The sequence below is a fragment of the Paenibacillus sp. CB74 genome, assembly GCF_055687625.1.
Window position 1 is genome coordinate 3,228,344 of sequence record NZ_CM146009.1, and the last position, 57,671, is coordinate 3,286,014.

48 protein-coding genes (3 of these 48 only partly in view) are annotated in these 57,671 nt (G+C 43.7%); 9 read left to right on the top strand and 39 right to left on the bottom strand.

All coding sequences use genetic code 11. From position 1 onward, the window contains the following. From ACX9NY_RS14220 to ACX9NY_RS14310, 19 genes are all read right to left on the bottom strand, one after another. A protein-coding gene (locus ACX9NY_RS14220; protein WP_472478986.1) for a discoidin domain-containing protein crosses the window boundary here: on the bottom strand, positions 1-778 show its 5' end (the start). It extends 1,859 nt beyond the left edge of the window; 778 of the gene's 2,637 nt are visible here — the first part of the coding sequence; its start codon is at positions 776-778; its stop codon lies off the left edge, out of view. Positions 779-781: 3 nt separating this feature from the next. Continuing rightward, on the bottom strand, positions 782-1,468 hold the full coding sequence (locus ACX9NY_RS14225) for a hypothetical protein (RefSeq protein WP_472478988.1): 687 nt from the start codon (positions 1,466-1,468) through the stop codon (positions 782-784). 4 nt (positions 1,469-1,472) lie between these two features. Then, positions 1,473-2,045, bottom strand: a complete 573-nt coding sequence (locus ACX9NY_RS14230) for a hypothetical protein (protein WP_472478990.1) — start codon at positions 2,043-2,045, stop codon at positions 1,473-1,475. Positions 2,046-2,078: 33 nt separating this feature from the next. Next, entirely contained in the window at positions 2,079-2,693 is a 615-nt protein-coding gene (locus tag ACX9NY_RS14235; RefSeq protein WP_472478992.1) for a hypothetical protein, read from the bottom strand. 67 nt (positions 2,694-2,760) lie between these two features. Beyond that, entirely contained in the window at positions 2,761-3,303 is a 543-nt protein-coding gene (locus ACX9NY_RS14240; RefSeq protein WP_472478994.1) for a hypothetical protein, read from the bottom strand. A gap of 19 nt (positions 3,304-3,322) precedes the next feature. Beyond that, positions 3,323-4,477: a hypothetical protein gene (locus tag ACX9NY_RS14245; protein ID WP_472478996.1), complete on the bottom strand. Its 1,155-nt coding sequence runs from the start codon at positions 4,475-4,477 to the stop codon at positions 3,323-3,325. A 24-nt stretch (positions 4,478-4,501) separates the two neighbouring features. Beyond that, a complete protein-coding gene (locus ACX9NY_RS14250) occupies positions 4,502-4,990 on the bottom strand; it encodes a hypothetical protein (RefSeq protein WP_472478998.1) in 489 nt (162 codons plus the stop codon). 8 nt (positions 4,991-4,998) lie between these two features. Beyond that, positions 4,999-5,559 (bottom strand): hypothetical protein, encoded by a 561-nt coding sequence (locus ACX9NY_RS14255; RefSeq protein WP_472479298.1) that lies wholly within the window; start codon positions 5,557-5,559, stop codon positions 4,999-5,001. 89 nt (positions 5,560-5,648) lie between these two features. Beyond that, positions 5,649-6,284, bottom strand: a complete 636-nt coding sequence (locus tag ACX9NY_RS14260) for a hypothetical protein (RefSeq protein ID WP_472479000.1) — start codon at positions 6,282-6,284, stop codon at positions 5,649-5,651. 19 nt (positions 6,285-6,303) lie between these two features. Continuing rightward, positions 6,304-6,921 carry a distal tail protein Dit gene (locus ACX9NY_RS14265; RefSeq protein ID WP_472479002.1) on the bottom strand — a complete coding sequence of 206 codons (618 nt, stop codon included), beginning with the start codon at positions 6,919-6,921 and terminating at the stop codon, positions 6,304-6,306. A gap of 19 nt (positions 6,922-6,940) precedes the next feature. Beyond that, positions 6,941-10,402 (bottom strand): phage tail spike protein, encoded by a 3,462-nt coding sequence (locus tag ACX9NY_RS14270; RefSeq protein WP_472479004.1) that lies wholly within the window; start codon positions 10,400-10,402, stop codon positions 6,941-6,943. A 41-nt stretch (positions 10,403-10,443) separates the two neighbouring features. Next, the gene (locus tag ACX9NY_RS14275; RefSeq protein WP_472479006.1) at positions 10,444-16,992 is read right to left on the bottom strand and encodes a phage tail tape measure protein; all 6,549 of its coding nucleotides are present in this window, start codon (positions 16,990-16,992) and stop codon (positions 10,444-10,446) included. A gap of 50 nt (positions 16,993-17,042) precedes the next feature. Next, positions 17,043-17,453 carry a hypothetical protein gene (locus ACX9NY_RS14280; protein WP_472479008.1) on the bottom strand — a complete coding sequence of 137 codons (411 nt, stop codon included), beginning with the start codon at positions 17,451-17,453 and terminating at the stop codon, positions 17,043-17,045. A gap of 29 nt (positions 17,454-17,482) precedes the next feature. Then, a complete protein-coding gene (locus ACX9NY_RS14285) occupies positions 17,483-17,965 on the bottom strand; it encodes a hypothetical protein (RefSeq protein ID WP_472479010.1) in 483 nt (160 codons plus the stop codon). Between the two features lie 254 nt (positions 17,966-18,219). Continuing rightward, positions 18,220-18,963 (bottom strand): hypothetical protein, encoded by a 744-nt coding sequence (locus tag ACX9NY_RS14290; protein ID WP_472479012.1) that lies wholly within the window; start codon positions 18,961-18,963, stop codon positions 18,220-18,222. 55 nt (positions 18,964-19,018) lie between these two features. Beyond that, a complete protein-coding gene (locus ACX9NY_RS14295; RefSeq protein WP_472479014.1) occupies positions 19,019-19,735 on the bottom strand; it encodes a hypothetical protein in 717 nt (238 codons plus the stop codon). Next, complete coding sequence (locus ACX9NY_RS14300; protein ID WP_472479016.1) at positions 19,735-20,217, bottom strand: hypothetical protein; 483 nt, start codon at positions 20,215-20,217, stop codon at positions 19,735-19,737. Before ACX9NY_RS14300 ends, ACX9NY_RS14295 begins: the two co-directional genes overlap by 1 nt. A 307-nt stretch (positions 20,218-20,524) precedes the next feature. Continuing rightward, on the bottom strand, positions 20,525-21,289 hold the full coding sequence (locus ACX9NY_RS14305) for a hypothetical protein (RefSeq protein ID WP_472479018.1): 765 nt from the start codon (positions 21,287-21,289) through the stop codon (positions 20,525-20,527). Beyond that, the gene (locus tag ACX9NY_RS14310; RefSeq protein ID WP_472479020.1) at positions 21,286-24,006 is read right to left on the bottom strand and encodes a hypothetical protein; all 2,721 of its coding nucleotides are present in this window, start codon (positions 24,004-24,006) and stop codon (positions 21,286-21,288) included. The genes ACX9NY_RS14305 and ACX9NY_RS14310 overlap by 4 nt, the downstream gene beginning before the upstream one ends. Positions 24,007-24,275: 269 nt before the next feature. On the opposite strand from ACX9NY_RS14310, the gene ACX9NY_RS14315 reads away from it, so the two are divergent. Next, a complete protein-coding gene (locus ACX9NY_RS14315) occupies positions 24,276-24,854 on the top strand; it encodes a hypothetical protein (protein ID WP_472479022.1) in 579 nt (192 codons plus the stop codon). Positions 24,855-24,978: 124 nt separating this feature from the next. Here the strand turns inward: ACX9NY_RS14315 and ACX9NY_RS14320 are convergent, their stop codons facing one another. Next, positions 24,979-25,365, bottom strand: coding sequence for a DUF423 domain-containing protein (locus ACX9NY_RS14320; RefSeq protein WP_472479024.1), 387 nt, complete (start codon positions 25,363-25,365; stop codon positions 24,979-24,981). Positions 25,366-25,697: 332 nt separating this feature from the next. On the opposite strand from ACX9NY_RS14320, the gene ACX9NY_RS14325 reads away from it, so the two are divergent. Next, a complete protein-coding gene (locus ACX9NY_RS14325) occupies positions 25,698-26,168 on the top strand; it encodes a hypothetical protein (protein ID WP_472479026.1) in 471 nt (156 codons plus the stop codon). A gap of 106 nt (positions 26,169-26,274) precedes the next feature. Continuing rightward, positions 26,275-27,123 (top strand): DegV family protein, encoded by an 849-nt coding sequence (locus ACX9NY_RS14330; RefSeq protein WP_472479028.1) that lies wholly within the window; start codon positions 26,275-26,277, stop codon positions 27,121-27,123. Between the two features lie 204 nt (positions 27,124-27,327). Here the strand turns inward: ACX9NY_RS14330 and pdaA are convergent, their stop codons facing one another. Both pdaA and ACX9NY_RS14340 read right to left on the bottom strand, forming a co-directional pair. Beyond that, entirely contained in the window at positions 27,328-28,107 is a 780-nt protein-coding gene (gene pdaA, locus ACX9NY_RS14335) for a delta-lactam-biosynthetic de-N-acetylase (RefSeq protein ID WP_339240926.1), read from the bottom strand. A 96-nt stretch (positions 28,108-28,203) separates the two neighbouring features. Continuing rightward, positions 28,204-28,614 (bottom strand): hypothetical protein, encoded by a 411-nt coding sequence (locus tag ACX9NY_RS14340; protein ID WP_339240925.1) that lies wholly within the window; start codon positions 28,612-28,614, stop codon positions 28,204-28,206. A gap of 207 nt (positions 28,615-28,821) precedes the next feature. Here ACX9NY_RS14340 and cysC point away from each other — a divergent pair, with 207 nt between their 5' ends. Next, a complete protein-coding gene (gene cysC, locus ACX9NY_RS14345) occupies positions 28,822-29,460 on the top strand; it encodes an adenylyl-sulfate kinase (protein ID WP_339303221.1) in 639 nt (212 codons plus the stop codon). Positions 29,461-29,570: 110 nt separating this feature from the next. Here cysC and ACX9NY_RS14350 read toward each other — a convergent pair whose 3' ends face one another. The 9 genes from ACX9NY_RS14350 to ACX9NY_RS14390 form a co-directional block, all read right to left on the bottom strand. Continuing rightward, complete coding sequence (locus ACX9NY_RS14350; protein WP_472479300.1) at positions 29,571-31,388, bottom strand: ABC transporter ATP-binding protein; 1,818 nt, start codon at positions 31,386-31,388, stop codon at positions 29,571-29,573. Continuing rightward, the gene (locus ACX9NY_RS14355) at positions 31,388-32,584 is read right to left on the bottom strand and encodes a nucleotidyltransferase domain-containing protein (RefSeq protein WP_472479031.1); all 1,197 of its coding nucleotides are present in this window, start codon (positions 32,582-32,584) and stop codon (positions 31,388-31,390) included. Before ACX9NY_RS14355 ends, ACX9NY_RS14350 begins: the two co-directional genes overlap by 1 nt. Then, positions 32,574-33,056, bottom strand: a complete 483-nt coding sequence (locus ACX9NY_RS14360; protein WP_339261358.1) for a lasso peptide biosynthesis B2 protein — start codon at positions 33,054-33,056, stop codon at positions 32,574-32,576. The genes ACX9NY_RS14355 and ACX9NY_RS14360 overlap by 11 nt, the downstream gene beginning before the upstream one ends. Before the next feature lie 4 nt (positions 33,057-33,060). After that, complete coding sequence (locus tag ACX9NY_RS14365; protein WP_339260080.1) at positions 33,061-33,360, bottom strand: lasso peptide biosynthesis PqqD family chaperone; 300 nt, start codon at positions 33,358-33,360, stop codon at positions 33,061-33,063. Further along, on the bottom strand, positions 33,360-34,304 hold the full coding sequence (locus ACX9NY_RS14370) for an aldolase (RefSeq protein ID WP_339240918.1): 945 nt from the start codon (positions 34,302-34,304) through the stop codon (positions 33,360-33,362). The genes ACX9NY_RS14365 and ACX9NY_RS14370 overlap by 1 nt, the downstream gene beginning before the upstream one ends. A gap of 145 nt (positions 34,305-34,449) precedes the next feature. Next, positions 34,450-34,587: a paeninodin family lasso peptide gene (locus ACX9NY_RS14375; protein WP_339240916.1), complete on the bottom strand. Its 138-nt coding sequence runs from the start codon at positions 34,585-34,587 to the stop codon at positions 34,450-34,452. Positions 34,588-34,616: 29 nt separating this feature from the next. Continuing rightward, the gene (locus tag ACX9NY_RS14380) at positions 34,617-36,548 is read right to left on the bottom strand and encodes an asparagine synthase-related protein (RefSeq protein ID WP_342572424.1); all 1,932 of its coding nucleotides are present in this window, start codon (positions 36,546-36,548) and stop codon (positions 34,617-34,619) included. Further along, positions 36,545-37,813, bottom strand: coding sequence for a sulfotransferase family protein (locus ACX9NY_RS14385; protein ID WP_472479034.1), 1,269 nt, complete (start codon positions 37,811-37,813; stop codon positions 36,545-36,547). The genes ACX9NY_RS14380 and ACX9NY_RS14385 overlap by 4 nt, the downstream gene beginning before the upstream one ends. Before the next feature lie 433 nt (positions 37,814-38,246). Further along, positions 38,247-39,572, bottom strand: a complete 1,326-nt coding sequence (locus ACX9NY_RS14390; RefSeq protein ID WP_472479036.1) for an MFS transporter — start codon at positions 39,570-39,572, stop codon at positions 38,247-38,249. 307 nt (positions 39,573-39,879) lie between these two features. Here ACX9NY_RS14390 and yhbH point away from each other — a divergent pair, with 307 nt between their 5' ends. Next, on the top strand, positions 39,880-41,049 hold the full coding sequence (gene yhbH / locus ACX9NY_RS14395; RefSeq protein WP_036609998.1) for a sporulation protein YhbH: 1,170 nt from the start codon (positions 39,880-39,882) through the stop codon (positions 41,047-41,049). Then, positions 41,046-42,482, top strand: coding sequence for a SpoVR family protein (locus ACX9NY_RS14400; RefSeq protein WP_339303226.1), 1,437 nt, complete (start codon positions 41,046-41,048; stop codon positions 42,480-42,482). Before yhbH ends, ACX9NY_RS14400 begins: the two co-directional genes overlap by 4 nt. A gap of 107 nt (positions 42,483-42,589) precedes the next feature. Here the strand turns inward: ACX9NY_RS14400 and ACX9NY_RS14405 are convergent, their stop codons facing one another. The 5 genes from ACX9NY_RS14405 to ACX9NY_RS14425 all read right to left on the bottom strand — a co-directional run bounded on the left by ACX9NY_RS14405 (position 42,590) and on the right by ACX9NY_RS14425 (position 52,678). Continuing rightward, entirely contained in the window at positions 42,590-45,070 is a 2,481-nt protein-coding gene (locus ACX9NY_RS14405; RefSeq protein ID WP_472479038.1) for an EAL domain-containing protein, read from the bottom strand. Positions 45,071-45,335: 265 nt separating this feature from the next. After that, complete coding sequence (locus tag ACX9NY_RS14410; protein WP_472479040.1) at positions 45,336-48,158, bottom strand: endo-1,4-beta-xylanase; 2,823 nt, start codon at positions 48,156-48,158, stop codon at positions 45,336-45,338. A gap of 241 nt (positions 48,159-48,399) precedes the next feature. Continuing rightward, positions 48,400-49,404: a LacI family DNA-binding transcriptional regulator gene (locus tag ACX9NY_RS14415; RefSeq protein ID WP_339240906.1), complete on the bottom strand. Its 1,005-nt coding sequence runs from the start codon at positions 49,402-49,404 to the stop codon at positions 48,400-48,402. A gap of 129 nt (positions 49,405-49,533) precedes the next feature. Further along, entirely contained in the window at positions 49,534-50,541 is a 1,008-nt protein-coding gene (locus ACX9NY_RS14420) for a globin-coupled sensor protein (protein WP_339260068.1), read from the bottom strand. Between the two features lie 241 nt (positions 50,542-50,782). After that, entirely contained in the window at positions 50,783-52,678 is a 1,896-nt protein-coding gene (locus ACX9NY_RS14425; protein ID WP_339260066.1) for a PrkA family serine protein kinase, read from the bottom strand. 359 nt (positions 52,679-53,037) lie between these two features. Here ACX9NY_RS14425 and ACX9NY_RS14430 point away from each other — a divergent pair, with 359 nt between their 5' ends. Continuing rightward, positions 53,038-53,883 carry a DUF2161 domain-containing phosphodiesterase gene (locus tag ACX9NY_RS14430; protein ID WP_472479042.1) on the top strand — a complete coding sequence of 282 codons (846 nt, stop codon included), beginning with the start codon at positions 53,038-53,040 and terminating at the stop codon, positions 53,881-53,883. Positions 53,884-53,990: 107 nt separating this feature from the next. Here the strand turns inward: ACX9NY_RS14430 and ACX9NY_RS14435 are convergent, their stop codons facing one another. From ACX9NY_RS14435 to ACX9NY_RS14445, 3 genes are all read right to left on the bottom strand, one after another. Continuing rightward, a complete protein-coding gene (locus ACX9NY_RS14435) occupies positions 53,991-54,617 on the bottom strand; it encodes an FMN-dependent NADH-azoreductase (protein WP_169478771.1) in 627 nt (208 codons plus the stop codon). Positions 54,618-54,805: 188 nt separating this feature from the next. Continuing rightward, complete coding sequence (locus ACX9NY_RS14440) at positions 54,806-56,029, bottom strand: aminotransferase-like domain-containing protein (protein ID WP_339240901.1); 1,224 nt, start codon at positions 56,027-56,029, stop codon at positions 54,806-54,808. Positions 56,030-56,165: 136 nt separating this feature from the next. Then, on the bottom strand, positions 56,166-56,822 hold the full coding sequence (locus ACX9NY_RS14445) for a response regulator transcription factor (protein WP_339240900.1): 657 nt from the start codon (positions 56,820-56,822) through the stop codon (positions 56,166-56,168). Between the two features lie 439 nt (positions 56,823-57,261). Between ACX9NY_RS14445 and ACX9NY_RS14450 the strand changes: the two genes are divergently transcribed. Further along, positions 57,262-57,671: the 5' portion of a hypothetical protein gene (locus ACX9NY_RS14450; RefSeq protein ID WP_472479045.1), read on the top strand. Its footprint extends 1 nt past the window's final position; only the first 410 of its 411 coding nucleotides appear in the window; its start codon is at positions 57,262-57,264; only part of the stop codon is in view: it crosses the right edge, with 2 bases visible at positions 57,670-57,671. Further along, positions 57,669-57,671, top strand: the beginning of a protein-coding gene (locus ACX9NY_RS14455) for a phosphodiester glycosidase family protein (RefSeq protein ID WP_339240898.1). It continues 1,062 nt past the right edge of the window; the window shows 3 of its 1,065 coding nt (coding positions 1-3); it begins with the start codon at positions 57,669-57,671; its stop codon lies beyond the right edge, outside the window. The genes ACX9NY_RS14450 and ACX9NY_RS14455 overlap by 4 nt, the downstream gene beginning before the upstream one ends.

Genomic DNA, 57,671 nt, shown 5'->3' on the forward strand with positions numbered 1-57,671 from the left:
CGAAAATCTTCACAGTATGCGTACCGTAAGTTAGATTTTGCTTTTCATATACAAGCGTTTGCGTTTGAGATGTGCTAGTCCTCGCTGTAAACTTCTCAATATTACCATCAATGGAGATAGATATGCTCTCTGCTCTAACTGTGGAGGTGGTTGAAGAGATAATCCTTATCTTAGTTCCTACAAAAGTGAAAACCACTTCTCCCACATCAGATCCATTTGCATTATATGATGATTTCCCTCCATAAGCACCTGTAACTGTAATGTTTCTTTGAGTAAATCCGGTATACCCAATGATTGATTCAGAATCATCATATCGTCTCCATCCTGTTTCTGGAGCTGTTAAAGCGTACCCACTCAAATAACCTGTATCATCAACATCAACCGCATCCATGACGAAGTTAGTACGATTATGCCCTACCGTAATTCTAACTGTGTGAAATCCAAGAGGTAAGTTCGTTTTTTCATAAACGATTGCATTTGATACACCAGTCCCTGTTTTATTTGTATTAAATGATTCCGTTATACCATCTACAGCAATCGAATTATCCGTATGTCTATCTTGAGCAAGATCAGAGATGATTCTAACTTTAGTTCCATAAAAAGAAAAATCCACATAATTGTTGTCTGTCGCTCTAGTTGTTACATTGATACTTCCATTGTAGTTATTAGTGCCATTTACTTTGTACCAACTTCCTGTATACTTTAAACCAGCATGTGTATCATCATATCGTCTCCATCCTACCTCTGGTTCTTTTAATTGTTCTCCTACTGTAGCCACATATTACACCTCCCTATATTCAAATACTGGACGAAAACCAATATAATTCTGAGATGCTGCGGTTCCTGTAAAAGCAACACCTCTATTGTCATCTCGTTTCTCAAACCCTCGCACTATTCTGCTTGTTGAATTCGCCGTTAAGGTTGTCCCTTTGTTCGTAGTCCATGAACCAAGAACAGGCGTTTCCTTTGCCCAACAAAACACGTTATGGTGATGCCAAACATTATCATCATTAGGTGTAGCCTTGCCACCCAAATTGGACTTCATAATATATTTGTCATATTCATTATTATTGGGGAATGCTCCCAATCCTCGATCCGTCATCACTAAATTTCCATTTGCGTCTGCATATCCTACCCCACCACTTATACTGCGTACAACACCTGATACGCCACCAAAGGTTTTAGGCAATCCTTCAATAATCTTACTTGCATTCATTGAATCCCAAGTGACAGTATGATGTCTAATGCGATCAGAGATTAAAAGGCCTTTATCTACTTTAATAGCGAACCAGTAGTAGTTGTTCAAACTTGTAGTACCAACCAACCCATTTACAGGTATTTCGTTTATTCCTAGAGTGCCATCTATAAATTGCTCTCCAGAAGAATCATATCTCCATGCAATATAGTCGCCAATCTCCATATCACTTATATTTGATCTCAATACTCCTATTGTCGCTGGAACGGCCATAAAATCACCCCCTACTCACTCTAATTCGATCTACTTTTTTAAATTTCGCTTGTTCAACCTTCTGACTTAGCACCATCCCTGTTGGAGTATCCAAGGCTCGTTCCATGTTCAATTGATATAGTTTCTTTAAGCCTAGTGAACCCGAATCACTTTCAATAAAAGGATTACTGTATTTATCCTTCTGATTAAAATCGTCTATGTAAAAGTTCGAATATTTCTTTTCAGTAAAAATCTCAATTTTCACCTTTGCATACTTTGCAGGCGATTTGGACACAGCGCTATTAGCTGAGACTTCCTCATACTCCAGCCACTCAAAGCCGTCTTCAGACGTACTCCAGTAAATCTTGTATGCTGCGCCCCCCGTAACATCTACCTTTGCAGCCACACCTTTAAATGATGCGATCTTATCCTGAATTCGAATCGCGGTGGACTCCCAATATCCAGTAGCAGGATAGATTGAATTCCCGTCCGCATCAAGACCCAGTTCTCTTAATTTTAACTTTTGATCCTCAACTATCGTATCTTGAAAAACACCTATAGATAGATCTATATCCAGTGCAATTTCTTGAATTGCCATATTTTCACCACCTATCTCATATCAAAATCATGCTCAACGAATGTCCCAGTTTATAATTCCTGCATGATTTGCCTTCAGCGGGGCTATGATTCGGTCTACGACCAACCCGTTTTTACGAATAACGAGTTGCCCAGGCAAGTCCAGGTTAGAAGAAATTTTTATTTGAAAGAATACGGATTCCTTTAAAGGCAAGGAACATACACATTGAAAATTAATTTGTGCATCATTCAGATTCATTGTTTTTTTGTAACCAAAGTTAAAACATTCAATCGTATTTCTGAAAGCCCCTGCTTGCCCTGAAAATCCAGCCATATTCGCTTCTGAGGACCCATTTTTGAATTGAATGATGTCATTGTACACAAACGTTCTCCCGGTTAAAGGGTACTCCTTCTCCTCACATTCATAAGATATGGAGTAACGATCAGCATTAATGTGGAAGACACCATTGGCAACATTGTAATAAACTTGGGATCCTTGGCCCATCAATCCGAATAACACCAACTTCTCTTTGTTGATGTCATAAAAGCGGTTAGCATGTTGCGCCTGAAGATCATACTCACTCAGATACGTTCCATCATAATAATCGGCAATCCATATATAAGCTTGAGAAACAGGTGAACGAGAGTACTGTTTCTGACCTAAAATCACAGTTTTTCCTCCTCATAGATAAATAAAAAGACAGGCTATAATAGCCTGTCTGCATCATTAACTTTTATTAAACATAACGATAGGAGATACGTTTCTTGAACTCTTGTTTACCGCTACGTGCATTCAAGGGTACTTCGCATTGAATTGACAGTGTTACATAGTTACCTGCAGCATCTTCTGGATTCCCATTATTATTAACTCCCAAAATCTCTTTTGCACCCGGTACTAGCGGTGTTGCATAAGGTGTTCCTGAATAATCCACCGTAGTTTTGCCTGTAGTTCCAATAGGCTTCGAAAAATCCTTGCCTACACGAGAGCTCTCTTCATCCAGATCATTCTCCCCAAGTGAGTCCACTTGCACATGAAACCAGTTGTTTTTAACAGCTTCGATATCATGTTTAACCGTATCACCAGTGCCCCCGTCATTATCTCGTGTTGTAAAGGTACAATCCTCCATTTTGGACACATCCGTCGCACCACCTCTGTTATTCCATACATTAAAAATACGAATTTCACTTTTGGTATCTGCATCAATAACACCATAATCAAACGGTCCTACAATCTCCTTGCTGTGTGTTGCGTCCATCCATGTAATAATTGGTTGTGTCATTATAATCAATCTCCTTTTTTTATGTTCTTATCGTTAATTGAATTGTAAGATGTTGAATATCAAGTCCTGCTTTGATAATTTGAATCCGAAATAAATCCCCTGCCGAAACTTGTTTGTTACTAAACTTTGCCTTTTTGTTGTCAACATGAGCTAGTGCATTAAACTCCAATGGAGATTCCATAATATCCACCCAGTGGATCAGATCTCTGGATTTCTCAATTCTGATCTCCGTCTCTGTTTCTCCATAGACACCACAAAAACCCTTCACATCCAGGATCTCTCCATGGAATGGGAAAGGAGCTACTACCCCTATGACTTCCTGAAAAACATAAGACTCTTTGCAGAATACAATTACGCGGTCTTGGACTTCCAGTGGAATTTCGTTTAACTTCAAATGCTCCGCTACGCTCATTAAGCCATCCTTATATGGATTAACCACCTGCAAATTCTGGCCAAACACATCAATCTCAATCCAGCTGTTCCCATCATAACGATATCTTTTGCCGTCCTTGTAGGTTTGGACCGTCCATCCTGTCTCAGGAAAAGGGTAGGTGTCCCGTAATTCACGAAGATCCGATACCGGACTTTTATACACGAGTCGAGTTGTTTTATAGGCATCTTTGGCTCGATTAGCAGCTTCTAGCGCTTCATCTGCTGCTTGGTTGGCATGATCCGTAGCGTGCCGCGCTTGCTCTGTCTGGTCTATGGACTGCTGAATGACTTCTTCTACTCGTTCCATCGCGAGTTGCGTCTCGTCCAGCTTACGCTGTGATTCTTCTATAAAATCTTGCAATGTTTTGATAACATCTGGATTACGTGTAATCATTGCATAGATTCGTGAAGCAGGATACATAATGAGTCCTCTACCTTTGTAGCGACATAGATGAACCCTCCCTTCTTGAGAAGGGTGAAATTGAATGGTACCCATGCCATAATGAACGAGAAACTCATTCTCTGCCAACTTCTGTTTTTTCTCATAGACATGTTGGTCAATTTCAACAAATCCACTAATAACCACCTTATCGGTCGATGAAGGGATTTCAAGTAAAGTGATCAGGCTGTTTATGACAGGTAACGAATCTGTCCGATCCACAAATGGATCTACAGCGTCCCCCTTGCGAGCAATAATTGTGAGAGGGTCATTATACTGCATATGTGTATGTAAATTTGACAATAGTTCACCTCCTTTCGCTTATACTCAGTTTGTATACACGTTGCTGCTTCCAGTCGTGATCCGGGCCGAAGTCCCCAATGATGTGGTAACTGTTGAATTGACACTGCCAATGGCTTTAGCACCTGCAAATACGGTCGTACTCCCTGATGCAACTCTTCCCTGTCCACTGCCCGATGTGGAGGGTCGTATGTTCATATATCTTGTTGAACCATTACTCGTCGGTACAGCAGGACTTGCCGTCCATGTATCTGGAGAAGGATCGTTCAAACATGTAACTGCCCGTCCGTTAACATATACCGTGGAGTTGGATACTGTCCCCGATGAGGTTATGACTGCATTGGTGCTTCCACTACCACCTGATGTCCAAATTCCACCTCCCCAGGCCAAGCACGAACCTGTTTCTTCGTCCCTAACTCTACAAAAAGGTTCTATCCAATTTTCGATGTCGTATGTTACATGCCCACTTTTACTTGACTGACTTACACTTGAACCGTTATAAGCTACTCCAGTCATATAACCTCCTACTGTAACAATTTAAATTGATATCTGAACTGAATTCGTGCATCTCCACGAACACGCAAAATATTTTTCCCAACAGACAAACTTAGAAATTGATCGTTGAAATCCTTATACCTATACGTTACGGGAAGAGAGGATTCTATATGTTGTCTCTCGTTATCCACATACACTTCCTCATCATGCACCAGATTCTTGAAACGAAATACTTCAGCATGCTGTGACTGATTGTCAATCTGAAAGTCACCATTCCCTTGCTTATGAATCCAGATTTCGGGATTACAGACCTGATCTCCTTTATTGAAAATCACAAGAACCGGCTCAAACGAAAAAGTGATTTCTTTCAATTTCGGTGATTTGCTCAAGTCACTTGTATCAAACAAGACACGATACATAAAATGATACTGATCGACCGCTGTGTCTTCATTCAGTCCAGGTACAGTTCCATCATTAACGCATGTTTCCCAAGAACTCCATTCCATTCCATCCATTGAATGTCTCGTCTGTACGGTAATTCTGGAACTCTCCGTACTAACTTCACTAACCCAATTTACCCGACTCAACACGCCTCCCGATTTAATAGGAATCTTAATTGAGGGAGATACAAAATGACCTTTCTGATGTGTTACTGACAACCAATTAGCCATATAAACACCTACTCAATCTTCCCAAAAGGTCGAAACCAGGCAGCTGAACCGATTTCTTTCCATTTTGCGATTCGATGGGTGGACCAGACTGCATTCTTGTCATACGTTGTTGTTCCATCAATCGTAGTCCATGTTGGCTCTTGATCACCGGACTCTCCCGCTTGGATGCATATGTAGTATCTGCCGTTATCTATCGTAGGCACCACCATATCATTTTTCTGATACAAAGTGGTTGAAGCCCATTGACTCGTCGCCCGAATATCCTGAAATTCAGACCCTTCTGATATTGGAAAAACAGGTTCCCGATAACCGGAGTAACCAGACTGGATGCATTGATACACATGACCATTATCCACCGTTGGCACGATGTAATCTCCATTTTTGTAAGAATGTACACTCTCCCACTCGGGAGCAGCTTTACCAGTACGTGTGTTTACCCAGCCATAATAACTGCCGTACACGCAGTTGGCATTACGTAGTGTCGCATTTTGCAGATAGTCCCCACTAACAGGGATGTCTGTTACAAAATCATCGGATATCTGGTCCAACTTTTGAAAGTTTTCACCCAAATCTCGAATGGTGTTCTCAATTTCATCTGTGAATGCTGGTATTTTTAAATGAAGCTTGGATGTGTTTGTTGACATAATTCTCTCCTTTCCGAATTCAGTTCAGTTCACTCCATGTAGTGTATTGGGGGTAATCGCTCCATTTAGGTCGTTTCGTATTTAGGGTGAGATGACCTTCTGAATTCACAATCACCGACTTGGAATCTATACCTGTTTTAAAAGCCGGTTTCCACTCATAGGTTCGGTCTTTCCATTCATACGTTCGCGTTGTCATTACCGGGGAGTAGGCATACGGCGAATCACATCTGAACGTCAATGTAATGTAACCTTGTCTCAGTCCATTGTGTATAAGTGTCGCCTCATCTACTACGAGTGCATAAAAAATCCTTTCAGGATTCAAACCTTCCTCCGTAGTAAATGTTAATTCCTGATAATAGTCATGCTGCGTTAACCATCTCGCCACTTCCCTGATCTTGTCTGAGTCCCAACTCTCTTCAAATGCAAAAGAGACCGAGAATTGCAACGGTTCAACCTCAGTTCTCATAAAATAAGGTTGATCCCTTCCCTTAATTTTCTCTTCCACAATACTCCGGGAAGGAGCAAAGTTCTCTTCCAACATACCACTGCTAAGATTGACGTTAATAATGCCAAAATCCACAGATTTTTGGCCTGCATACGAAAAATATAGGGCATCCCGAATGGTTATCGTAATCACCTCCTTTCCATATCTTCTGTTAATTCAGGTCTATACGTTGGCCGTTAATTTTAATATTGCGATTAGCTTTGATTTCAATATCACCATCGTTTTTCATATGAATGGTTGAACCGGCTTCTGTTTTGAAAATAATTTCTTTACCGCTTACTTCAACTGGTCCGGATTCAGACTCCATAATCACTTTGTCATCCATGAATTTCAGACTTCTTCCTCTTCCATTGGATTGTGCCGAATATAACAGTTCGAGGGACCCGTTGGGTTTGGTTATTAGACCTTTGCCATATTGCCTTGCGTCTCCCTCACCCATACTGATAATCGGATAGGCTGTCTGTCCATCTCCTTCAAAATACAGCTTCATTTTGGTCTTGTCTGTCATTCCATAGACCATTACTGGCCAGCTGGTTACTTCCGTTGTCATTTCACCAGATTGACTGGCATTACGCCAGTATAACTTTCGCCCATCTGATAACGCTTTATGTGTACCCGTTCCCGCCTGAACCATACTCGTCAGAAAGGATAACTCTTTCCCTTCAATCTTGATGTAGTTGGACCATCCTTGTACTGCCGCGCGGGTCAAAGTCGAAACTTTGCCAGACACGATTGAACTTATAAAACCATCCTCTGCCGTAACCATCGTTGCAGCGATCAGTTCTGCATCGATCGCTCCCGCACCTACAATGTCCCATTGATTCATGAATATTTTACGTTGCTCCGAATCAATCAACAGCGTGTTTTGATTATCCGTTATCTTCAGCTTCTTGAATTTGGCAGTACCGTCCATGGCAATGGATGCAATAGCATCTTCAAACTCTTCTGCGCCAGCCCAGAATCCTTTCAATGGGAACATCTTCATCACACCTGCCCCATCTCGCAAGGTTAGTGATGATCCTTCGATATGGCCATCTTTGAACAAAGAGTTTTGAATCTCTGCTGAATCCGCATAGAGTTTATTCATCCAGACATTGCCGTAATAATCTGCATGAAAAGGAGCTCTCGCCCATACACTGGACCCGAGAGCCAAACCATTTTTATCTATGGTAAAGACCTGATCATCCACGCCAGCTTTGACAAACAGATCTCCATCAAGCGAAGTACCGAATGTTTTATCAGCAATCCCGTTACGAAAACGTTCGATAATGAATCCTTCATCCGCTGTCATAGAAACGCGATTAACTTTGGTCGTATCATAACAGTTAGATGAACCGTACCGGTTCAGGAAAAATCCAAAACGATCCGGTTGTTCCGAGAGCAATCCGAGCTTCACAACTTCACGTCCACAACGGTCATCGATCATCAATCTGGACCCCTCAATGGTAAACACGCCTGTTGTATCGCCTATCACAACCCGCTGACCCAGAATAATCTTGCCTAGCACCATTTCAGCAATCAGTCCATCTGCCGTAATGGCCGTTTCATATCTTAGCCCGCCTGATCGTGTCAGGCCAAGTGCACCGTTTGTCAAACGTAGAAACCGTAATGGATCATCCGGATCAGTAATAGTAATCCCCTTGTTGTTAATATCCACTGTATTGTTAATGGACATATTGATTTCATTCGTAACCTTATTCCAGAATCGGTCAAACAGCTTACTCATATCAGATGAATCAACAACGGCTTGACCCCATTTTGTCTTATTGGTGTCAACAGCGATTGAGGTATTCTTGGTCTCATTTAGAAACCTCTCAATTCGGGTAGATTCATCATTTACATTTTTTATATTGGACAATGTCAGACTAATGGAAGACGAATCATAGTTATATTGAATCTCACTAACACGGGCGGTCACGCCAATACCAACTGATTCATATTTCACATTGACATAATCCCCAAGATTGAGTTTATCCCAGTTAAGCTGCTCCTCCACAATTTCCAGAAAGTTAACGATATCTATATCCACAGATAGTTGAGGTACCTGTAGTTCCCTAAATTTTTCAAGAGCTGCCTCGTACAGATCCTTTTCATCAATGTACTTGTCTTCATTAAATTCCCGTTCAATAACAAAGTAGTTGAGCTCCTGTAGTTGCTCTGAGGAAAAGTTGTTCTCAGCCGTTAATAAGGTCTGTAGCTGTGTAATTTGTTGCTTAACCGCCATAATCTTGCTGTTCAGGTTTGAAATTTCGACCTCTTTCAGGGATATCTGGTTCTTTTTCTGATCCAAACTATATCGATCCACAATGGTAGCTTCATTGGAAGAGGTCTCGTATTCACCCAGGCTTATCGTGTTCACCTGAATGAAGCAACTTGCTGCACCCCCGTTTAAACTTACCGTAACCGAATCAGTTCCCTTAGATCTGGTTAGCATCGTCCATTTCCCAGATACTGCATTGACCCATGTTCCATCCACTGAAACGGATACTCCAGCAGCAGGCTCAAGTCGCATAATGACAGCATATGCATAATCTGAATTAAGTTTAAACGTTCGAGATGAGTTGCCCGAATGAGTATATTTTTCCAAAAACATTTTATCCGCAAACTGTTGGGAAAGTGTCACTTCTTCCAAAACAGCCTCGTCGTTTTGTAACTTGTTCAGATCAATCTGTAATGGAATCAGATCCTTTTCATACTGTTGGAGTTGAGCCAGATACTGATTGAATTTCTCCTTGTTAGACTCAACTAGGTTATTGTAATCAAGTAAAGCATGGCATAGTGCATCAGACATCCAAAGACTTGAGGTAATGACTTTACGAGAAGAATCACGTTCAAACGGATACAACCAGTAGCCAAAATTTTCAATATAATTCTGTCCTGTAGGATTCACTTTCTGAATCCCTAAACCATCTCTGCCGCTGGCATATAATCTCGTAACCATTTCCTCAGCACTTGTCTCTCGATTCATGCTTTTTAACAATTTCCCATAACCCACGGTGAGTCCTCGATTAATTCCAGTTAGTTCTGGCTTGGTCATACTGATTAGTCGTTTTTCTGTATTAAAATGAACAATCGCGTTATATGTCTCTGCTACCGAGAATACAGCCTCAAGCGCACTGTTAGATGAAAAATCGAAGGTCCTGTAACTTAATTTAAAATCAGCATCCAGATAATCAATGTTCCAAAGCGTGTTGGCCAGCAGTTCCGTCAACACTTGTTCTGCATGATACGATTCTGCAAGATAACTATGGATACGCTTGTCTGACAATTCCCTGGCTAGAGAGTAACAACGGACGTTTAGCATGTCCGCATCACCCAGATCATCCCCTAGGCTATTTACCGTAAACCACTCTATCTTGGTACCTTGCACCATTTTTATTAAATATCGTTCTTTGATCAGATCTACATTTTTGTTTCTGTGCAAGACATGGGCAATATCCAGTTGGTACGGTATAGAGAACGATAACTCGCTAACATCATTTAAGCGTACACTCATGGAGTCATGACAAATCTCACTCATTTTGCTAATGATCTCCCGATTCGGCTTTGCTAAAAAATATTGGGGCTGTATAGGTTTTCTAAGATAATCTATAACACCTGGCAATGGCTTCACTCCTTTCTGCAAATATAAAAAGGAAGGGCTTCTGCCCTTCCCTAAATGGTTCTCCACTTTAATTTGTTATTCAACGCTTCTTCGAATTTGCCAAGCAAGTTCAATCCGGTATCGTTATCCTTAGCCATAATTTCAACTTTATCAATCTGAATTCGGTTATCCGTATTTCCGGCAACTCTATTCTCAGAAAATTTAAATGTACTAAAATCAAGACCGGTTTTGATTCGATCTGTGATCCCCCGAACAACATCTACAATCTTCAGAATATTGGATGTATCCGATTGATTCAGAATCAACTCTTTCTCATGGGCAAGCAGGAATTTCCCTCCTGCAAATGACGGAGTCATACCACCAGTATTCGCTGAAAATATATTTAGCTTAGCCAGTTCCGCAAAGCTATTATCAGGGAATTTATATTTCTCCCGATATCCCTGGTTCTCCTCTTGCAGCTTTTTGAATTCCTTTTCCAGTTGCTGATATTTATATGAGTCTGAATTATACAAGGCCATTTCTTTTCGGATTTTTTCAGCCTGATTCTTATTACTCAAATAATGTGTCCATGCTTTTCTTGTTTCCATCGTGCCTTGAATTTTAAATTCATTGGCTGATCCACTATTGTTGTTCCCTTGCGATGCTGAATCGGATGATGAATAGTCTCCTGCTTGAAATTTCCCTATGCCTTCCATCGATTGCTGAAAATTGTACGTCATATTCTGCATTTCTTGAGAGGTTTCAAATGCATGCTGTTTAATGCTAGCAAATAATTCGTTATACCTGTCGCCTATTTCGGTTAATTTTGCACTGACGACTGCAGCATCGTTACTCATCAACCCTTGCTTCAAATCATAAAAATATTTCTGGTTCTCAAGGATGTCCTTGTAATAACGTTCTGTTTTCTTCTTCTCATCATCCAGATTAGCTAACGTTGTCTCATGAAGATCGCTATCTTCTTCTTTGAGTTTATCTGTGTAGTTCTTATGATCGTCAAGTTGGTCCTGTAACCCCTGCTTAACAAGCTCTCTTTCACGATCACGTTCGTATTTAGCGATTTCTTCATCTACGGTTGAGAGTTGCTCTGTCAGATCTTTTCGTTTTGCCTTAGCCTCCATGGAGTTATCCAAAGACAAAACGTTAAGTTTGTCCACAATTTTCTGACGTTCATTCTTTTTTTTGGTCAACTCTTCCTCATAGTCGACAGAAGAATTTTCACGATCCAGTGCTTTTAGCCGTGCATTAATGTGCGTTTCAAACTTCTTCTGCTCATCATCCAGATGTTTATTTCGCTCTTTATGACGTTCATCTTCAGCTTTCCGCTGCTCATCAATGGCATCGATAGCAAAGTCGCGCTGCTGCTCAATGACTTTTTTGAAATCTTCAATAATTTTGTCTGCAGCATTCTCACGTAAGGCTTTTAATCGCTCATTTACGTCACTCATAGCTGAATTGTTGTCAATTAGCGCAATGTTTAAATCTTTCAGCGTATTGGTATACTTAACGGTCTGATCAGCGTTTAATTTGCCACCTGAAAGCAAATGTTCTACATATTTAATCTCTGCTTCTGTGATACGGTTCTTCTCTTGTAGAACAGGAACCTGGCTTGCAAGTTCCTTATTATATTCTGCAGATCCTTCCGTCATGGTATTCAATTTTGCATTGGAAAGAGAAACTAGATGATCTTGTTCCGAAAGCTTGTCGTTATAACTCCCGATATATGAATCTATCACTTTCTCTCTTTTAGCATAAATTTGAGACTCATCCTCTACGTTCTTTGATTCCAGATCTGCAATTTGCTTATTATACGTTTCTGAAGTTATTTTCTTATCTTTAAGCAGTTGCTTAATCTTGGCTATCTCTTGCTCTCTCAATTTAATTTGTTGACCAACATAACTAATTTGTGACTGTTCTTCTTTGCGCCATTCATCAGAATTACTGTATAACATGGATTGTTTACTTGTAGATTTTGCGATCTTTGTCTGTACTTTATCGATTGCCAATTCGTAATATTCAGCCCAGGAATCGATTAGCTTATGCCGATTATCGATTTGTAAGTTTTGGAGTTCATTAATTTCCTTGATTACTTCTTCTTCTGCCTTTTTCTTTTCTTCTGACGTTGCCGGTATTATTTCAGATGTACTTCCGACACTTTTTTTTGTTGAAGGGGCAGCGACCTTAGGGGCATTTCCCTTAATGGTGTCATAGTTATTTAATACTTTTGGAACGTAATTATAGGTCTCTTTAAATGGAATTTTATCCATACTTCCATTTTTAATCCATTCATCAACATTCCCAAACCCCGCGTTATACGCAGCTAGAGCATGCTTAACGTTCCCTTTGTATCTATCCAAGAGAAACTTAAAGTACTTGGTTCCCCCTTTGATATTCTGCTCAGGATCAAAACTATCTTTCACCCCAAGATCTTTAGCCGTAGGAGGCATTAATTGCATTAACCCTGCCGCCCCTGCTGGAGACTTTTTATTTGGCTTAAAATCGCTCTCTGTTTGTATGATAGCCGCTATCAATTTTGGGTCAACATTGTATTGCTCAGCATATTTGTTAATGTAGTTTGCATACTTACCTGAGTAACTCCCTGAAGATTTCATTGTAGTAGGAACGTTCTCAGAAGCAATATCATCTGATTCCTTAGTTGTTTTTATCTTGGTAGATATTAACTTCTCAGGATTTTGAACACCTTTCTTCAGGAGGTTTATCTTTTTCTCCATCAGTGAATTTTCTTCCATCAAAGATTTTCGATATGCAGCTGAACTGGTTTCCATATTCTTTTGTCTGTTGTGAAGATCATCCAAGGATTTATCCACACCTTGGATTTGTTTCTGAAGTTCGGTCAGAACCTCCGTGGTTTCTGTATACGTGTTATTGGCTTGTTTGGCGGAGTTTGCAGCCTTATCAGAGGACTCCGCGTTTTTCTCATTACTAATGCCCAAAGAATCCAGTGATGATGTCAACGCACTCATAGTGGCATTTGTGTTATGTACAGTTACTAAAAATTCTTCATAAGGGGCTGCAAGATTCTGTATATCCTTATTAAATTTATTACGCATCCCCTGATTTTCTGTTCCTAATCCTGTGTAATCCTCAACTTCAACGTCTGCAGCCAGCTTTAACCTGACTTGGGCTTGTGCAGCATTTAGTTCCGCAACGGTCGTAATGGCTTTGATTTCAATTCCCCAAGCTTTCAGTTTACTTGCTAGTACTTGGTTATTATTAATCAGCTCATTTTGACCTAGCAATTCTAATGTTTTGAAATAATCAACCTTGGTTTTCTTCAAGTTTTCCAAGGCTGATTTCTCAATTGTATAGCCGTCTTTGGTTTGTTTCACATGCTTGGCAAGTTCGGGATACTTCAGAATTAATGCATTCATCTCATCTGCTGACAGAGACTGCCCTTTGGATAGGTCGTGAATAACAGAGTTCAATTTGCCAATCTCTGAGGTAACACTATTGACCTCACTGGTGAATTTACTTAAATCGGTATTTACCTTGATAGGTTCCTCTAAAGGTGCTAAATTAATCTCCGCGATTGCTTGATTAACTTTATTTAACGTATCTATAGTCATATCACCAACGTTAGGCAACTGCTGTAGAAATGTCATTGCTTCTTCGGGTGTTTTAAATTCTTGATTCTGGAGGGCACTGAATATTTCTTTTGCATCGTCTTTAATTGCAAAAGCCGTAGCTTCACTCTGTGCTGCCATTTCAACATATATATCAACAAACTTTCGAGTTGACGCCTTAACCTCGGTCCCTTCTGCTTCTTGTAGATCTATGTAGCTCTGATAAGCTCCTTTGATTGCATCAGATTTAATATTGATATCTTTTTGGAACTCTTGGTTTAGTTGATCTAGTTTCGCTTTCTCACTTTCGAATTTATTGGCACCAAATTCTACATTGTACACCGTTTGATCGTAATCAGCTTTACTATAATTCTCTGGTCCTATTTGATTATAATATTTCAACAACTTTAGTTGTTTATTGTAGTTAACATCAATTGTCTCTATTAAATTCTCTTTTTCGTTAATTTTTTCTTTATTACCAGCTAATCTTCCCTCAATATCCCTTGACTGTTTGTTATATGCCAATTCAGCATTAAATCTTTCGTTCTCAATTTCTGTTTCTAGTTGTTCAATTTTCCCTTTAATTGCTTCTGTATTCTCACTCAGAGATTTAGTCTGACCGTTAAGTGACTGAGTTGTAATTCCGTATCTTGTAGACAATTCGCTCTCAATTCGAGCAAGCCTTGTTTTTTCTTCATAATTAAGCGATGCCTGGTTTGAGAGTTCCTCATACTCTATTGACAATGATTTCAAACCATTAAGATCGTATACCTTCTGATTCAACGCTTCTGTTTGATCAGCAAAATCCTCGGTGGCTTGAGTCGCGTTAGAGAACTTATTCATTAACCACTCTAAACCGGTACCAATTAGCGCAAACACAAGCCCTACACCAGTGCTAGCTAGTAGTGCCTTAAAAGAGTTTTTTAATATAGTAAGACTCATGCTCAACGCTTTGGTACCCGCACTCGCTGCAATAGTTGCAGCAGGAATTCCCATCAAACCAAGAACAGCCTTCGCAATCTCCACTACCAAAATTCGTAAAGAGGCGCTTAACAAACCTACGGCCATGCCTAAGAGACCAAATAATGCAAAGCTGCTATTTAGTTGGGCCATCCAGTTCAGTAATCCTGTAACAAGTGAAGTTATGGTGATAATGCTGTCTGATACCAATGCGTTACCCAGCGCAAGTGTGAGCGACTCCCAAGCAGTCTGCATATTTTGAATTCGTGCGCCGAGTGATCCCATATATTGCTCATTATCTCTCATTGCCGCCCCTTGGGAATGAAGGGCTGATTCCGATGCATTCACTGATGTTTGCCAATTCTGCATCAACGCAGTAAACGTTGTTGTCTGATCTTGTCCTGCCAAGCTAAAAGCCGTATTTTGTTGCTGAGCTTTCGTTAACTGATTCCATTTTCCCGCCAGTTCATCCAGTACCGTTATCACATCTTTGTCAGCTTTGGAGATCCCTACGGATTGTAGAGCCCCGGCAGATTGTTCATCCGAGCCAACTCTAGTATATATCGACTTCAGTCCTCGTCCGACGACATCTCCACTTTCCCGAGTAATACTGCTAATCGCTGCTGTATTTCCCAGTAGCTTTTCAATCGAAACTCCAAAGGATTTGGCTGCTGCACCAGCTGAAGTTAAGGATAATGCCAGATCCTTACTTGATACACCGTAGTTCCCACTAACTTCCTTGAGCTTATCTGCAACCCCCATACTCTTATTAGCTTCAATGTTAAAGGCAGCCATTGCACCAGTAAGCGTATTAACCGAATCACCTGGCGTCAAGTTGGATATATTCTGAAGCACACTTGCAGCTTTCCCAAGACTCAGTGTATCTGACTCGTTAAACCCCTGGTTGGCAAAACCAATTAAATTCCCGTTCACCTCAGAGATACTGCGACCCGTAGATTGAGCAATATGGATACTACCATCCAACATTCGCTCTTCGTTAAATGACTTCCCTATTGTCCTTCCTAACTGATTCATCTGACCATCCATTTGAATAATGGATTGAACTGCTTTTCTTAATACATCCATGGGCTGAATCAATGAGGTTACATTTCTCATCCATCCCCCAGCCATGGTTGAGGCACCTTGCATAACTTCACCCAAGGTTTTGATTTCTCCACCTGCTGCAGAAGACGAGCGTGTAGTTGCTTTAAGCTGTTCATTGACTCTAGCTAAATGCTCCGCAGAAGCTTTATAACCAACCGTAGACATGGATGAGTTAAGTATCAGCATTTCATTGCTTAGAGATCTTAACCCATTGGATACTGTTCCATTCAAACTGTATTTTTGACTTGCTTGAGCGATTTTTTCTTCTGTTTCCTTGATGGAATTACGCAGGTTTGTATCCATTTTTGCATTCTGTTGTAGTGCTTGCTGATGTGCTCGATCTTTGGACTCGTTGTTTCGGCTTGTTTGCTGTTCCAAAGCTCTGCGTGTGGCTTGTTCCTCACTAAGATTGATTTCACGTTGCTGGTTTAAGCGGTTTTGTTGATTAAGGAGACGTTGTTGTTGACCTACACGTTCCATCACTTTATCGTAATTTCTTATTTCACCGTCGTTATTGGTATTGACTGTGAGAAGTTGACCTGCATCATTTTTATATGTTTTAGAGTAACCGGTAATTTCACCTAATTGATTCTTGTTTGCTTTAATCTTAGTCTGTGTATATCCTTCAAGTTCTTGTTCTAATCGTTTAATGGATTTGCGTTGTTTGTCATAAGCTGCTGTTTCAGCAGCTGTCATATTACGTTGTCGTTCTTGAGCTGTCTGAATTCGTTTATATTCATCTATCGAACTCTGCATCATCAATTGATTCTGAACCATGGTACGATTCAATCTGTTCATGCCCTCTGCATAAGAGTTCATTCCTTGTACAAAACTTTGATCAAACTCAACTTTGACCTCAAGTTTGCTCATTTTATTTGAAAGTTCTCGAAGAGCCTTATTCAAATCTGTAATCACTTGATTGATATTTATATTTAAATCCAGTCCATTCTGCATTCATGAATCACTCCTCTTATAACATAAAGAAGCAATTCAATGAATTGCCCCTATTCTGCGTATTGTTCGAACTGTTCGCACAGTTGGTCGTAGACATCCGCTGTTTCTCCCTCCAACTGCAATGAACAACTCTGCAGGATTCGGTACATCGCTTGTAACATTGGCATACGTTCAGCAGTGGACTCGATCATCACTTGCTCTTCCAGTAACTCCTGCAGCTCTGTTTGAAGTGTTAGTGAATCTCGTGGAACCATACTGCCGTTTCTCATGACAAAACTGCCGTCTTCATTCTTTAACATGTGTTGATCTTTCAGCTCTTCCATTTCTTCATGAAACTGCTGATAGTGTTCAACCAATAACTTTTTAAACCGAGTGCGTATACGGCTTTCCTTGGCTTCCAGCTTGAGCTGGTGAAGGAATACAATGTGTTTTTCCAGATTTGCTTTCAAAAACACTAACATGAGTATTCTCCTTTTATAGATGTATTTAGTTAAATAATCTCATCTGTTAATTGTTGTGCACGTGTCACAGCCAACTCGGAGACCATCCCTGCCATTTTCTCTTGTAATGCCTTGAACTGATCTTCAAGCTTTCTTAGTTCCACATCTGGGAACTGTGTTAGTACTTCTTCCATAATTCCGTTATCTAGCAACATATTGGTTACCTTGATGAGTTTTTCCACATCCAGCTTTTTAGGAATCGGAAGATCTGAGAACTCTTTTAGAAGAAGTGTGTTATATAACCCAACTGTATCTTTGATGACTTGATCCGTAACATCTGTTTTCTGTCTAAGTTGATCGATTAGAGATAAATAATTGGTGTTCACATTATCAATTAGCGATTTTCGAAAAAAGGTATGAATCTGCACTTCATACTGTTGGTCTGTTACATAAATCGTTTTACGCTGATTGTTTTTTGAATCTAGCGTGCTTAAAGCTGCAGCCGTTAATTTTTTTGTTTTTGTCGTAGTCAATATGATCACTCCTGATTCTGATTTAATAGTCCTATTAAAATGAGAAATCCTGATATTACGGCTCTGTACTTGAGCAAATTATTAATGATATCAGGCGAAACATAGAAAAAGCCGCATGATTATGAATGAAGACACGCAACAATTTAAGCATATGACGAGGTGATATAATTCTGTAAAATGCTCAAGCTACTTCGGATAAACACAGAAAAGGGCTGAACCAATGGTTGGTCCAGCCCCATCCTTGCACCTGAATTTTAGTCTTCCAGTACGTCAATAACAACCATAGCTTTGGAATGAGTATCCTTCAGCACTTCACAAGTAAATGTAAATGGTTGCGGATCGCCCGTTGATGCCATCCCAATCGAGAATCCAGGCATTACTTTCAGTTTAGGAATAGTGTACACAGCCTCCACGTCGAAGCCATCTTCATTCTTCCAATTCGTCGTGCCTTCAAGAAGATATGTTCCTGGGAACACATCCGAAGCAACCGTCATACTTTGCGTAGTATCTGGTGCTGCATAGTAATAATCGGCAATAACTTTATCTCCCTCATTAAGAGTGGCTTCTGTAAATGTCACAGTATTACCTGTAATAGGAGAGGCTGTGAGCTTGGCATCCATAGATGATCCGTTTGATGTTTTGAAGAAATGTGCCAACTTGGATGTAAGCGGGGCATGACCAAGTTTGATTTCTCCTGTCTTACTCACTTCAAAAACCTCTTTTTTATGCACAGGTTTTGTGCCTTTTACAAATTTAGATCCTGTAAGAACAGCGAGGGATTCTTTGGAGATCAACGCATCTTCCATTGTCATGGTTACATCCTTCTCGGAATCCCAGCCGATAAGCTTCGGATGCCCTTTTCCCCCACGTGCATATACAGTCTGTCCAGCGAACTCCATCGACGATGTCGTCAAACTTTCCAAATAAACGACCGGTTCCCCAGTCTTAACATCTTTCAATACTACATCCAAAATTTCACGTGATCCATATCTGCTCATAAAAAAATACCTCCGATAGTTTTATATAGTTTAATTTGATTAGTAAATCTGCTTGTTAATTTAATGGAGAAATCCAATGTTTTAACTTGATACTTTTGGAATCCGCCCCATGTAATAAAGCCTGGATGTTAACTTCATAATCATCTAATAGCTTCATGCGATTAAATTGATCATTGAATTGAAAGAAATTCAGATCAAATACATTAAGAATGTTGATTCCATTGGCGTTAGAACTCAAGATGGATATCAAATCGGTAAAAGTTAAAACGTCCTCTGATGACGAACTTTCTTTTAATTCACGCACTCTGCGTTTTCGTGCAAGCATCTTTTCTCGTAATGCACTTGCCCGCTCATTGAGTGGATTGAAATCATCATCTTGCTTTGTCAATACACAGTGTTGAATCTGAATAATTTTGATGATATGTTCCAGATCAGAATAGGACAAGCTGATGTCACCAGCCATAATACATGAATCTGAATAATTGAATTGAATTGCAACGTCAAGAAAATAATGAAAAGCATTCAGATAAGTAGAAACCAAGCTTTCGTTCCTGCTGTACAATAGTAGTTCAATCAGCGTACCATCATACTCTTTCAGTGAAAGGGATGGATACACATCCTCTATCCTAAGACTGACCAGATTTAGCTTTTCATTAAAGTCCTCATATCCTTCTTCAACGATTGCATCCAGTGACTTGGGAAAAATATTTAGACCTTGAAATACGACGGGTTTGTTAGCCAGCGTTCTTAATTTGATGTACTGTACATTCATCAAGCAAAATCCAGCACGCGATACGCAATGCTATCTCCATAGTAGTTAGCGTTTATGTCCAGAACATCCATCTTATAAAACTCCAATCGCCCCAAGCCTAAATCTTGATTCTTAGCGAAAAGTTCATCAATTTTACTGATAATATAATCCGTGCGTAACAGATCACTATTGGACTGACATAGCTGACGATGCGTATACACATTAAAACATAGAATTCCTGCTTTATACTGATGCTGAACAGGTAGAATATTCTCAAGTGAAATAGAAACTACAGTCTTCAGTACATCTTCATTTTCACCGGGAATGCACCGGTGCGGGAAAATCCGTTTGTATATGTATTGTTTTGGATCTACTACAATGGATTGTTCTAGATAGTCCGCTGTATCATAAGCAACAGCCTTCATCAGATCCTTTGACGTCAGCAACTTGTCAATAATCTTTTCTCTCGTGCTACTTAATTGAATGAATGCGGATCGAACCATACAACACCTTCTTTTTTGAGTAATGGAGCAGCTCTGACTTGTGTCTGCTTAGAATAACTTTTGACAGAGCAACTAGGATTCATTTCCAATTAACGTCCCCCTTCTACATAAATGGTAAATAGACAGCAAAGGTCCCTTCATGGGAGTCTTTTACCTTGACTATCACTAAACACTCTCTTGAACAAACGTGGAAACCCTTGGTGTGACAGGCCTAGAGGTTATATTCTAATGAAGAGCAGACCAGAAAATAAAAAAGCAAACCATGATCCATACGACCATGATTTGCTTCAGAAACGGCTCATTCAGACTAATTCAAGATAACTACGACCCCTTGATGATATCCAGCTTTCTTGCAGTCCTTACAATACTTCATTCGATTCGACTTGGCCAACATGCGTTTTCCACAGATGGTACAGACCTTAATATTCTCGCCTTTCCATCGTAGGTACTCTAACACAAAATCATCGAAACGCTCCAAATAAAAAGCAATGGTATCATTCTCACAAGCAAACTGCACTTGTACATTTGTAGAATCAACTCGCTTGCTCCCTATGAGATAACCCTGTTGAATCAGTTTATACACCAGCAGCCCTTGATCCTTTTTACTAACTGCCATTTGACTGTCACTGTACACTTCTTTCAAAACGTTATTAACCCAATACGTACTATTTTCATTGATAAGGTTGTTAATTTTGCTATATACCAGCATTACAAATGCTAATTTCTCTAATCGTATGCTTTTTAATGCTTTGATCTTTTGGAGTTCAGCATCTGTTACAGGAATTTTATTAATCTCAATTATTGCACTCTTTTGTTCTTCTTTTCTCTTTTTTATCCAGGTTACAGTCTGTTTGATAACACGTGTTAGATACGTATCCCATTGAACAGCATTATAATCTGGATAGTGTTGGGTCATAAATTGGTTTAATGACATATGAACTTCATGCTCACTTTTCCCTTGTTCAAATTCATATTTGGCCAGACATGCCAACGTTTTGGTTGGCTTCTTATCCATGATCCCATGTGCAATGGCCTGCTCGGCATGATGACGTTCATTCAGAATGATTTTCAAGGGCGCTGCTCCTTCACATGCATTTGGGTCATTTTAAAGGTTCTCCCGGCATATTCAATATCGCCGTCCGGGTCTCTAACCGGATAATGGATGATGCGATCATTGCTATGCAACAGATTGCGAATAATCTGATCTCCCGACACATCCCATACAAATTGCTTCGATTTCTCGGCATTTCGATAACACATGTCCACAATCATATTGCACAGATCTTCTTCATTATTACAGATCTCCAGCGCCTGCTCCTTAAAGCGGGAAACAAACAACTGCCATCGGGCTGATCTTTCTTCCTTCCTCACCTTACTCTTGCGTAAATTGGTCATATAGCTACGTAGTTCTTCGTTATGCATCTGATATAATCGTTGAATCTCTTTATAACGAGCTTGGGAGTATTTTTTGGTACTCATCAATATCGTATGATCAAACGGCCTTACGGTCTGTTTCAACTTTAAATTGTTGAACTCTTCTTCCACTTGAAGGCATAACCGGTTCATCACGGAAGGTGCTTTGGATACAGGCATTCTCTGTTCATACTGTGCCAGGAACTGTTCCTGATTCGGTGATAGTTCCTTCTTCGAATACAATTCATCAACAGTCAAGCCAAATAACTGCAAACACTTCTGACTCGTTTTTTCTACATAGGTGGTATATTCTTTTTTCTGCTCCGGGTCATTATATATGAAAAAATAAGGCTTCTTATGCGCTACCATTTTCAAGGCTGACTCATCCGTTACCGCAGCGCGAATATCATACCAGTGTTTCGGCATCTTTTTACATTCAATCCCTTTGGCTTGGTCAATGGCATTTTGCTGATAATGCTGACCACATTGAATTCGGTACATCATTTCCTGATATTCTGCACTATGCTCCTCATAATTGGCTAATACATCGAACATCGACGTGATTTTATTGGTTGTAAAACCGATCAGATCTCCAAAGCTGTCTTTGTTGGCCTGGATTAGATCCTTCTCATCCGGAATTTTTTGGGCTGAAGTTTTCTGCACACATACAATCGCATCAAGCTCCTGAATTGCTCCAAGAATCGTTGCGTTATCCGTAGTCAAGACTTGATCACTATCCATATCTGCACCATTCAGAGAATGCGTCGTCGTATCCCATGAATTCAAGATCGTGACCGTCTTCATATAGCGATACCAATGTTGCATTTCATCCGTATTCTTGAAACGAAGTACCTTGATATTGTTATGACAAGTCATTGGAGCTCTGAAGCAAGCCACGCTATTAACATGACGCTCATTCCAATAGCTGGAGTAAAACTCACCTGAACTCAGCAGTCCAGTTAAAGGCATACCAAATATGCTCTGACTCAATGTATAGGGATCGCCAGATATAATGCTAAAATTGCCTTTGACTCTCAGCACACCGATCTTGGCTTCATTCATTCGTTTGCGTATTAAGGTATGGATTTTGCTTCGCACAAAAGGATCATCTATAAGTCGCGGGTCTACCATCAGCCCTTTAATATAATCATCCGGACTATTTCTGTAGTCATTCTCATGAATATGTATTCCTTTGAGAAATAACAGTGCCTTGCGATGGTCCTCGCCCAGTACATCTGTAATCGAGTCAATAGTGGGACGAATGAGTTCACCAATCTCGTTATCATCCAATTGAAGCGACTGAATGAACTGATAGTTTAAATGACGCTCATCCTCTAATTCTCCGGGTGTAACTTTCGTAACGCTGAACGTGTAGCCATAATAACCGCAACATAACAGGTAATCATCAATACTGTTATACGAGCTCCATAGTTTGAGCATCGACGTTGTGAGGATCAGATCTACTTCTCGGATATCCACAGGGTTACCCCAGGCATCGTCCACCATATACTTGCCTGCAACTTGATCTGCAAATTCGTGATAATCAAATGTAAATACCATTCCTTTACAGAAGCTATTACGAATACAAAATCCACTCGGGATATATGCATGCCCCAGTTCGATTGCCCATCGTTCACTAAGTGCAGGAGAGATAAGACCGAATCCGTCACTCATGTTCATTTGAATAGACTCATTTTTCCTGCGCTCAATGCGAGGGTACTCTGTCTCGGTATCATCAATCTGAATAATGTCCGCTCCAAATTCGGTTATACAATCATGAACAACCAACACACGTTCAGGATGTGATACAGGCGTGCTTGTACTACAAGCCAAGGCCTTGTATGCCTCCAGTTTGGCAGGAACCAGTTCTTTATTGGGATCTCTGCCATTATTCAATCTTTTCTCCAAAAGCGGGTGAATATCCTCACTCACATAGATGACCGTCGAACTTTTGGCCCCACCTGTTGTCGCCAATAGCCGCTTGTATTTCTTACCGTTGATGGAGAAAGCTTTCGATGAATTCAGCCGATCGTAGTCTTTATTATTTTCAATGACCACCAGCAGGTAATCATCGACAAATTTCAGATTTTTCAGTTCTTCATGTCGTTTCTTCATTGTTCTTTTATGCTCGGCATTGGTTTTCAAAACTTTTAATTGCTCTATATCCAGCTTGATTCTAGCCAGATTCTGTTCCCTTTCCATGTAGCCTCGAATACGATCTATGAAACGAAACACTTGATGATTTCCTATAGATGCCACTTCTCCATTAACTGTCGCTTCTTGATAAGTAAGATGCAGATCATAATCCGCTTTTCTAATTCTGGAAGATGTAATTTTATAAACGTATCTCAATCGATCCTGATATGCATTGCCCATTCCCGATTCCCCCTGTTGCTTCCTGTCCTGATTAAATAAATTATAGAGTAGACCCGCGCGACTGACGCAGGTGAACAGGATGATCAGGGGATGAAAAAAGAAGAATATTAGTTCTATTATGGGGAGAAATTAAAGGGCAATCCGGGTCTTGATTCATTTCAAATCGGCATATTTCCCCTTCTCTAGCACTATGATAAATTCATTTTTAATGATATAGTGGATTGAAGCGTTTTTTTAAGCTGACATATCTTTTAACGGGGCTGGGATGAATGAAAGAAACCTTATCCAATCAAGAGGAAATCGGCTTTTTATTTAATGTCGATATACTTATTAAGAGCCGCTCAAATGCATTGGCACTGCAGTCCCTGTTGGAGTTCATAAACAAAGAGGAACAAATTGCGGACTTTCGGATTCAATCCGGCATAGAGCTAGGCAAAATTATTGAAGCGACACTCCAGTCCAAGAAGGACTCTTTCGTCACACTTCACAATGAACGTAAAAAATCACAAGTGAGCGCGGCACAGAAGGCGTCCGGTTCTACGCAGACACCTACCTCAACTGCTCCAGCCAAAACACAGAACAAGCAAGAAACACCTGCTATTGAGAAAAAGACCTCTACTCAAACATCCAATATTTCCGAAGGAAATTCGTTTGATGCGTGGATTGACACGCTCATTAAAGAGAATCGACTTACCCGTATTGTGGTCAATAATAAGAACGGTAAACATCAGAGCATTCCATGCCGCATTTTGAATTTTGATCGGGATAGTAGTATTGTGAGCATATACCATGTCGATGAAAAACAGGTGTATACGTTCCGAACCAATGAAATCGATGAGTTTCTGTAACCTACTTCATCGGAATAAAACAAAAAGCAACTTGCGTTAGAATGACGGGACATTCTAACGCAAGTTGCTTTTTTAGTTCGATGGTTCATGTAGGATTGAACTCTCCGAGATTCCTTCGACCCGATCAGGAGCGATCCTTACCTCGTTGCCATACATCTAATGCCAATAACAACCATCCAGCAATGAAGGCTATCCCACCAATCGGTGTGATGGCTCCTAGAATCTTGATACCAGAAATGCTAAGCACATACAAACTACCCGAGAACACGATAATCCCGATAAACAACAAACGTGCTGCCCACTTTAGTTTCGTCGATGCCCCAAGCTGACCAGCCGTCAAGCCAATAATGAGCAAGCCCAATGCATGAATCATGTGATATTGCACACCCGTCTCATATGTAGCTATGGCCGCCGGCCCAATCGTATCCTTAAGCATATGAGCACCAAATGCGCCGATCGCCACCGATAGCATGGTCATTACAGCTCCAAGCATCATCCATCTTCGTTGCATGTAAGTTCTCTCCCTTATTTCAACTACTCTTCACTCCTATCATTGTAGCGAATCCACTCCTCCTTTGCCAGTCGGGACGAGACTTCAAAGATCATATGTCTGTTTATACTTAACAATTCTATCTCCGCCCTATAAATTGTAGGAAACAAGCGTAAATCCTTGATCTTTATCGTTATTTATGGAAAAGTAAACAGGTATGTCATCGTTGTATTTTAAGTGCAAGTCCAAAAAAGTTGGTGTTTCAGTACCGGAAAGATGGGAACAAGCTAATAATTACTCATCAATTAGGTTAATAACACTCATAAGATGTTTAAGGGAGGCAAGTTACAATTATGGATAATCGCGATTCCTATAATTCAGGTTATAACAATACGGATCAGAACCCTGGCCATACAGATCCATACAATAACAACAGTTATGATCCATACCCACCAGATCATGAGAGACAACCGATTGTACCACTGAAACATTCCGGACCTGGTATCGCCAGCTTTGTCATAGGATTGGTTGCGATTTTGGGTTACATTCTGATATTCTTTATTGCCACCATGGCTATAAACGAGTCCATCGGAGTGCTCACCCCGTTGCAGGCAGAAGAGATAGCCTTACATCCAGCAGTGGTTCTGGCTTCATTAGCCATTTTGGTCGGTCTGATTCTCAACCTCGCCGGAGGCATCCTTGGAATTATTGGTCTTGTCCTCAAGAATCGAAAGAAAGTCTTTGCCATAATTGGAACCATATTAAATGGAATGATGATTCTGTTATTCGTTGCACTTATTGTGATAGGCATGAACATGATGTAACGGTTTGCATCAGCGCCTTGTTTCCTTATAATTAAAAGGAATGGGTCTACACATAAGTATAATCTATATTTTTTTGCCAAAATCATTGTTTTCAAAGGAGATTGACATGTCACGAATCAAAATTTTTGCGGACAGCACAAGTGATCTGGCTCCAGAATGGATCCAGCAGCACGATATCGGCATTATCCCCTTATATGTGGTGTTCGGTGATGAATCACTGAAAGATGGTGCTGAGATCAAGCCTGAACAGCTATATGAACGTGTCAGCCAAGATGGGCGTCTTCCCAAAACGGCTGCACCTTCCCCCGCTGATTTCATGACGGCATTTCAACCTTACATAGATCAAGGGGATGAGATTCTATATATCAGCTTGTCTTCTGAACTTTCCTCTACCTATCAAAATGCACGACTAGCGAGTTCCGAGTTCCCCGAAGGTCGAATTTCGGTTATTGACTCACAAAATCTCTCATCAGGAATTGCGCTGATGGTGATGAAAGCTGTATATGCTGCCGATCAAGGACAAAACCTGAATCAGATTACACACCTGATTGAGGCGATGAAACCAAATGTACGCACCGAGTTTGTCATCGATACCCTGGAGTATCTGCATAAAGGCGGACGCTGTTCAGGCATGCAGAACCTGATTGGCAGCCTGCTCAAGATTCGCCCTGTCATCCGGGTAACGGATGGCAAGATGGCACCTGCCTATAAAGTGCGCGGTAAACGGGAGAAAGCGCTGGAACAAATGCTAAATAATACACTTAGCCAGAAGGATCAGATCGATCCAGATCTGCTGATCGTTGTGCACACCATGGCCGAAGAGGATGCGTTGGACTTGCGGAAATCTTTGCAGGAACAGACGGGGGCCCGGGTGGAACTAACCACGGCTGGGTGTGTAATATGCAGTCACTGCGGCCCGAAAACAATTGGAATCATCTATAACACTGTTTTATAGTATTACACGCACCATCGTATCGTATTATCCAATCCTTTCTTCTGGATCTGTATATGGTTACATCCACTACTTGGACTGGGCATACGATATATAAGATACAACCAAAAAGGGCATTCCGAGCCTAATCGCTCAGGATGCCCTTTCATATTTTGCTACACTTTTGAATGACCCACATGGGGTCCATTGTTCTTTATGTGACGTGAATCAATAACTTTTGGTTCGCAAATCATCCAGACTTTTAAACACATATCCTTGCTTGCGTGCCTCATCAATAATGGAGCCGAGTGCTTCCGTGTTATCTTTGGATACCGAGTGAAGCAAAATGACAGCCCCTGGATGAAGTTGCTTCAATACCTCTTGATGAGCATATTGTGCACCACGTTGCACATTGGTATCCCAATCTTTGTAGGCAACAGACCAGAACACATTCACATAACCCTGAGCATGACTCTCTGCAAGCGTGCGATTGTTAAAGATTCCGCGCGGTGGGCGCAAAAAGGTCGCTTGTTGACCTGTCAGACGATTCACCTCTGATTTGACCTTCTCCAGTTCCACTTTAAGCTTTTCATTGGAGATACGGGTCATATCCGGATGACTCCATGAATGATTACCGACGATATGACCTTCAGCCGCCATGCGTTTGACCAACTCAGGCTGATCTTTCAGATAATGACCTGTTACAAAGAAAGCAGCTGGCACCTTCTTGGTACGCAAAACATCCAGTATGGCAGGCGTGAATCCATTCTCATACCCGTTATCAAACGTGAGATACAATTCCTTTTGCTTTGTATCCCCCAGGAAAATGGCATCGTTATGTTGTAAGATCGATTTGAAGCCTTCCTGATCAATGGAGGGCAGCTGACCGTTTTGACTCTTTTTGAAGCCAAAGTGATATGCTCCGGTAACCGGTGATGCTTCAGTCTGTGCCGGTACCATACTGATGGATAACAGTGCCACCAATATATATAGAACCATTCGCTTCATTCCATCCGCTCCTGTTCCTGAAAATTCGGTTAGTCGTTTGCATACACGAACACCTTCAGGTAATATGCCACAGGAACGGCTAATGTATGTAAATTATCAACGATCAAAACGTTTATTTTCAGGTTGTGGCGGAGATTGATAGAACAATTCAAGCAAGGTCTGGGGTTTGCCACTGGAAGCAAGCCATTCCCTCACGGTCTGTATGGCGCGAGTCTGTCCATCTCCCCGATCACGCCATGTAAGCAGCTCGATAACTTTGATAATTAAGGCGGACATATTGTGATTATCCAGTTCAGAGCGTTCTGCCCTCAGCTTGTGATACAATGCCTCCTGTTCCCAATCCAGAAGAATCTCATCACCAATGGTTGGCTTCAACAAGGTATATGCTCTGTCACAACCTTTGCAACGAACAGTGCTGACCTGTTCATCTATAAATTCCACTCGAACATCCTGATGGCAATCCGGGCATTTGAATCCAACTTGTATGTTTTGTATGTTTTCGTTCATGGCCTTGTTCCTCCTGCGATGTGAGCATTCTACATCATTTCATGCAAAATACTCCTTGGATATATGCATATTGCTTATGTATGTACTACATCTATACCCGATATTTTGTCGATTCACGCTTATTTTGAAGAAATCTGTAAGGTGCTATAATCTTGTAAATATGTTAAAATATTATACATATCATGGTAGGGAAAAGGCGGGATACACATGTCGAAGGAAGAGCGCAATATAACCTGGCAATCATCCAACATCAACAGACAAGACCGGGAGAAACAACATGGGCACCGTAGTCGTGCCATCTGGTTTACCGGGTTATCAGGTGCAGGAAAGTCATCCCTTGCATTTGCCCTGGAGCAATATCTCTATGACCAAGGCGTACGCTGTTATGTTCTGGACGGGGATAATGTTCGTCATGGACTGAACCGTGATCTCGGTTTTACAACAGGGGATCGTCAAGAAAATTTGCGGCGTATTGGCGAAGTGTCCAAGTTAATGGTAGATGCCGGGTTGTTTGTCCTTTCAGCCTTTATCTCTCCAGATGCACAGGATCGGGAGATGGTCAGACAGTTATTTGAACCCGATGATTTTATTGAAATCTATGTGCGCTGTTCAATTCAAGAATGCGAGCGGCGTGATCCCAAGGGTCTATACAAAAAAGCACGCAACGGTGATATCCCGCATTTCACAGGCATTTCGGCCCCCTATGATGTACCAAAATCTCCTTCATTCATCATCGATACAGAGCAATCGTCCATTGAGGAAGCCGTGCAAGAGATTGTACAACATTTGAAGCAGATCGGCGCTCTTCAGCTTCCGATCCCTTCCAATACAGCACTAGTTCATTAATCCTTCATTATACTAGCCCACTTACATGAAAGGCGCGCCCGCAGTGGCGCGCCTTTTAACATAATGATTGCTGGTTATCCTTCGATAAACGAATATACAGAAAAACTTACTTACTGTCCTACAACACCCGCTTGCATATTCAGAAGTTTACTGAACGTCCCTACCGGATCAGTAGATAACTGCTGGTACCCGCCCTCTTGAATCACCCGACCTTCATCGAGCACAATGACACGATCCGCTGTCCGAATCGTAGACAATCGGTGTGCAATCACGATAATGGTCACATGTCCTTTCAGTCGTTCCAGTGCCTCATGAATATACTGTTCATTCTCACTATCGAGCGCACTTGTTGCTTCATCCAGTACCAATACCGAAGGATTCCTCAGCATGGCCCGGGCAAGCACCAATCGCTGACGTTCGCCACCGGATAGACGAATACCCCGATCACCAATAATCGTATCCAGACCCTGAGGCAGCTTCCGTACAAAAGCCGCAGAGGAGGAAAACTGCAAAGCCTGCCACATCTGTTCTTCACTTGCATTGGGATCAACCAGACGCAGATTCTCACGAATACTGGTATGAAACAGGAAGGGGTCCTGGGAGACATATCCGATAGAACTTCTCCAGCTCAATAAACGCTCTTCTGACAGAGGAACACCGTCAATCAGAATACGACCGCTCTCTGGCCTTACAAGACCCATAATCAGATCGATTAGTGTGCTCTTGCCTGCTCCAGATTTACCCACAATCGCGGTCATGCCACTTGCGGGAATCGAAGCCTGCACATTCCTCAAAGAGTACGTATCACTTCCCTCATAACGATAACAGACATCCTCACATGTGATCGATTCTTGAAATACCATGGGTTGAATCACATGAGACCCCGTCTCTCCCGCTGAAGCCACTTCTTCACTAATCTCACGACTTTTCGCCGTCTGAGCTTGCATTTCTCTTACCACACGGAACGCAGGCAGCATGGAGCTGATGTACTCCAGATTGGACTGAATCGCTGTAAATCTAGGCCATAAGCGGGAAAAAATAAGGATGATGAGCAGCAGACTTGCAGGTGGCACCGTCATTACACGAAGAGAAAGATAAATGAATGCCGCAATAATGATCGCCGCAGACATCCGATGAATCAGCTGTGTTCCACTGTTCAATTGGCTAAATTGAATGACATTGCGTTCAATCTGTCTGCACATACGCTCGAACCAATTCATGTGTGATCGCTCAAGCATATTGCTCTTAATATCCTTAATTCCGTTAAAATGCTCGGTTATGCCATTATAATAACTTTGCGAGAATTCAGAAGTCTGATCCCCGATCTGTTTGGCTCGCTTGACAAATTTTCTCAAGACCATAAAGAGCAGCAATCCACAGACCAACACAAGTGCTGTCAATTTCGCAGACAACCAGAAAGCCAGACCAATCTGTATGCCCGTAAAGATCAGGGAGGCTGTCATTTGCAGTACAATGCCTGTGCCTTGGCTGACACGTGCAAGCTCAGTCGTTAATATATGGTTAAAATCGGATTTTCGTTTTTGGAGAAAAAATGACCACTGCGCCATAATAATGGCACCATAGGTTTCCATGCGCAGCGTTCGTACAAATTGCTGCTGGATTCGAGTATTACGGATCGTCTGAAGACGCTGCATCCAGGCCTGTCCGGAGACAATCAATACAAAGGTGAACAATACGAGTAACAATTGGCCATTCTCAGAAAAACGATTCAACATTTGTCCAATCCAGGGAATGTTCAACCCAGCGGAGCCCATCTCAAATATGCCGATCAGACTCAACATCGGAACAAGCATGTAGATCCCGATCCCTTCCATGAGACTGATACAGATCATCCCTAGCAGATTCCAATATAAAATGGGCCCCGTGACATGATGCAGCTTTCGCATAAAATACTTTAATTCCGAGATCATACTTTACCCCTCTCCGTGACCGTATACCTTTTAATTCGCCGCCAGAACCAGAGAAACGGACGTAACGGAAAGTACAGAAAAAACAAAGAACGCGGAAGCGGCAGTTGATCCACATCCCATGTACTTGGATATAACCGCTCAATAAAGAAAAACCACTTCTGTTTCGTACTTCGGAGTTTAAACAGATACGACGGATACGATTTCATATCAGCCGGACTTTCCAGCATATCATTCATGAACTCTGCGCCTTTACTCGCTAATCGTTTGCCTGTACGATCACTCAAGGACATCAAGGACCTGTACTCTGTATCCAGTGGCGTGTTCAGCAGATCTGATGCCAAGTGAAGAGCCTGTGAGCCAATGGACAAACGTCCCTCCGCTTTCAGACGCCGTTCTACTTTTTTCACATCGAGTGGCATGCTTCGAATCATCTGATCGATATCCAGCAACCAACGCAGTCTGAACCAGCCATGACGTGCTCCATGGGTTACCAAATAAGCCCAGAGATCTTCTTGTTCAAGCATACGAACAGGTGTCTGTGTGTATGAACTGAACCGGCTCCGTTTCCACAACAATTCAAAATCGGTTTCTTTGCCCGAATCCGGGTTCAAACGCCAATGAATCTCCACTTGAGTCCTTTTGACCGGATGGATGTAACAGATATGATGTTCCCGCCATTTCCAGCTGCGAACCGTAGGTGCCCGCTCCCCTTCCTTGGATACGTAACCAAGGGTAGCCAGAATGCCTTCAGCCGCTTCCACATCATCGAACGGAATCAGAATATCCAGGTCTTTGGAGGTTCGCATGGATACATCACCATATAGATCATGGGCCAGCGCAGGCCCCTTCAGCGTAATATTACGGATGCCGTGTTCACGGAAAGCTCCACACACCTGTTCCATTTCAGCTGTCAGATGTAACATGCGAAACGTATTGGCCGTGTATTGTTGTCTCAAGCTCTCCATAACATCTGCTGGAATGATCACCGAGTTCAATTCTTTCATTTTCAAATAAAGGACAGAGTATAAGCGGTGATGATAGACCAGCCGCAGAAAGAGCTGCCAATCCGTTCCTTGTAAACCGGCCTTGCGTTCTTCAGGGGATAGAGCCGTCAGATCACCTCTAATGATGCTCAAAATCAGCTTAAGTTCCTTCGGAAATCCTGATGAATAGAGTTCACTTTCATGTATCATAGACAATCTCCCCAGATCCCTTCTCCGGACACCGTTTGCCAAACACGCCGACAACCGTATATTGGTCCATAGTATCAGCTCCGGTCACGATCAATTTACCACTTCGCAGCCAGGCATGAGCCATCATATGTCCTTGCTTATTCCGCGCAGTCCCCATGTATAACGTACTCTCTATCTTGCGACGCTCAAGCATCTTCATCCCGGCAATCGCCATTACAAGGCAGCGGCTTTCCCATAACGTATATTTACTAGCAAGCGAAATCGCTTTGGAAATATTCCGGATAGCGATGACCTCGCTGCGATCAATTCCTGTCATCGGCGTTTCAACCATGGGTGTACCCAGACCTGGGGCGATTTTGGCGAATGGCATAGCCTTCTGTATGCGCGCCCAGCCAAGGAAGAGATAGGCCTCCCATATCAGTCGACGCATCGCCCGCGGGAGCGAGAGATAAGCCTTTATTTTTCGCAACATCATGCTACACTCCGCGAGTAACGTCGATCAGACCTTCACGGGACAAATGTTCCAGGAACTGCACTACCTGCTCACGACATACATCCGGCTCAATCTCATACTCCGCGGCGAGTACGTCTACAACTTCACCCAGCGTGCGTTCTTCTGCGATCAGATCCCAGATTCGTCCTCCGGTACTCCCGAGATTATAGTATTTTCCAGAGCTAATGCTCATCATGACTTTCTCACTGCCCATGTCACTCACCAGATTGCCTTCCTTCCGGGTTACCCGGTCTTCCACATTCATCGGCGTAGTCGCTGTCATTATCCTGTGTGCACTCCTTTACGTATATGATCTGTAATCCGATCTACCATCTCAAATGCTGTAAACTCAGCACCCGTTCTGACCAATCTGCCAATCTCTACACTTGCTGAAAGTCTTGAAGCCGTCTCGAACAGCCACTGTGCCAATCCCTGTCTTGCAACGAGTCCACCACGGAACGTATGCGAGCATAAGAGATGCAATCGTTCCAGCCCCTTCACTTCAACCAGTTGAACGGACGAATAGTTTGCCTCCGGTTGTGGAGCAAGTTCGAAGATTCCGCCTAGTGGTACGGCCATCTCATGAAAATAGTGTTGAACAGGTATCGCATACTTCGTAATCTCTGCGTGAACCGTTGCATAATCCTGTTCCTTCATGCCGAAACCATCCAGACTGGGCTGCCACAATTTTTGTTGTGGATAACCAGGCGATACGATGGCTCTTCCCCCGGCACCCCAGGTGAGTGCAACGACATCATCGGTGAGAAGCGGATATCCGCGTGATGCCAGTGCGGCCGAAAGTGTTGATTTACCTGCTCCCGAATGTCCGACAAATGCGTAAGCCCAACCATCAATAACCACTGCACTGCCATGCAATGGAAGAATGCCACGCTGCATCATTATGACTGCCATACACGTACCCAGAATGAATAATCTGACCTTTTTCTCATCTGCACCCGATATAGGGGACACGACAATGCGCTTTCCTTGCTCTATTAGAAACAGACCTGTATCTTCGATTTTGAAAAAAAGGCTGCCCTCTCGTGCCACAAAGTTGTCGTTACCTACATCCCAGTCCTCCCACAATGGGGTCAAATCTGAAGACTCGATGTGTACATCCGCTACATCCCAATCCGTCTCGGCATGCTTGGGTGCAATCTGAAGTTCAGGCATTCGAATTTGGCTCGACCAGCGCAGACCATACGCTACATAATGCACAAGCAACAATGAACGACACCTCCTTCGTGATTAAATGTAAAAAAAGCCCTTATATTCATGTTGCTCAATATAAGGGCGGAGGCGAAATCTGGATTGGTTCCATTTCCGCCCTTTAAGTATGATGACGCTGGTTAAAACTTAATAACTTAACAACTTAGGAAGTTGGATCGTACAGATCCGCATCGTGATCAGTTACCCAGTCAATTTGTCTGTAGCCAGTACCGGCCATCGTTTGATTGACTTCCAACACTTCAAGAGCTGGAGCTTGCCATTCTTTCTTTTCGTTTTGCATTGTTTTCACCTCCCTTCATGTGCACATGGTCAAAATTTGCGAATAAAGCGGTACACGATCAGACTATGCATCATCAATCGCAGATCCGGATGTGAAGCGAGCTCCGGTCTCGGACTCGGAAAATTGGCCAGGGCAGATTGGATGCGCTCCGTGTTTAATATGCCAGCGACCTTGCTGTCAGAACACAACTCACGCAACTCGGCCGTAAACGACTCCCAATTTGGAATGATGCGATGTAGCCAATCCGCCGGTTGTACCCCCCGTACACGCTGATTCAGTCTGACCTTGTCGGGCAACTCGGGTGAAGTCGCCCGGCGAATCAATGAACGATCCGTTCCGTGCTTCACATATTGTTCAATCGGTACAGACAGACAGAATCGAATAACCCTGATGTCACTGGTCGGGTCACGTTCCCAAGCCCGATAACGGAGAGAACATTTTGTGGCTACGGCACCATTTTTATTCGCAATGGCCAGGTTATTGAATTTCTCGGCACGAACCTTGAGTGCATCTGCCTGCGCACCGCCTTGACGAACAATAATGGATTTGAGTCGTTCCAGCACACCCGTTCTTTGCGCAAAATCAGGATGGATCAATTGTACAGATGCGGCCTTGCTTGCTCCCTTGGACTGAGCCTTGAACCATTCCGGATATGCCTTTCGCCCCGTAATCTTGGCTATACGGGAGAAGGGCATGCCGGTCCGTTCACTATACTGCTGCATCTCACGGAACCAGCGGTACCAGCGGCCACTTTTCAGCAGACTGGCGTAATAATCCAGAGCCGGCCCCCAGGAGATGGTGAAATTACCACGTGCGCCTGTGAGCAGAATACCTGCATCTTGCTGGCTTGCTTTTTCATAGAATCCGCGAATCCAGAATGAATTTTCAAAGTATTTATAGGGCATTTCCATAATGTCGAGCCACGTATCTATTTCACTAAGTGGGCTTCTGCCTTCAAAATCAAGGTAGTTCTCCGTAATATTGCCGACGTGATTAATCGTGGAACGTATGAAGGGCCTCTCATCGGCTAGCAACGTTTTTGACGTATAATCAGTGAAATCCGGTACGGGAACATAACTATAGGCATGCAGGCGTTTGCCCTGACTTCTCAGTGTTCCGGAAGCAAAACCTACCACGGCCCCCGAGTCCAGTCCTCCACTTAATGCGGCAGCCACCTGCCTGTGCGTTCGCAATCGTGATCCGACTGCCTGAGCGAATACCTCTCGGAACGCTTCTACATATTCACCGTCGGATTTGAGCCGTAGAGGTTCCACTTCATCCCAACGATGATATTGCTTCAGCTCCAGCCTGCCGTCACGGAAGACAAGTGTATGTGCAGAAGGCAGCTGGCTTACCCCACGATATACGGTCGAATTGATATCTGCTGAATCATGCATGTCGGGAATGGCAAGAAACTCAGATAGCCAGGTCTCATCAAGTTCTTTATGTACCCCTTCAAGCCCGAGCAACGGATTCATGAGTGTGCAGAAAGCAAATCGTGAACCATCGTGTCGGTAATAGAAAGCTCTCATGCCTGTAATGTCTCTCGCTGCATACAGTTTGCGATTCCGCTCATCCCATATGGCGAATACAAAATCCCCCAGCAATCGGACAGCTACATCGTCTCCCCAGCGCTGATAGGCACGCAAGATCAGTTCACTATCCGCCAACATAGCCAGTTCAGCTCTGGATATCTGTAATTGATCTGCCAGTTGTTCCCGATTATCCAGAATGGCATCTGCCGTGATCGTCAGGCCACTTTCCTCATCATATAAAGGCAATTTCTCGCTAACCGATTCCGGTGTAATCCATTGGGCATGACAGCTAAGAAAAGCCTCGTTGCCTTTCCACACTCCTGTTGTGTCCGCAGGCACATGCCCCAGGCTTGCATACAAGCGCCAGCTGTCTTCCCATAGCGCCTGTTGACCATCGTTATGAACAATTCCCGCTATGGCGCTCATGACTTTCCTCCCCGTAGAATCTTGCGCTGTGAAGCCCAGGCGCTGATCTGATGACCAAATGGTACCCATGATTTGATACGCTGTATTTTGCTTTGAGCAGAAGCCAACTGAACTTTCAGGCGTTCCCGCTCACTGTATCCCCGTTCCAGACGATGATCTGCCGCCCGTAATGCAGCTTGCAGTTGTCTGATCGTGACCAGTGCAGCCAGTGTAGGGTCTGTCTTTTCAGGTTCTTCGACAACTTGGTCATCAGGAGTCCAAAGCGGAGCATGAACGACAGAATCTGCTGGCTGCATTCGGTATTGCGGTTGCCACTGGCAACCGGTCGCTGCTGTCAACTGATGCGTGATCCGGTCGATAACCTCTTGATCAGGACTTGCATCATAATGGACTCCCGTCCATTGTTCGGCTTCTGCGAGCTGTTCACTGTATCCCATCCGGTGGAACAGATCTGCCCCCATCACACGGCAATACAATTCAACTTCACCCGGCTCCAATATGTTTTTCCAGTTGTTAACAGAACCCTGATGTGCCTCTTGATGCGAAGAAAGAAAAGGATCACCCACGCCCATACTGTAAAACATGTCAGACTTCGGACTGTCCAGAAACTGTCCATATTGCTCCATACCCTGTTCATATCGAATTCCCAGAAATGCGCATAGTTTCTCAAGTTCTTCCTGAGGATTAGAAACTAATTGTTCATATTGCAACTCATACGCATTGGAGTGTGGTTCGGCAAAATAATCATTCAAGCGGAGCATCCCAAGTGTGAGATCCGCAGATTTCATATTTAATTTGGGGCTATGCAGACTATGAATTAGGTCGAACCCTTCTCCTGTATGGCGGTTTACCTTTTTGAATGATGCAGCTATGGCCAGAGGATTACGTTGGAGATGAATGCGCTTGGACTGAGGGAACAGACGATCCAGCCATTCAAGCATGTAATAGTACCGTGGAGATTTATCTACGATGAAGTCTGCTCCGCTACCCTCCAGGAATCCATTGTAGATCTCGAGAGCAAAACTTCGGCACGCCTTTTCGAAGACATCCTCGGGTACCATAGCATTGTAGAACTGACGAACGATGGAGCTACCACCATAAGCGCGTGAATCACCTTTGGGCAAATCGACAAGATTCATCAGAAACCACATTTCCTGGGTGGCAAATATACGACTGTGATTTTGCAGCATGACGGTGGATAAGGAACTACCACTGCGGGGAACACATAGTAAGAAAACAAGTCCGTTACCTTGAGCATCGATCAATGGCAGCCTCTCCTCTGTTCATTAGTATAAATATGTAGCCGGGATAGACCAGACTCTACCTTTGTGTTTGGCAAAACGAGTAACATGCACGCTATTGGTCAGTATTTTGCAATATTCCGGCGGAATCTTACACGGCAATGAAGCAAAACACATGGTTGTATTCGACAACTCTCAGATACAGTATGTATTCATAGTTTTACTCTATGATACAAAATGTATCATGTCAATCTTTTATTTTCACCTTTTCATAAATTGTTACTCTTTCACTGTATTCTGCTGTCTGTCGTTTAATCACTTCATCCTATCAATCTTAATAAAGTTGCATAAATGCGAATAAGCTTCAGACATGTTCTGCGAAGAACAACGCCTGAAGCCATGAGTATTCCAACGAGAAGTTGGATATGACACCTATCAAAAAACTAACCAGTAGACCCTACATTTGAACTTTGCCCAGCAGAGTTCCGACACTCCCCTTACGCCCTTCTTCCTCATCTGCAAAAGTAGCATCCTGCATTCCCTTCTGTACGTTTACAGTTAACAATACTGCAATTCCGGCGACGAAAAAGAAAATGAGGGACAGAATTCCCCAACGTGTAGAACCTGTTATTTGCCCAACATAACCAAACACAAAGGGACCGAAGATCGAAGAGAATTTGCCTGTAATATTCACGAATCCAAAATACTCACCTGTTCTGCCAGCTGGCATCAGATTGCTGAACATGGAACGAGCTGTGGATTGACTTACACCCTGCACGACACCAACCAATCCAGCGAGCATATAGAAGTGAATCGCTTGTGTCATGAAATAACCGAGAATTACGATACATATGTATACAGATAAACTGAAGATCAATACCCGCTTCGCTCCCCAGCGCTGTGCCCAGGCTCCCAGTAACAAGGTGCAAGGGAAACCGATAAACTGGGTTAACAGTAGCGCCAGCATCAAGTCGGCTGTACCTATGCCTATACTTGTCCCGTAGATCGTAGCCATCAGAATGATGGTATTAATGCCGTCATTAAAAAACCAGAAAGCCACCAGCATGCGGATTAACTGGGGAAAACGCCTCATCTGACGAAAAGTTTGCCGTAGTCTGCGAACACCCACCGCAGCATACCCTTTCCACGTGCCGGGCAGATCTGGTGATGCTGGCCGTCTCGGAGCATGGCGAAAGATCGGTATTGAGAACAAAAACCACCACAGCGACACGGAGATAAAAGCTAGCCTTGTGCCTGCCAATGTACTGCTCATCCCGAACCAGCCCGGTTGCTGAATCATCAGCATGTTCACTGCAAATAGCAAACCTCCTCCAATGTAACCATAGGCATAACCTTTGGAAGATATCATGTCTCTTCGTTCCACAGGTACCAGATCCGGTAGCATGGCATCGTAAAATGTATTACCACCTGCAAAACCAATCGTAGATATGACCAGTAATGCGGAAGCAAGTAACCAGTCCCCTTCTCCGATTGCGCTGAATCCCAATGTGGCAAGGACACCAATGATTGCAAATATACGCAAGAAGTCGCCCTTCTGTCCTGACAAATCAGCCAGCGTGCCAAGCAGCGGTGTTAGCAGAGCTACGCACAACATGCCAATGGAATGGGTATAGGCCAGGTAAGATGCGGCCGTATCTGTATCCAGCGTAGCCGCAGCAACCGAAGCATAGAATACAGGCAGTACTGCTGCCAGCACAGTTGTCGCATATGCCGAGTTGGCCCAATCATACATAATCCAAGCCTTGATCGCCTTTCTATTCACATACATCCTTCCTTTTCATGCATCTCTATAGTCTGTGTTCAGAGAATCAAAAGTGGACTTTTTAAACAACCTCTATCAGATGCCAGATCGATGTCTTTCTCCTATTGTAAAGGAAGGATATCACACTTGTTCACTGTTTATGTAAAAAATGGAGCCGTTCTGTTCTTACGACACACCTTACCTCTGAGGTGAACTTGTGTAATTGTATCATTTTATATCCACTCTCATCACATATCGTCCTCGCCCGTGAATATACTTAATTACCGACAGGCCAAACTGTGCCGCGTAATCAATGGGGGGTGCCTACATGTCAAATTCACACCAGCCTTACTCGTTCGTCGTGTCGAAGGAAGATTGGTCGCTTCACCGCAAAGGGTACCAGGACCAACAGCGCCATCAGCAAAAGGTGAAAGATGTCATCAAGCAGAATCTGCCTGATCTGATTACGGAAGAAAACATCATCATGTCTGATGGAAAACAAATCATCAAGGTACCAATCCGCAGTCTGGATGAGTACCGTTTTGTGTATAACTACCAGAAGCAAAAACATGTCGGTCAAGGAGACGGTGACAGTCAGGTCGGAGACGTCATCGGTCGTGATCCCTCTGCTTCGCAGAAACCCGGCAAAGGCGAAAAGGCTGGCGATCAGCCGGGTCATGATATTGTGGAAGCCGAAGTTAGTATTGAGGAATTGGAAGATATGCTCTTCGCTGAGCTGGAATTACCCGATCTGAAGCAGAAAGATAAAGACTTGATTGAGACACATACGGTGGTATTCAACGATATTCGCAAAAAAGGCATGCAGTCCAATATTGACAAGAAACGTACCATTCTGGAGAATCTGCGTCGCAATGCAACGACCGGTACCCCGGGCATCCATCATATCAGTCCAGATGACCTCCGCTACAAGACATGGGAAGACAAAATTATTCCGCAATCCAATGCCGTTATTATTGCCATGATGGATACATCCGGGTCCATGGGTTCGTTTGAGAAATACTGCGCGCGTAGCTTTTTCTTCTGGATGACCCGTTTTCTACGCCGTCAGTATGAGAAAGTCGAGATTGTTTTCCTCGCCCATCATACGGAAGCCAAGGAAGTTACTGAAGAAGAGTTCTTTACCCGTGGCGAGAGCGGAGGCACCATCTGCTCCTCTGTATATATGAAGGCGTTGGATATTATTGACAGCCGTTATCCACCTTCAAGCTACAACATCTACCCTTTCCACTTCTCTGACGGGGATAATCTAACCTCGGATAACGAACGGTGTGTGAAGCTGATCGGGGAGTTAATGAAACGCAGCAACATGTTTGGGTACGGCGAGGTGAATCAGTACAACCGCAGCAGCACACTGATGTCAGCTTACCGTCATATCAAGATGGATCAGTTCATGTATTATGTGATCAAAGAAAAAGGCGAAGTGTACAAAGCTTTGCGCAGCTTTTTCCAGAAAAGGGAAGGAGGCAGCGTTAGATGACAGATGAGATTCGCGACCTCGAATACGCCATTGCCGAGATTATGGAGATTGCCAATGGATTCGGCCTGGATTATTACCCCATGCGGTACGAAATCTGCCCATCGGATATTATTTATACCTTTGGAGCTTATGGCATGCCGACCCGTTTCAGTCACTGGAGCTTCGGCAAAACTTTTCATAAGATGAAAATGCAATACGATTTTGGACTCAGCAAAATTTATGAGCTTGTCATCAATTCCAACCCTTGTTATGCCTTCCTGCTGGATGGCAATTCCCTGATTCAGAACAAATTGATCGTAGCCCACGTCCTGGCCCACTGCGATTTTTTCAAAAACAATGCCCGCTTCTCCAAGTCCAACCGTAATATGGTCGAAAGCATGGCCGCTACGGCCGACCGGATCAGCAATTATGAGATGGAGTATGGAACGGAAGCTGTTGAAGCATTTATCGATGCTGTCATTGCCATTCAGGAGCATGTAGACCCACAGCTGATTAAACCCCGCCATTTGGACAAACAACGCTATATGGAGATGAAAATGCGGGAGCAGCGCGGTGAGAAAGCACCCCGGCCGGAAGGTCGCTATGATGATCTGTGGTCACTTGATGATGTGCAGACCGAAGAAACACCCGCCGAAGGTATTCAGGTTCATCACTTTCCGCCCGAACCGGAGAAGGATGTCATGTGGTTTATTCAGGAATTCTCGGAAGTATTGACCGACTGGCAGCGGGATATCATGAGTATGATGCGTGAAGAGATGTTATATTTCTGGCCACAGATGGAAACCAAAATCATGAATGAAGGCTGGGCATCTTACTGGCATCAACGCATTATCCGTGAACTCGATCTCAACAGTGAAGACACGATTGAATTCGCGAAGCTCAACTCCTCTGTCGTGCAGCCATCCAAACAAAGTCTGAATCCGTATTATCTGGGACTGAAGATTTTCGAGGATATTGAACGGCGTTGGGATAACCCCACCCGTGAAGAACAGGAACGTTGGGGCCGCAAACCAGGGCAAGGTCGTGCCAAAATGTTCGAGGTACGTGAATTCGATTCCGACACCTCCTTTATCCGCAATTACATGACCAAGCAATTGACCGAGGATCTCGACCTCTACGTATTTGAGAAAAAAGGACCGGACTGGAAAATCACCGACAAGTCCTGGGAGAACATTCGGGATCAGCTCGTATTTTCACGTGTCAACGGGGGATCACCTTATCTGGTCGTGCAAGATGCTGACTATCTGCGGACCGGTGAACTCGTACTGAAACATCAATATGAGGGCATCGAGCTGGATTTAAAATACATGGAACGCACGCTGCCTTATCTGTATCGCCTCTGGGGGCGTACGGTACATGTAGAGACACGTGTAGAGGATAAACCGATCTGGTTTACGTATGATGGTAAGAAGCATCACCGCAAGTTTATGTGAGGTTATGATAAATGCTTATTTCGTGAACGATATCATTAAAAGATATGATACCAAAAAGCGGCAAGTTCCCGACATACATGGGAACTTGCCGCTTGGCATACAAAAAATTAGGAAGGTAACGCTGGTGAACCAGTCCCCTGCAATCGCAGCGGCACAAAAAAGTCATGTTCCACTTCACTTGCGGGCAGTGGACGACTGAAATAATATCCCTGAATCTCCCGGCAGTCATTCTGCATCAGAATATCGAGTTGGCCTTTCGTCTCAATGCCTTCGGCAATCACTTCCATCTTGAGATTCTGTGCCATCGATATAATGGTCGCCACAATCGCCTGATCGCTGTGACTCTCTGTAATGTCCGTCACGAATGAACGATCAATCTTAAGCTTGTGAATCGGGAAATGCTTCAGATAACTCAGGGAACTGTATCCCGTACCGAAATCATCCAAGCTGATTTTGACACCCAGTGCATTAAGTTCATTCAGAATTGCTGTAGATACCGTTGCATCCATCATCATGCTCTCTGTAATCTCCAGCTCCAGATAACGTGCCTCCAGTCCTGTCTCCAAGAGTGCATTCTTGACCTGTTCTACCAGGTTGGATTGATGAAACTGCTGGCTGGACAAGTTTACCGATACCGGAATGAGCGGCCCACCGCTGGCATGCCAGAGCTTCATCTGCCTGCACGCTTCGCGCAGCGTCCATTTCCCAATCTCATAGATCATACCTGTCTCTTCTGCAAGCGGGATGAACACATTGGGTGCAAGCAGCCCTTTGAGTGGATGGTTCCAACGTATAAGAGCCTCGACACCAATCATACGACTATCCTCGGTACGAATCTGCGGTTGATAGTACAGAACCATCTCATCGCGTTCCAACGCTTTACGCAGGTATCCTTCCAGCTCAATGCGTTCATAAAGTTCCGAATCCAGTTGGGCCGTGTAAAATTGGAAGCCATTTTTGCCATTCTTCTTCACTTCATACATGGCGGAGTCCGCATGTTTCAGCAAAGCATCGACGCCCACTCCATGATGGGGATACATCGCAATTCCAATGCTGGCGGTCACGTAAAAGTCATTTTCCTTCAAGCGATAGGGTAACTGAATGGCTTCAACAATCTGTTTAGCAAGTTCTGCCACTCGTACCTCTGTCGCTTGATCATGGGTCACAACGAGTGTGAACTCGTCACCGCCCATGCGGGCCAGCATGACATTCTCCATAGCCAAGGGATCAGAAGCCTCTATGGCTTTCATAATCCGGTTGCTGACTTCTCTTAGAAATACATCTCCAACGGAGTGTCCCAAAGAGTCATTTATCATCTTGAATCGGTCTATATCCATCACCATAACAGCAAACGAATGTCCTTTTTCTTCTGAAGATTGGATTGTACATGCCAGCACCTCATCCAGCTTGCGCCGATTGGGCAGCCCCGTCAACGGATCATGCAAAGCTTGGTGACGAATATTCTCCTGAGCCTGCTTCTCCTCCGTAATGTCTTTGATCAGAATGTGGCTTCCCACATGATTACCATCAATGACAACCGGGACTACAACAATACTAAGGTCCAGAAGTTCACCCCGCACGTCTCTCATCTTGGCCATGTAATGCATCTGCTCCATCCCATGATCATCCCAATCAATGGAATCGAATTCACTGATCCATTCTATATCGATCTGCTGAACAATCTCATCAATGGAACGATTCATGACCCTTGTTTCAGGATAACCGGTGATTGTTGTTACTGCAGCATTAATGCCTTTGACAATGCCTTCCTTGTCTACTGAAATGATCGCATCCGAATGATTATGATACAGTGCCTGATACCATTGCTCGTTCTCATGAATCCGTCGATCCTTCTGGGACATACGCTGGTTGATAAATATGCCGAATAACGTCAAGCCCAAGGCAATAAATGTGCCCGATGCGATCAGGTAGGCGAGAATACCGGGTTCAATCTGCATCCCTGAACTTGCCATCGAGGCATTTGAATGATGGAACTGTGCGGCTGACATCCCAGTATAGTGCATGCCAGAGATTCCAACACCCATAATAAGACCGCTGCCCATCTTGTAAACCCAGGTATGTCTGGATTGATGATATCGGAAGAAAAACATGAGCCATAGTGCCGCAAATGAAGCAAGTGCTGCAATCAGAATGGATAACATCACTCTGCCAGGTTCATATGTAACCGGAGTCGACATCGCTGCCATTCCCACATAATGCATTGAGCTGATTCCGACTGTCATAAGCACTCCAGCAATCATGAGCTTGCTAATCCTGCCCGATTGTCTTCCCGCAATGTTCAAGGCTACCCCCGATGCGACAATAGCAAGTAGAACAGATAAAACGACCTTACCGGTGGAATAGGAGACTTGCGTAGGCAGAACAAAAGCCAGCATACCTACGAAATGCATGGACCAGATCCCCAGCCCCATCGAGACTGCACCGCAGGTAAGCCATACATTCCGCGCCATCCCGCTAGCCTGACTTACACGGCCTGCAAGGTCAAGGGCTGCGTACGAAGCTAACGATGCAATAATATAGGATAAAATAACAAGTTCTAAGTTGTACGTACCATGTAGGTGCTCCACTCACTCTGTCCTTTCAACCGGGAAATGCCTCATATGTATGCAAAAATGTAAAAAAGAAGCGAGTGCGCTGTCTGGATGACAGGCACTCCCTCCGCATCATTTGACTCGTGACCACAGACTCAGTTGAAGCCGTTGTCATACATTGGAACCCGTTTATTTGAATGTATATAGTCTAAACGTCCCAGCCTTTAAAATCAACACTTATTTCCAGAAAAACGAGGTTTAATAGCTCACATTCTCATATTCTGATACACAGCTCAATATTCTATTTGCGAGTCAGTAACAGACTGCCAAAACCGGAAGTATCCTGATAAGAATTACCTGATGAATCACTCCAGATGGACACACTGCTTCGCTTGCCATCCCCCGCGCCATCATCATTAACTTGAAGATCGAATCCAATCCATCGTTGCCCTTCAGCACGAACGCTATCTAGTGGGATTGCCACTTCAACGGTATACCCTCCGCTTGTTAATCGGGTAGCTGATTTGAAGTTTTCTTTCCGTGCATTTCCTCCAAAAGAAGCCTCATTATCAAAGTTAACCCGGTACTGGGCGTCATCCTCCTGATAGAACGTTGTCTGATCTTTGTTTTGGTCAATAAAAATCTCGATCGAATCCTGCTCATGTGCATTAGAACTTAATTTGCTTCGCAGAGGATCTTTCACATCTGCCAATACGTACAGGTATTTTTCATCCCATAACAGCTGTGCAGTCGCCGTTGCACCTGAGTTTCCGATGACCCAGACATCCGTTTTAACAGATGCAGCCTTTTTCCAGATGTCATCCTTTTTCGCATCAATTACAGGTTTGCCATACGTGACCTTCGTTTGTTTCAAGACAGAACCCAGCTTCAATTTCCCCCGGTTGGCTGGTTTATCAGGCTGTTGATTGGAACTATCATTCCAGACGATGGTAGCTGTCTTACCCGCAGCATATTCATCCGTAATCCGAAAATCTAAAGACAAGACCTGGCCTTCGGCAAGTAAAGCAGCTGACATCGGCAGGGATGCATATACAACATAACCCGTTTTTGTCTCCTGTACGTTGTATGCATTCTTATCCTTGCCTTTACCGCCTTCCCGTTTGAACGTATATTGACCATTTGCAGACGGCGGATTTTTCTTCTTGGCAGTTAGATCAGCTTCAGAAGTGGCAGCGCCTGTACTCTTTACTTCTTCCGCGAGGAAAACCTGCACTTGATCCCCTTTGCGACGTGTGGTGTCCTTCACTTCCACTCGTAAATTAACCTTTTTGGCATCCCACATTACACGGGCATCACCCGTAACTGCGGATACACCATCTGCCAGATGATTAATTCCAAGCCCTTTCACAGCACCCCATAGAACATCTTCCTGTCCTTTGTGATTTGGAAAAGATGGGCTGGCCTTCAGTGCGGTCCACTCATTACGATAGATCGGAAGAGTGGTAGCATCCACCAGTGCCCAATAGGCCGGTTTTGCTTTCAATTTACGATCAAACAGCAATGGTGCATCTTTACGTCCTTTGACTGGATGATTATCAAGCCATGTACCATCATCCGCAAGTCCCCAGACCGTAACACTGTCCATGACACCACGTTTTCCCAGGTCGTCAAACAGATCGAACAGCTCACGATAACGATAAGCTTGCTGCAACATTAATTCATCCGTAACAGGCATCTCCTGCTCAGAATTACTTGAATAGATCGAAACGTCCAGCTCTGTAACCTGTACGTTCACACCAAGAGCGATCACTTTCTCAAAAGCCTCACGAATGAGCTTTACATCCGGTCCGTACATGGACACATGCATCTGAAATCCAACCGCATCAATCGGTGTTCCTTTGGCAAGCAGCTTCTCTACAAGCTTCACCATATCATTCACCTTGTTTCCATTTCCCTCCATTCCATAGTCATTAATCACTAATACAGCATCCGGGTCAGCCTCGCGGGCATATCGGAAAGCCAGCTCAATGTAATCACTGTCATCTCCGTCGCCATCCACATCCCCTATAATATCTCTCCATTTGGAACCACTCGCCTGATTGCGCAAGCCGCCTCCATCCGAGATGACTTCATTGACGACATCCCATGTATGAACCTTTCCTTTGTAACGAGTCACGATGGTCTGAATATGAGTCTTCATTCGTGCAAGCAACTGTTCACGCGTGGCAGGTTTGGAGGCATCATTCGGATCGGTAAAGAACCAGTCCGGCACCTGACTATGCCATAACAGGGTATGACCTCTTACCTCCATGTCATTTGCTTCGGCAAAGTTCACCAGACGATCTGCCTCTGACCAGACAAACTGCCCTTCCTTTGGTTGCATCGCATCCATTTTCATAAAATTGCCGGCTGTAATACTATTAAAATGTTTGGTCAACAACTGGGAATGCGGATCTTCTGCATCCAGTGCAGACTGGTCGATTGCCGCTCCCATGGCATAGTTTTTTCCCACGACATCCACTAGATTCGGAATGTTCGGCTCTATCTCTATTTTTTCGGCTTCGGTAATCAGAACATCATCCACGTAAAAAGTAATTGTATCTGCCGGCGTCACTTCCGCTGACGTCTTCCAGGGTGTCTCTGCATACATCCGGAATCCGGTGATGCCACTATTTTCCCCTGGAATCACCACATCCGCCTCGATTTTTTTCCATTGTCCTTTATTCAGGGTTGCAGAGGCAAATGTAGCATATTCACGAGTTGAAGCGTCGTTATTGTACTCTTTCTCCAGTGAACCGTTAATGACCTGACTGTCAGGTCCTTCATCGTACATGGCCCAAAACGAAATATGAACCGTGCTGCCCTTCTGTACATGGTCCATTACTTCAATTAAGGGTCCATGGAACGTTTCGGTACGGGAAGAGGTTCTCAGACTGCTTGTGCTGTCGTGACCTTGCGCTACGATATCAAGCTTTTCACTCGCCCGTGGACGCCATTGTCCCAACGCACCATCTTCAAAATTAACCTCGAACAGCACTTCATCATCGCCCGTCTTAACGTCAGCAGCCGCTTGAGCACGTGCCCCTCCTGTTCCCACACTCGGGAACAAACTGAAGATCAATACAGCCGACAAGCACAAGCTCCACCATTTTCTCAAATGCATCCGATCTCCTCCTTAGTTGTTTGTGAAGAGTAACCTCTGTTCTGTCATGCGTCCGCCCTTCACAAGTTCGTTGGGCAGGATTGGATAGACATTATTCAACAGAAATTGTAAGCACTTTCATTATACGATTGCCAGCAAACTTTGTTTACCCGTTAAACTATAGGACTTCTTCTAAAATCTTCACCATAATATAGAACGACAAAAAGCACAGCTTGTTCGCTGTGCTACGTGTGAAACGTCTTTACACTTTTAAAGGCGCTGTCGTCTGACGGATGACCAAATTGGAAGGTTCCGTCACAACGGGTGGAGAATAAGACGGATTCTCAATCATGGCAATCAGATATTCTATGGACTTAATGCCAATCGAATAGATATTCTGATTCACCGTGGTCAGTCCCGGTTTGAATACTTCAGCATAATATGTGTTGTCAAATCCGACAACAGAAATATCTTCTGGCACACTCAGTCCATGCTTTTCAATTTCATGAATTGCCCCAAAGGCAGACATGTCTGATGCGCAGACAATCCCCGTCGGTTGATCCTGAAGTGCCAACAATCTTCTTGCAGCCTTGCTACCGCCATCAAATGAGTAATCGCAAACTTCCAGATATATCGTAGAATACGGAATGCCGCATTCTCGCAGTCCTTCCCGATATCCTTCCAATCGCAGATTAGCTACGGCAGGTCCGAGTGTTCCCGAAATATAAGCAATCTTGCGGTGTCCGAGCTCATACAGATGTTTGACACTCATGGAGATGCCGTTTGCGTTATCCGTAGTAATGTAACCGGCGCGTTTGCCCAACAGGTCCGTATCGATAAACATTGTTGGGATCTCTGCATCCACCAGTTCCTGAATACTCGCGTTATCTCTGCCTTCCCCGAATACCACCACACCATCCACATTACGACTGCGGCAATGTTTGATGAACGAGTACGTCGGATCATCGAATCGTGTAGACAATCGGACCAGATCATAACCACTGTTCTCCAGCGCAGTCTTAATCCCTTCCAGCAATTCCGACACAAAAGGGTTTGTAAATGGGACCGTCAACAATACACCTACCGTCCATGAACGGCGTTTTACAAGTCCACGTGCGACCACATTCGGTTGATATTTCAATAATTCGATGGCTATATTGACTTTTTTGCGTGTTTTTTCACTTACATCAGGATAATCGTTTATCACTTTGGAAACGGTTGCAACAGATACTCCCGCTTCCTTGGCCACATCATGGATAGAAGCCATCTGATCACCTCAACCTCTTTCAAATCCCCTGTCTCCGGCTGCATTTTCCATAACATCGGCAGGTTTGTCTACCCATTATAGCTTAAAACAGCCTGAAACGGTATGGAAGGTTCCTATTGCTTTTAACGTCTATTCCTGTTGTTCCAGATTCTTCAAATCCAGAGACAGTTTCTCCATTGTTGTTGCAAATACAGCCAGTTCGGCCGAGCGTGAAGCTTGGCTACGTGCTCCACGAGACGTATGATCCGACTCTTGCTGCACACTACTTAGTTTCTTCATGATCTGCTCTAGATTAGACTGAATTTTACCCTGGGCATCCCGGGAACTGGCTGCGAGCTTGCGCACCTCACTGGCGACGACCTCGAAGCCACGACCGAACTCTCCTGCATGAGCAGCTTCAATCGCTGCATTCAGGCCGACAAGATGACTCTGATCCGATATCTCGCGAATGAGTTCACCCATTTTTCCAATCTGCTGGATCTCCCCGGTCAACTCCGTGAGCAGAACTTGAGCCTGATCCTGAGAAGCAGCTGTTTCTTTGGCCACATTCGAGATAGCCAGCGCATTTTCATTCAGTTCACTGATCATGCCTGTAAGCTCTTGGGTAATTTGCGTGATCGCCTGCAAAGTATGTTGTTGATCATCGGCAAGCTGATGTAACTTTTCTTTTTCTTTCTTCTCATATGCCTCAAGGACAAGCTGTGAATCCAGATTAAACATTTTACTGAGCGCCTGAATGACAAGATGCCAGGAATCAGGGATAACCTGCTGGAATATGCTCGTTGCAATATCAAGGTAAACCATATAGGTACCCAGATAATAATCTTCGGACAGGCCAATACGGGAATGCACAAGCCCAATCGCAATACGTTGTTCAATATATGCGTCGTCCACGATTCCATCCGTCATCGATAACCAGTACATCTTCTGTGTTTCCTTTAGACGATCAATTGTAGAGAATCGGGCAATCAGATCTACCAGATCAGGATAATTCCCCACATGATTGTAGAAATGATCCACCACTTCATTCACGACTTTTTTAAAAACAGGCCGATGATCGGCAAGCAGTGCCAGATCTCTTGCGGTTAATCCCATGTAATCAAGTTGCTTCTGTCTTGTTGCGGAAATACTGCTCATATCTGGTTCAGTCAGCTCCTTAATAAACACCATTACATTAAATTGTAAATATATGTATTGATTATAGACTAAAATACCCAAACTTACATACACCTTTAGAACTAATTCACCGTAAAATTAACCTTATTTGTCAGTATTTCAGGTTAATAAGATGCTTATGGAACTAAAAAGGCCCTGACTCTGCTGTGAAGGAGCCTCACAGCAGACATCAGAAGCCTGATCCGGAATGGTTCGTTGCCGATTAGCGATTAAGCAGACTGCCCACATAGCGTAGCAGTTCATTGGCGCTGGCTGCGGTATATCCATGTTCTTCAATTAAGCGTTTGATCACTTCATTCATTCGTTTCAATTGGGTTGCATCTGGTGTTTTGGTGGAGGTTGTAATCTTGACGATGTCTTTCAGATCTGTAAACAACTTCTTCTCAATCGCTTCACGCAGACGGTCATGGCTGCTGTACTCGAATTTGCGCTCCTTACGGGAGTACGCCGAGATTCGGATTAGAATCTCTTCCCTGAATGCTTTCTTTGCATTCTCGGAGATTCCGATCTGCTCCTCGATGGAACGCATCAAACGCTCATCCGGGTCCATTTCTTCATCCGTGAGTGGATCACGAATTTTGGACCAGTTGCAGAATGCTTCAATATTGTCCAGATAGTTCTCAAATAATGTTCTCGCCGACTCCTCGAATGAGTACACAAATGCTTTCTGTACTTCCTTCTTGGCCAGTTCGTCATACTCCTTGCGTGCAAGAGCAATAAAATTCAGATAACGCTCCCGCTCTTCTTTCGTAATGGAAGCATGTTGGTCCAGACCGTCCTTGATGGCCCGCAGAATGTCCAACGCGTTAATGCACTGAAGATTTTGCTTGATCAAAGCACTGGAGATCCGATTGATGACATACCGCGGATCAATGCCGGACATCCCTTCATCCAGATACTCATTTTGCATCTCTCGCAGATCGGCTTCTTTATAACCTTCCACTTCCTCACCGTCATACATCCGCATTTTTTTCACGAGATCCATGCCTTGTTTCTTCGTTTCCTTCAAGCGGGTAAGTATGGAAAAAATGGCTGCAGTCCGCAATGCATGCGGTGCAATATGAACATGCTTCATGTCACTTTGCTGAATGAGCTTGGCATAGATTTTCTCTTCCTCGGATACTTTCAGGTTGTATGGAATCGGCATGACAATCATCCGGGATTGCAGTGCCTCATTCTTCTTGTTGGAGATAAAAGACTTATACTCCGATTCATTCGTATGCGCCACAATCATCTCATCTGCACTGATTAAGGCGAAACGTCCTGCTTTGAAATTCCCCTCCTGTGTAAGCGACAACAGATTCCACAGAAATTTCTCATCACATTTTAACATCTCCTGGAACTCCATCAATCCGCGGTTCGCCTTGTTCAACTCTCCATCAAAACGATAGGCACGTGGATCGGATTCAGAACCAAACTCGGTAATGGTGGAGAAGTCGATGCTACCCGTCAGATCGGCAATATCCTGCGATTTCGGATCGGAAGGACTGAATGTTCCTATCCCCACCCGATTATCCTCGGAAACAATAACCCGTTCCACAGGCACCTTGCTGATATCACCGCCATATTCGGTACGGAGTCTCATTTGGCAAGATGGGCAAAGGTTCCCCTCAATACGAACTCCAATTTCCTTTTCCACTTCAGGACGAAGTTCCAATGGAATCAGATGCAGTGGCTCCTCATGCATCGGGCATCCATCAATAGCATAGATAGCACCTTTTTTTGTCCGCGAGAATTGTTCAAGCCCCCGCTTCAGCAACGTCACCAGCGTTGATTTACCTCCACTTACGGGACCCATAAGCAGCAAGATCCGCTTACGTACATCCAGGCGGCGTGCTGCTGAGTGAAAGTATTCTTCAACCAGCTTTTCAATGGATCGATCCAATCCAAAGATCTCCTGCTCAAAAAACTTGTACCGCTTATGCCCACCTACTTCTTCCACGCCAAACGATTCAATCATTTCATACACTCTGGCGTGAGCCGTCATTGCCGGAGTCGGGTCCTCTCTCAGCAGTTCAATATAATCTTCAAATGTTCCGTTCCATGTCAAACGGTCACTCTCTGCCCGATGTTCCGCAACGCGTTCAAAAATATTCATGCTTGGTACCTCCCATGGCTCCTTTAGTGTGATTGTCAACCATTCCGAATGGTATGAAGAAATCAATAGAATTGCGGCTCCTGCTTGAATACCAATCTTGCGGTCCTGTGAAGTCCCGCCACCCTCTGTCCAAACATCTTGTTTTGTTGTGAAAAGTGTATTACATACCTATGCGGCAATTCGGATAAGTTGACCTCTTTTTTTCAATCCACGGATTCGAATTTTGGCTTTTCCCTGTTCTATCAGACATCTTGTGCGTTCAGAAAAAAAAGAACGAATATGATATAATGAGGGTTCTAATTCAGGAAACCGGACAATGCGGTCAGAACTCTGACTACTTTGGGAAAGGAGCACGAACGATGGCAGTGCAATACGAAACCGAATTATATTCGCCTGTGAAGGCTTTCTTCGAGCAGCGTGGCTTCGACGTAAAGGCGGAAGTTAGACATTGTGACCTCGTAGGGGTCAGATCGGATCAGGAGGAACCACTGATTGTGGAGATGAAAAAAACATTTAATCTCTCCCTGTTGTTGCAAGGCATGCAGCGCTTGAAGCTTAGCCCGTTCGTGTATTTGGCCGTCGAGCGCAATCGCAGCAAACGTGGAGCCGTGAACCAACGCTGGAGCGAACTGACTGCATTATGCAGACAGCTTGGTCTGGGGCTGCTGACAGTCACATTTTACAAAACCAAACCTCCCCTAATTGATGTATTATGCGAGCCTTCTGCACAGACTCCCCTCACTGGCCGCAATCAGGTTGCTCGCAAAAGTGGTGTTCGGCGGAAACGCCTGCTTAAGGAATTCGACGAACGCAGCGGTGATTATAATACGGGAGGCAGCACACGCAGACAGCTGGTCACGGCATATCGTGAAAAGGCCTTACGAGTCGCATCTGCTCTGCGAACGAACGGAGAATCATCTCCCGTCATACTCGCCAGACAAACGGGTGTAGGTTCTGCCGCGGCGATTCTGCAAAAGAATTATTATGGCTGGTTTGAACGCCTCTCCCGAGGGAAATATATTCTGACGATTAAGGGAGTACAAGCGTTAACCGAGCATGCACACATGCTTGAGGATAATAATATGATTGAACGAACCATTAATGAACTTGATGTAACGTATTCCGTATCTGGTGAACATAAGGGCGACCTTGCACATATCGCTGAAACCGCGGAGCAATACTTGAAAAATACAGGCCATAACTGATATGGAAACACTCGAAATACGTGATATGAAAATGAGAATGCAAAAACACCTGTAATCTCCAGAGGAGACAACAGGTGTTTTTATGTGTTACATATAGAAAATTGTTATTAGAAGCTTGCTGCTACTTCGGAAGCCAATTTCAGACCTGCAGTAACAATCTCTTCAGCACGATCTGCAGAAGCGTTATGTCCTTCAACGATAACCACTTCAGGGCTTTGAATGCCCCACAAGCCGAGAACTGTTTTCAGGAAGTTCAGGGACATTTCAGCAGCTGCCATTGGACCTTCGGAGTACACGCCACCACGTGCGTTAAGCAAAGCTACTTTTTTGTCGCCAGCAAGTCCTACAGGACCTTCAGCAGTGTATTTGAATGTTTTACCAGCTTGGCTCAGGTAAGCAATGTAGTTTACCAATGGTGCAGGAACAGTGAAGTTCCAGAGCGGGAATGCAAATACCACTTTGTCAGCTGCCAAGAATTGATCTTGAAGCTGTGCTGCAAGTGAAGCTGCTTTTTGCTCGTCAGCTGTCAGTTCAAAACCGTTAGCTGCTTTGTAAGTACCTGTGATTGCAGTGTTACCATAGAATGGGAATTCTGTATTGTAGAGATCCAACTCAGTAACTGTGTCACCTGGGTGGGACTCTTTGTATGCGCTCAAGAATGCATCGTACAATTTAACGCTGACTGCTTGATCTGCAGGACGGTCATTTGCTTTAACGAATAAAATATTAGACATGTTGAATTTTCCCCCGTTAGATAAAATATATGAGTGCTCTTTCTGAACTGGCCACCATTGTAGCTTATATAAAGAAACCAACAACTCATTAATTCATATTATATATAAAAATGTTAGTGGATGCAATAACGTAATCACTTTGGTCATGAACCAATTTTAATTTTGCCACAATCTATTTTGGATCTGTCTTAGCTACGAGCCGTAAATTCGGAAATGGCTTCACTGATCAGATTCATGCCGAGCAGCAGTTCATCCCGACCCGGATGGCTAAAATTTAATCGAATGTAACGTTGATCCTGTACACCTGTAGAACATAGCGATCCAGGCAGAAAAGATACCCCTTTGGGCAGAGCAGCCTTAAGCAGAGCGCCACTATCCAATCCTTCCGGCAACTGTACCCACAGATACATTCCACCCTCAGGAATGTTGTATTGACACCCTTTCCAGCCTGGTCTCTTCAACAGTTCAAGCATCAGTTTGAGTCTTGTCTTATACTCCCGATTCAACATGGACAGGTGATCACTCCAACGAAACGGGGACTGGGCAAGCAATTGATACAACAGCCGCTGATTCATCGGGCTGGACTGACCATCGGCAATCCGTTTAACTGAGGCCATGGCCTGAATCAGTGCCGGGTGCCCCGCGGCCCATCCGGTTCGAAGAGCGGGCGCTACCGTTTTGCTGAATGAACCAATGTATAGAACATGTCCACCCTGATCTGCAGTATCCAGTGCAAAGAGTGAAGGGTATTTACGATAGAATTCCGTTGGCTCCAGGCCATCGAAATGAAGCTCCCCGTAAGAATCATCTTCCACTAGCAGTACACCATAGCGCGAACACAGTTCAAGGACAGCCTCCCGACGCTCCATACTCCACAAAGCACCTGTCGGATTTGAGAAACTGGGTGCAGCAAAAAGCAGCTTCGGTCTAACCTGCTGCATGTGATGCTCCAAAAGGTCTGGTAGTATGCCGTCCCGATCACCCATTACGGGCACAATCTTGGCTCCTTGCATTTCCAGAACCTCAAGACAGCCTGGAGATGTAGGATGTTCAACCAGTACGGAATCTCCTGGCTCAAGTAATAGACGCATCACGAGATCGATGGCCTGCTGGGTACCAGTGGTCAACAGAATCTGCTCGGGTACCGTTCGTATGCCTTTGCGTGCATTCCAGTCCTTGTTCAGCCACTCTCTTAGGGGGGTGTAGCCTGCTGGCTCTCCATATTGCAATGCGGAGGGGCCTGAACTAAAGACAGACACCGCTGCTTCTTCCAACAATTTGAAAGGAAACAACTCCTCCGCAGGCAATTCTTCTGCCAGAGAAATGAAATAATCTCTGCCAGACATCTCACGTATATCCCTCAGTGGTGATGACAAAAGCCTGTTGGTACGGGAAGCAAAGAAATATTTCATCGATCCGTTCCCCTTTCATCCCTATTCCGAAACTGTACTCGCAGTCCGCAGCCCTACAACCTATTCGTGCTCGCCATCGAATATGACCGGATGCATATCGACCAGTTGTGATAATAAGAAGAACAAACCCGATTCGTCAGGATCCCGTCTTCACTTGTCTTGCATGCAAGGCATAACGTTCAATGGCCTGTGCTCTGCTGCTTACTTCCAGCTTCACGTATATTTTACGCAGGTAATTATCAATGGAACGTCTGCTAACGTTGATCTCATTCGCTATTTTATCATAGGTTACACCCTGAACAATTCTTTCCATGATAAAAGTTTCGGTTTCTGTTAATTCAATTACACGTGATTCTGTCGGAGACTCCACAGGTTGCGCCCACTCCGCACTGTTTAACCACGCCAATGGAATGGACACATGGCCCTCACGTAACCCAGAGATCAGATGAATCAGCTGGCTAGGGGAAGCCTGTTTGGATAACATGCCGCTTGCACCAAGACTCATCAGATGACGAAACAGCTTCACATTATCTTCATCCGTCAGAATGATGATGTGACTGTGAGCTGACAGATTCTTCATCTGGGCAATATATTGATCGGCCGGGCCCTCTGGAAGACGATAATCCATCAGAATCAGATCAGGCTGGTGCATATTCACTAGATCGAGCCCTTCTGTTCCGGTCGAGGTCATGCCACGTACCGTCAAATCTTGCTGCTCTTCCAAAATCAATTTTGTACCGAGCATGCTGGTGGGGTGGATATCTACGATGACCACCTGCCATACTTTTTTCATTGTTGTTCCCCCTGTTATGTATTGGACAAATAGCTTCTAGCTTCTGTCATGATGATGCCATCGTCTATGCGACAGTCCGAGTATAGAAGAAGCATAGGTCGGATTATGTCGAAAAATAGAAAAACACAGGATGCAGCCGATAAAAAAGCTCTATTTTCACCGTATTTTGTTATAAAAACACCATGACGTCCATCTTCCCATCCCCGGAAAGGTAAAAATATAGTATAAATTTCCTGCATTTCTATCTAAAAAAGTCGAAAAACCTGCCCAAAGTTCCTACTTATTGCATCTATAAGAAATTGTATCCTAGGACTTCCTTCCGATGCAATCTCTTTTTACTCTATTAAGTAAAGAATTTCATTTTTGCGTAATCAATAGGGGCATGATAGAATGAGGACTGGAAAAATTTTTGTACCTATAAATGACCAGGAGTGATGATATGAAACCATCTGCCCCGCCCTCTGACATCCATCACACCCGGAGCGCCAAAGGCAAGGCCGGATCTTCAATCAAGCTGTTTCTGGTAATGTGGATTGTGCTCATTGCACTGGGAGTCGTTGGAACCTACTATTATAGTAACCATCTCCAGCAACAGATGATTAACCAGCTTCAGTCCCATAATCAGCAGCAGATTACAGCGTTAAAAACCGACTACGAAAATCAGCTAACAACGATATCTAAGGAAGTAGAAGACCTGCAGGGACAAGTTCAATCCTTCAATGAATTGCTGACTTTCACCAAGGATAATGCAAGTGACAAAACGGATAACAGCAACAAACTCTATACCCAGCTGAGCGAAGTCAAAAAACAACTGGAGACACTCCAGAAAAAGATGGACCTGCTCAAATG

Coding starts and splice junctions, on each gene's coding strand:
- ACX9NY_RS14225 (WP_472478988.1), bottom strand. CDS start 1,468: ATGGCCGTTCCAGCGACAATAGGAGTATTGAGATCAAATATAAGTGAT.
- ACX9NY_RS14230 (WP_472478990.1), bottom strand. CDS start 2,045: ATGGCAATTCAAGAAATTGCACTGGATATAGATCTATCTATAGGTGTT.
- ACX9NY_RS14240 (WP_472478994.1), bottom strand. CDS start 3,303: ATGACACAACCAATTATTACATGGATGGACGCAACACACAGCAAGGAG.
- ACX9NY_RS14250 (WP_472478998.1), bottom strand. CDS start 4,990: ATGACTGGAGTAGCTTATAACGGTTCAAGTGTAAGTCAGTCAAGTAAA.
- ACX9NY_RS14260 (WP_472479000.1), bottom strand. CDS start 6,284: ATGTCAACAAACACATCCAAGCTTCATTTAAAAATACCAGCATTCACA.
- ACX9NY_RS14275 (WP_472479006.1), bottom strand. CDS start 16,992: ATGCAGAATGGACTGGATTTAAATATAAATATCAATCAAGTGATTACA.
- ACX9NY_RS14280 (WP_472479008.1), bottom strand. CDS start 17,453: ATGTTAGTGTTTTTGAAAGCAAATCTGGAAAAACACATTGTATTCCTT.
- ACX9NY_RS14290 (WP_472479012.1), bottom strand. CDS start 18,963: ATGAGCAGATATGGATCACGTGAAATTTTGGATGTAGTATTGAAAGAT.
- ACX9NY_RS14295 (WP_472479014.1), bottom strand. CDS start 19,735: ATGAATGTACAGTACATCAAATTAAGAACGCTGGCTAACAAACCCGTC.
- ACX9NY_RS14300 (WP_472479016.1), bottom strand. CDS start 20,217: ATGGTTCGATCCGCATTCATTCAATTAAGTAGCACGAGAGAAAAGATT.
- ACX9NY_RS14310 (WP_472479020.1), bottom strand. CDS start 24,006: ATGGGCAATGCATATCAGGATCGATTGAGATACGTTTATAAAATTACA.
- ACX9NY_RS14315 (WP_472479022.1), top strand. CDS start 24,276: ATGAAAGAAACCTTATCCAATCAAGAGGAAATCGGCTTTTTATTTAAT.
- ACX9NY_RS14320 (WP_472479024.1), bottom strand. CDS start 25,365: ATGCAACGAAGATGGATGATGCTTGGAGCTGTAATGACCATGCTATCG.
- ACX9NY_RS14325 (WP_472479026.1), top strand. CDS start 25,698: ATGGATAATCGCGATTCCTATAATTCAGGTTATAACAATACGGATCAG.
- ACX9NY_RS14330 (WP_472479028.1), top strand. CDS start 26,275: ATGTCACGAATCAAAATTTTTGCGGACAGCACAAGTGATCTGGCTCCA.
- pdaA (WP_339240926.1), bottom strand. CDS start 28,107: ATGAAGCGAATGGTTCTATATATATTGGTGGCACTGTTATCCATCAGT.
- ACX9NY_RS14340 (WP_339240925.1), bottom strand. CDS start 28,614: ATGAACGAAAACATACAAAACATACAAGTTGGATTCAAATGCCCGGAT.
- cysC (WP_339303221.1), top strand. CDS start 28,822: ATGTCGAAGGAAGAGCGCAATATAACCTGGCAATCATCCAACATCAAC.
- ACX9NY_RS14355 (WP_472479031.1), bottom strand. CDS start 32,584: ATGATACATGAAAGTGAACTCTATTCATCAGGATTTCCGAAGGAACTT.
- ACX9NY_RS14360 (WP_339261358.1), bottom strand. CDS start 33,056: ATGTTGCGAAAAATAAAGGCTTATCTCTCGCTCCCGCGGGCGATGCGT.
- ACX9NY_RS14365 (WP_339260080.1), bottom strand. CDS start 33,360: ATGACAGCGACTACGCCGATGAATGTGGAAGACCGGGTAACCCGGAAG.
- ACX9NY_RS14375 (WP_339240916.1), bottom strand. CDS start 34,587: ATGCAAAACGAAAAGAAAGAATGGCAAGCTCCAGCTCTTGAAGTGTTG.
- ACX9NY_RS14380 (WP_342572424.1), bottom strand. CDS start 36,548: ATGAGCGCCATAGCGGGAATTGTTCATAACGATGGTCAACAGGCGCTA.
- yhbH (WP_036609998.1), top strand. CDS start 39,880: ATGTCAAATTCACACCAGCCTTACTCGTTCGTCGTGTCGAAGGAAGAT.
- ACX9NY_RS14400 (WP_339303226.1), top strand. CDS start 41,046: ATGACAGATGAGATTCGCGACCTCGAATACGCCATTGCCGAGATTATG.
- ACX9NY_RS14410 (WP_472479040.1), bottom strand. CDS start 48,158: ATGCATTTGAGAAAATGGTGGAGCTTGTGCTTGTCGGCTGTATTGATC.
- ACX9NY_RS14415 (WP_339240906.1), bottom strand. CDS start 49,404: ATGGCTTCTATCCATGATGTGGCCAAGGAAGCGGGAGTATCTGTTGCA.
- ACX9NY_RS14420 (WP_339260068.1), bottom strand. CDS start 50,541: ATGAGCAGTATTTCCGCAACAAGACAGAAGCAACTTGATTACATGGGA.
- ACX9NY_RS14425 (WP_339260066.1), bottom strand. CDS start 52,678: ATGAATATTTTTGAACGCGTTGCGGAACATCGGGCAGAGAGTGACCGT.
- ACX9NY_RS14430 (WP_472479042.1), top strand. CDS start 53,038: ATGGCAGTGCAATACGAAACCGAATTATATTCGCCTGTGAAGGCTTTC.
- ACX9NY_RS14435 (WP_169478771.1), bottom strand. CDS start 54,617: ATGTCTAATATTTTATTCGTTAAAGCAAATGACCGTCCTGCAGATCAA.
- ACX9NY_RS14440 (WP_339240901.1), bottom strand. CDS start 56,029: ATGAAATATTTCTTTGCTTCCCGTACCAACAGGCTTTTGTCATCACCA.
- ACX9NY_RS14445 (WP_339240900.1), bottom strand. CDS start 56,822: ATGAAAAAAGTATGGCAGGTGGTCATCGTAGATATCCACCCCACCAGC.